Below are 42692 nucleotides of genomic sequence, written 5' to 3'. Positions count from 1 at the left end.
ATTTGTTGGACGAAGTGTATACCAGGGCCCGGACATGAAACGTGCACCTGTTCGAACAGCGGTCGTTAGTGCACCATATACGGGGTTCCGCGGGGGTTGTTGCGACGGAAGGTCATCATGTCGTGGAAGATCTCGGCGGAGGAACGGTCGTCACTAGTTGCATCAGTGTCCGGACCTGCACCGTCGGCAAGCACACCCGGGCGCAGCATCTGCGCGAGGTAGGACGGGTCGACCGTCGCGGCACCGACGTAGCGGGCGGCGTGCACCTGCTCGGCGTTGATCCGCGTCCAGTCCACCGTCCAGCCGACGTGCCGGAGCAGCTGGTCGAAGAAGTAGCGTTGCGTCCGGCTGTTGCCGTCCTGGAAGGGATGCACCATCGTCATCTCCGACCAGTGGTCGGCGACGGTGCGCACCGCCGCGTCGAGGTCCGAGTCCGACGGGGGCTTGCGGTCGATGTCGTGGAGCACCCGGTCGAGTTCCTTGTCGACGAACTGGGCGCGGCACATCGCCATGCCCATCGCACCGACCTCGGTGGTGCGCACAGCACCCGCCCACGGGTACACGTCCTGCATCAGGTACGAGTGGACCCTGACCAGTTCATCACGGGTGAAGCTGGTCAGGGGATCGCCGCGCTCGAGTTCGGCCAGGCGCAGGGCGGCGGTCCGTCCGGCCAGCGACTCCAGTTCCGCGAGGTCGGTGATGCTGAAGAAGTTCTCCGGGAAACTGCCCGTCATGCCCCGGCCACCCGCTCGCGCAGTTCGCGGGCATGGGTGGAATCGCCGTAGCCGTCGTGCTCCAGCATCGCCAGCACCGAGTTGTCGGCGCTGGTTTCACCCCGGAGGATCCGCCGGACCTCGGCCTCGGTGTCCTGGCTCAAGGGTTGGCCGGCCATGGTCATCGACGCGTCGACGGCGGCGGCTTTCTGGTCCTCGGTGCGGTGGTCTGTCACGGTTCTCAGGGCCTTCCTGTGGTGGTCGACGACCACCACAGTCTACCAAGGAAAGGCGATCTGAACAGCGGAAATGTTTTACTTTCCGGCCTTGATGGCGCGCATCCAGGTCATCTTCTTGCCGTTGTTGAGGATCGAACCACGGTAGATCCGGGCGACCAGCAGCAGCACCAGGAAGATGGTCAGCGCCAGCAGCGCGAAGGACGCGACCAGCAGCCCCAGCGACATGTCTCCGGAGGCGTAGCGCATCGGCGCGACACCCAGCGACATCGGCGGCACCCACGAAAGCACCTGCATCACCGTGGAGTCCGGTGCGCTCCAGCCGAAGATCGGCGGGTACAGCACCACGAAGAAGACGAGCATCACCGGCATCTGTGTGCTGCTCAGGTCCTCGGCCTTGCTCACCAGTGACCCGGCGGCCGCCCACAGTGCACTGAAGAAGAGCATGCCCAGGATGAAGGAGACCAGGAGCACCGGAATCGTCGCCGCGTCGATCTGGATGTCGGTGAGCATGCCCGTCATCCCGAGCGCGGCGAATGCGGCTCCGAGGATCACCACCGTGCCGATGGAACCGATGATCAGCATCGCCAGGATCTTGCCGACGAGCAGGTCGATCGGACGGATGGTGGCGAGGATGATCTCGACGACGCGCGAGGACTTCTCCTCGGTGACCCGTCCGCCCACGTTGCCGGCGAAGATCATGATGAACATCAGGATGACCGAGGTGCCGAGCATGGTGGTCACCACGGCGGCGATGTTGTCGTCCTGGGCGTCCTCGGAGACGTCGACGGTCGTCACCGCCGCGTCGGGGAGTGAGGCGGCGAAGTCGTCGGGATCCACGCCCACGGCGTCCAGCGCCTCGTTCTGGGCGATGGCGGACGCCGCGGCCTGCGCGGCAGCGGCGACGGCCGGGTCCGGCGTGCCGTCGGCGATGAGCTCGAAACCGTCGGACGTGCGGACGAGTGCGGCGTCCTTCCCGTCCTGGACCGCCGAGACCGCGGCGTCCCGGTCGTCGACCGCACTGACGTCGATACCGTCGCCGGCGATCTCGGAGACGACGGAGGAGTCCGTGCCGCCGACGACGAGTTCGGGGTTGTCGCTGTCTCTGCCGGTGAAGAAGTTGACGATGAACACCGCGGCGATCACGCCGACGAGCACGATGATGAAGGTGGCGATGATCGCCTTGTTCTTCGTGGCGACCTGGATCTCACGCTCGGTGACGGTGCGGATCGCACCGGCGCGCGAGTAGCCGGAGGGGGCGGGAGCGGGGGTTCGCTCGGGGGTTCGCGTGGTCATGAAGAGACGACCTCCTTGAAAAGATCGGTCAGGTCGGGGACGCGGCGGGAGAAGCCGTGGACGGTGCCCGCGTCGAGCGCGGCGTGGAGGATCTGCTGGTCGCCGACGTGTCCGGCGTCCAGGACGACGGAATCCGCGTCCGACTCGACGACCCGCGTGCCCGCCGGGTACCAGTCCCGCGCGGTGGTGCGGACCTCGTAGAGGACGGGGCCGCGGTCGCGCAGGTCGTCCACCGTGCCCTCGGCCTTCATCTGGCCCTTGGTGATGATGCCCACCCGGTGGCACAGTCGCTGCACCAGGTCGAGCTGGTGGGAGGAGAAGAGGACCGGCACGCCCTCGGCGGCCTTCGCCAGCAGCAGCTCGCTCATCACCGAGACCGCGACGGGGTCGAGACCGCTGAACGGCTCGTCGAGGATGAGCAGCTCGGGGTGGTGCACCAGGGAGGCGGCCAGCTGCACGCGCTGCTGGTTACCGAGGGAGAGCTCCTGGAGTTTGGAGTTGGCGCGCTCGGTCAGGCCGAGCTGCTCGAGGAGCTCGTCGGTGGCGGTGGTGGCGGCCTGCTTGGTGAGTCCGTGCAGGCGTCCGAAGAAGATCAGCTGGTCGGCGATCTTCTCCTTGTCGTAGAGGCCGCGTTCCTCGGGCATGTATCCGATGGTGCGGCGGATGTCGTCGTTGATCGGGGTGCCGTCTACGCGGGCCTCCCCGGTGTCCGAGGTCAGCACGCCGAGCGCGATGCGCATGGCGGTGGATTTGCCGGCACCGTTGGATCCGACGAAACCGTAGACCTCGCCGGGTCGCACGGTGAAGGTCATGTCGGTCAGGGCGCGGACGGCGGAGTCGCCGCTGCCGAAGGTCTTGTTGAGGTGGTCGATTTCCAGGGTGGGCACGGGTTGCTCCTCTGGTTGTGGGGACGTGGTGGCCAGACTAGTTGTTTGGTGGGGGAACCGGAACGGGGCCGAAGGTCGTGGCGTAGGCGATGGTGGGCATCGCCGTCGCTGCCATCATCGAGAGAACGGTCAGCAGGCCGCCGGTGTAGACCCAGCGGTGCAGGCTCTCCGGGTTCGCGACGGCGACGAAGATCATGAACAGCGCGACGACCAGGAGGAACAGGGTGGTCCAGCCGTAGGCGACGGACTGCCAGGTGCTCAAGACCTTCGCCTCGTACTCGTCGAGCTCGGAGTCCGGGGCCACGTCGCGGGTGTTGATCACGGTGCGCAGCATCGTCCAGCTCACGCAGACGATGACGGTGAAGGGCAGCCACGCGAGGATCAGCGGCAGCCAAAAGATCTGTGCCACGGTGGTGGCCACCCCGAGCACGAGGGACCACAGGTAGATCCTGATCAGGAGGCGGACACGGGCCTCGGTCCGCCAGGACGGTGCCTGGGTGGACAGGGTCTCCTCGCGGCGCCGCCAGCGCTCGGCGCGGTTCTCGGCTCGGTTCTCTGCCCAGTCGTTGACTCTGGTGAGGACGCTCATGATGCTGGCACCTCTTCCCGGTGTTCCACGGAGACGAGGAGGTCCTTGTTCATGCCGCCCGCGATGCCCTGGAGTATCTGCAGGGGAATGTAGAGAATCGCGGCAAATGTCATGTAGCTGCAGGCCTGGAGTGCGCGGACCACGGAATTCAGTGCCGACCGAGGATCATCGCCGCTCAATCTGACGAGCGGGACCAAAGAGAACGCCAACAGGGCGAGCATGATGAAGCAGATGCAGGTGCCCAGGGCTCCGCGCAGCGCCTTGTTGCGGCGCTGCAGCTCGTACTCGTCGAGGTCCTGCTCCGGTCGCCGGTCCTGGTGGTGAACGCTACGACGGAGAAGAAAGATAGCCGTCACGGCCACGAGGTCTCCGATCATCCAGCAGACAAAGGCAAACCCGGTCGACGTCAGGGAGAGGACCGCAGCGCAGATGACGAGGGCGATGCCGACATGTGCGGTGAGTACGAGTCGCTGACGGTAGGTGACGATCTTCGGTACTGACCGTTTCATCACTGATCCTTCCGGTAGATCTCGGTGGACATGGGGCCGAACTCCGTGCGGCTGAACACCGCGGCGACGGGGAGGTCGAAGACCTCGCAGACGCGGAAGGCCAGGTCGAGGCTGGGGGAGTGGTCGCCGCGTTCCAGTGCGCCCACGGTCTGTGGGTTCACGTCGATGAGTGCCGCCAGGTCCGCGCGCGACATGTCCCGTTCCGCGCGCAGCACCCGGATCCTGTTGTGGATCGGGGTGGCGGGCTTCTTCTTCGGGGACATGACACAAAGTGTTGTATAAACCCAATGACTTGTCAAGAATTTTAGGTGGCGGACGGACCAGGGGCAGGCCTACGCTGGCGGCCATGACCAACGCAGAAACAGCGCAAACAGCGCAGACAGTCACGCTCAACGACGGCCACGAGATCCCGCAGCTCGGCCTGGGCGTGTGGGAGCTCTCCCCGGAGGACGCCTACGCCTCCACCCGCGCGGCGATCAGCGCCGGCGCCCGCCACATCGACACCGCCGCGGCCTACGGCAATGAGTCGGACGTGGGACGTGCCATCGCCGACGCCATCGCCGAGGGTGAGGTCACCCGCGACGACCTCTACGTGACCACCAAGCTCTGGAACGCCGACCAGGCACCGGGCAAGGCCGCCGGGGCGATCGACACCTCCCTGGCGAACCTCGGTCTCGACCACGTCGACCTGTGGCTGATCCACTGGCCCGTGCCGTCCTACGGCCGTTACGTCGATGCGTGGCGCGCGCTGATCGAGGCGCGCGAGGCGGGTAAGACGACCTCCATCGGTGTGTCGAACTTCTACCCGGAGGTGCTCGACGAGATCATCGACGCCACCGGTGTGGTCCCGGCCGTCAACCAGATCGAGCTGCACCCGGGCCTGTCCCAGCAGGCGCAGCGCGCCGACGACGCCAAGCGCGGCATCGTCACCGAGGCCTGGTCGCCGCTGGGCCGTGGACTGCTGGACCACCCGGTCGTCACGGCCGTGGCCGATGAGGTCGGGGCGTCCGCCGCGCAGGTCATCGTGCGCTGGCACCTGCAGCAGGGCATCGTGGTGTTCCCGCGCTCCAGCAAGGCCGAGCGGGTGAAGGAGAACCTCGACGTGGACGGTTTCGAGCTCAGCGACGAGCAGATCGACCGCATCACCGCCCTGGACGACGACGAGGCCGCCGCCGGGCGTGTCGGCGCGGACCCGCGCGAGGCGTCCTTCGGCGTCCCGGAGGAGTGACCTGCCCCTCGTTTGAGGTGTTCACCCCACCGCCGCCGGAACTTTCGGGGACAATGGGCCACCGGAGACCAACCGGACGGGAAGGCAGTTGAGGGTATGGCAGAGGCACAGGCGGGATCAGGGGTACGGGTCACGCGCGACGGCACCACGCCGGGAGTCGGCATCATCACGCTGTGCCGTCCGGAACGGCGCAATGCGCTGGACGCGGACGTGTGCGTGGCCGTCGCCGAGGCGGTGGAGGGCTTTGTAGCTTCCGGCGACCCGGTGCGCGTGATCCTCCTGCGCGCCGAGGGACCCGCCTTCTGCGCGGGCGCGAACCTGAAGGGCGGGGTGTACGCCACCGACTTCTTCGGCAGTCTCGAACGTATGATCCGGGCCGTCACCGAGGCCCCGGTGCCAATCGTCGCCGACGTGCAGGGCCCGGCGGTCGGCGCGGGCTGCCAGCTCGTGCTCGCCTGTGACCTGCGGGTGATGGGCCCGAAGGCGCGGGTGTGGGTGCCCGCGGTGCGTCACGGTTTCAGCCTCGACCGCTGGACGGTCGCCCGTGCGGTGGAGCTGCTCGGCGGCTCGGTGGCGCGCAACGTGCTGATCGCCGGGGCGCAGGTGGGCCAGGCCATGGCCGTGTCCACCGGGTTCGCCACACTCGGCGGTCCTGCGCACGACGCCCTGGAGCTGGTCCGCACCATGGCCGGCCAGGCGCCGATGCCGATGCACTACTTCAAGCTGGCGATGAACAACCCGTCACCGGACGAGGAGCTCGCCGGGGAGATCGACCGGCTCGGCGGGGCCTGCTGGCTCAGTCGCGACGCCGCGGAGGCGCGCCGGGCCCGTGAGGAGAAGCGTCCCCCGGTCTTCGAGGGACGGTAGGTTTTCGAGGAAGGTAGATGGCGGTGTCCCAGAACATCGGCGGTGACCTGACCGGGCTGAGCTCGGCGGAGGTGGCGCAGCGCGTCCGTGAGGGCAGGACGAACGAGGTCGGACGCAGTACCGGCCGCAGTGTGTGGCAGATCATCCGGGCGAACGTCTTCACCCGGGTCAACGCGATCCTCGGCGTGCTGTGCGTGATCGTGCTGTCCACCGGGTCGTGGATCAACGCGGCGTTCGGCCTGCTGATCATCGCCAACTCGGCGGTGGGGGTAATCCAGGAGCTGCGTGCCAAGCGCACGCTGTCCAACCTGCGCATCGTCGGGGAGACGCAGCCCACCGTGCTGCGCGACGGGGAACGCCGCACCGTGCACCAGTCCGAGGTCGTGGTGGACGACCTGGTCGTGGTGCGCACCGGCGACGAGATCGTGGTCGACGGCCCACTGGTGGCCGTGGTCGACAGCGGCTTCTCCGTCGACGAGTCGCAGCTCACCGGTGAGGCGGACGCGGTGTCCAAGCAGGTCGGCGACGAGGTGCTCTCCGGGTCCTTCGTCTCCGCCGGCACCGCGGTGTTCCGCGCCGGGCGGGTGGGGCAGGACGCCTACGCCGCCAAGCTCGCCGCCGAGGCCAGCGAGTTCTCGCTGACCGACTCGGTGCTGATGAGCGGCATCAACTCCATCCTGCGGGTGATCACCTGGCTGCTGATCCCCACCGGTGTGCTCACGATCTGGACGCAGCTGGTGCGTTCCGGCACCGGCGTGCGCGAGTCGATCCTGTCGATGGCGGCGGCGATCGTGCCGATGGTCCCCGAGGGGCTGGTGCTGATGACGTCCATCGCCTTCGCCGCCGGGGTGGTACGCCTCGGCAGGTACAAGGCGCTGGTCAACGAGCTCGTCGCGATCGAGGGCCTGGCCCGCGTGAACACGGTGTGCACGGACAAGACCGGCACGCTGACCACCAACGAGATGGAGTTGGACGGCGTCTACGCCGCCGACGGGTCCGTGGCGTCGCCCGCGGCGCGCGAGGCGTTGGGCCGCCTGGTGGCGTCCCAGCAGGACCGCAACACCACCGCCGAGGCGATCCTGGCGTCCTTCGGGGACGCTGACGGGGAATCCGCGCCGGACCCTTTCGAGGGCACGGAGATTCCCTTCGGGTCGGCGTGGAAGTACTCCGGCGTGCAGCTGGAGGACGCCGCTTGGATCCTCGGCGCGCCGGACGTCCTGCTCGCCGACGGGGTCGCCGCGGCGACCGCCCGCGAGCTCGGCGACCGGGGACTGCGCGTCCTGGCGTTCGGGCGGGTGGACGGCACACCCGCGCAGGACGGCTCGACCGTACCGACACTCCAGGACCCGACGCTCGTCGCGCTCGGCCAGCAGCTGCGTCCCGATGCCCGCGAGACGCTCGACTTCTTCGACACCCAGGACGTGGACCTGAAGATCATCTCCGGTGACAACCCGGACTCCGTGGCCGCCGTCGCCCGCGGTGCCACCGACCACGAGCTGGTTGCCGTGGACGCCCGCGACCTCGACGACCTGTCGGAGGAGGACTTCGACGCCGAGGTCGCCCGCGCCAACGTCTTCGGCCGGGTGCGTCCCGAGCAGAAGCAGCAGATGGTCGGCTCACTGCACCGGGCGGGGCGCACGGTGGCGATGACCGGCGACGGGGTCAACGACGTGCTGGCGTTGAAGAAGGCAGACATCGGCGTGGCCATGGGTGCGGGTGCCCCGGCGACGCGCAGCGTGGCTCAGCTGGTGCTGCTGGACAACCGGTTCTCCGCGCTGCCGCGGGTGGTGGGGGAGGGCCGCCGGGTGATCGGCAACATCGAGCGGGTGGCGAACCTCTTCCTCACCAAGACCGTGTACTCGGTGGTGCTGGCGCTGGTGGTGGCGGTGCTGGGCATGTCCTTCCCGTTCCAGCCGATCCACGTGACCATCACCGGCTGGTTCACCATCGGGATCCCGGCGTTCATCCTGGCGCTGGCGCCGAACAACGAGCGTCCGCGGGACGGCTTCCTGCGCCGCGTGCTCGCACTGGCCGTGCCGTCCGGCGTGCTTGTCGGCGGCATCGCCGTGGCGATGTGGATCGTGGTGTACCCCGGTGGCGACGCCCCGGCGATGGAGCGGGCCCAGGCGGGCACGGCGGTGCTTTTGGCGCTGATCGTGATGGGGCTGTGGGTGCTGGGCATCGTGGCACGGCCGCTGGTGTGGTGGAAGGTGCTGCTGCTGGTGGGCTGCGTGACCGGCTACGTGCTGCTGTTCACGGTGCCGTTCCTGCGCGAGCTGGTGCTGCTGGAGCCCGGCAACACCGGCCTGATGCTGACCGGTCTGGTGGTCGGCGCGGTGGGCTGTGCGGCGATCGAGGCGGTGCATCGGCTGGTGCAGTGGTGGGCGCGTAGGACACGGAAAACACAGAAAACACAGAAAACGCAGGAAGCGCTGAGTAAGGAGGACGCCGATGCGTGAGCCGCAGGAGGTCGCGCGTGAGCGCGCGGAGGAGCTGCCGGGGGCGCGTCCGACCGCGCCCTTCGGGCCGGACTGGGAGGTGCACAAGGTGCACGGCAAGGTCTTCATGCTGCTCACGGAGGTCACCGGTGAGCCGATCGTGATCCTGAAGTCCGACCCGGTGGAGTCGACGGCGTTGCGGGAGCAGTACCGGCTGATCACGCCGGGCTACCACATGAACAAGCGGCACTGGATCACCCTGAAACCGGGGAACGGTGAGGGGTTAGAAGAGGATCTGGTGCGCGAGCTGGTGACCGAGTCCTACCGTCTGGTGGTTGCCAACAACCTGCCGCGGAAGCGCTGGCCGATCGACCCGGAGACCTTCGGGAAACCGGGGATCCACCCAAAGTAGTTGACATGTCATCTACTTTGGGTGGATCATGGGGACATGGACTTCGGAATCTTCACCATCGGTGACGTCACAACGGACCCCACCACCGGACGCACCCCCAGCGAACACGAGCGCATCGCCGACACCGTCGAGTACGCGAAGAAGGCCGAGGAGGTCGGCCTCGACGTCTTCGCCACCGGCGAGCACCACAACCCGCCCTTCGTCGCCCCGGCGAACCCGCCGATCCTCATGGCCCACCTCGCCGCGGTGACCGAGAACATCCGGTTCTCCACCGCCACCACCCTGATCACCACCAACGACCCGGTCCGTCTGGCGGAGGACTACGCCTACGCCCAGCACCTCACCGGCGGACGCATCGACCTGATGATGGGCCGCGGCAACACCGGCCCGGTGTACCCCTGGTTCGGCAAGGACATCCGCCGGGGCATCCCGCTGGCCGTGGAGAACTACCACCTGCTGCGCCGACTGTGGCGTGAGCAGGACGTCTCCTGGAAGGGCGAGTTCCGCACGCCGCTGCAGAACTTCACCGCCACGCCGCGTCCGCTGGACGACGTCCCGCCGTTCGTCTGGCACGGCTCGATCCGCTCCCCGGAGATCGCCGAGCAGGCCGCGTACTACGGCGACGGCTTCTTCCACAACCACATCTTCTGGAACATCGAGCACACCGCACAGATGGTGAACACCTACCGTGAACGCTTCGAGCACTACGGCCACGGCTCGGCCGACCAGGCGATCGTGGGCCTGGGCGGGCAGGTCTTCATCGGCGACACCGAGCAGAAGGCCAAGGACTTCTTCCGGCCCTACTTCGACAACGCGCCGGTCTACGGCCACGGCCCCAGCATGGAGGACTTCACCCGCATGACCCCGCTGACCGTGGGCACGGTCGACCAGGTCATCGAGCGTTACCTCGGCTACGCCGACGCCGTGGGCGACTACCAGCGCCAGATGTTCCTCGTCGACCACGCCGGACTGCCGAAGGAGGTCGTGATGGAGCAGATCGAGATCCTCGGCACCGAGGTCGTCCCGGTGCTGCGCCGTGAGCTCGAGGCCAGGCGCCCCGCGCACGTGCCCTCCGGGCCGCCGTCCCACGCCTCCCTCGTGGCCGCGGGAATGGACGACCCCTTCCACGACGTTGACCCCGTGAAGGAGAGGAGCACGAAGTGAGCAACCTGCAGAACGGTCCGGGCAACGACCGGACGCTGGTCGTCGTCAACGCGGGGCTGAGCAACCCGTCGAGCACCAGCGACATCGCCGTGCGTGTGGCGGACGCCGCGGTGGGTGCTGGCGCAGCCGTCGAGATCGTGGACCTGCGCTCGCTGGCCGGCGACCTGGCCACGTTCATGACCACCATGATCCCCACCCCCGAGCTGGACCGTGCCCGTGCGCTCGTCTCCAGTGCCGACGCGCTGATCGCCGCCACGCCGGTCTTCCAGGGCAGCTACGCCGGACTGTTCAAGATGTTCTTCGACACCCTGGAGAAGCACGCGCTGCGGGGAGTTCCGGTCAGCCTCGTCGCCACCGCCGGCACGCCCCGGCACTCGATGGTGCTGGACTACGCCATGCGCCCGCTGCTGTCGTTCCTGCAGGCCACGGTCCTGCCGACCGGTGTTTTCGTCGCCACCGGCGAGTTCGGCGAGGCCGGGTCCGACGGGGAGGACGGTGACCTGCAGGAGCGCATCGCCCGCGCCGGGCGCGAGCTGGCCGCAGAGTTGGGTACCGGGCTGGTGGGTGGAACCGCCGCCCCCGCCCCCGCATCTGACGACGCCTCTGGCGACGCCGACACCGGCGGTATCGGCGGCTTCGAGGCCCTGCTGAAGGCGCACTCGGGTTCCTGACCTCCGGCACATGGATTAGGCACCGAATTCTGGGTGCCGGTTTCTGGCACTCTTGGGTCTCAACGCCGTGGGCTCCCGTGGCGACGACGCCCGAGGAGACGCCACCGTGCACGCAGCAACTACAGCGACCGCACCGACCACCCTGCTGCGACGACTGCTCCCGGCCCTGCTGATCCTGCTGTGGCTCGCGGTCGCGGCCGTCGGCGGCCCGAAGTTCGGGGAGATCAGCGAGGTCGCCACCAACGACCAGTCGTCCTTCCTGCCCGAATCCGCCGAGTCCACGCAGGTCGGCGAGCGGCTGGCGGACTTCCAGGACTCCGGGGCCGCCCCGGCGATCGTGGTGCTCACCGGTCAGGACGACACCTCCCTGGACCCCGCGACCGTGGCCGGCCTCGCTGATCTGCCCGACCGGCTCATCGCCGCTGTCGACGGGCTGGGTGAGGGCACCGGCACCGAGGCCAGCCCGCCGATCCCCTCGGAGGACGGTGAGGCGGTGCAGCTCATCGTCCTGCCGCCGGAGGGCGTGGCCCCGGCGGACGCGGTCGACGCCCTGAACTCAGCCCTAAACGAAGCTCTCCCGGACACCCTGGACGCCCGCATCACCGGCCCCGCCGGGTTCAGTGCGGACCTCTCGGAGGCCTTCGCCGGCATCGACGGCCTGCTCCTGCTCGTCGCCGTCGCCGCGGTCCTGGTGATCCTGGTGCTGGTGTACCGCTCGCCGTTCCTGCCGTTCATCGTCCTGCTGAGTTCGATGGTGGCCCTGTGCGCCGCGGTGCTGGTCAACGTGGCCCTGGCGCGCTCCGGGGTGGTGATGATCAACGGCCAGATCCAGGGGATCCTGTTCATCCTGGTCATCGGCGCGGCCACGGACTACGGGCTGCTGTACACCGCACGTTACCGCGAGGAACTGGGACGTCACCCGGACGCCTGGTCGGCGACGGTGGCGGCATTGCGCGGCACGTGGCAGCCGGTGCTCGCCTCGGCGGCGACGGTGAGCGCGGGGCTGCTGTGCCTGCTGCTGTCCGACCTGGCGTCCAACGCAGGGCTCGGTCCGGTGGCGGCGGTGGGCATCGCCGCGGCGTTCCTCACCTCGTTGACGTTCCTGCCGGCGGTGCTGGCGCTGCTGGGGCGCCGGGTCTTCTGGCCGCGCGTGCCGCACGACGCACAGGACGCACAGGACGCCGCAGCGTCCGGCGGTGGGCTGTGGCCACGCGTGGCGGAGGTCGTCGGACGCCACCCGCGACGCATCGCCGCCGGCGTCGGCGTCGTCCTGGTGGCCGGGTGCGCCGGCCTGTTCGCCCTGGACGCCGACGGCGTGCCCACCAGCGACTACGTGATCGGGCAGAGTGACGCGCGCGACGGACAGGACGTCCTCGACGAGCACTTCCCGGCCGGTTCCGGGGCGCCGACGTACGTGCTCACACCCGCCGGGAACCAGGACGAGGTGGAGTCGGCGGTGGCCGCGCTGAACGGTGTGGCGTCGGTGGACGCCACCGGCGCTGACTCCCCGGAAGGACGCACCGAGGTCGACGGAGACATCCTGCTCGAGGTCACGCTCGCCGACTCCCCGTACTCCGATGCGGCGGAGGACACCGTGCGCGAGATCCGCGCGGAGGTCGGGGACTTAGGAGCGATGGTCGGCGGGACGACCGCCACCGAGCTGGACACCAAGGAGACCTCCGTCGCCGACCGTACGCTGATCATCCCGATCGTGCTGCTGGTGATCACGGTGATGCTCGCGCTGCTGCTGCGCGCGGTGGTCGCACCTCTGGTGCTGCTGGCCACCACGGTGCTGAGCTTCGGTACGGCGCTGGGCGTGGGGGCGGTGATCTTCTCGCTGGTCGGGTTCAGCGGGTCTGATCCGTCGGTGCCGCTGTACGCGTTCGTGTTCCTGGTGGCGTTGGCGATCGACTACAACATCTTCCTCATGACGCGTGTCCGCGAGGAGTCCATGGTCCACGGCACTGCCGAGGGGGTCAGCCGCGGGCTGGTCAGCACCGGCGGGGTGATCACGAGTGCGGGCATCGTGCTGGCCGCGACCTTTGCCGCGCTGCTGGTCATCCCGATCCAGTTCCTGGTGCAGCTGGCGATCATCATCTCCCTGGGCGTGCTGATCGACACCTTCCTGGTGCGCTCGTTCCTGGTACCGGCGTTGACGCACATTCTCGGCGATCGGATCTGGTGGCCGGGGAGAACCGGTAGGGTGCGTGGACATGAGCCGCACAGAACTGGTGACCATGCTGATCCTGCCCGAGGTGGAGCAGGAGGTGATCACCGAGCTGGAGCGACGCCTGGGGCGTGATGTCGGGGTGGTCTTCACCGACGGGGACGAAGAGGACACCGCTTCCCTGGTGGAGCAGTGGACCATCGAGCACCCCGGACAGCCGGTGGGGCAGCGGCGGATACGGACGATCGGTTCGGGTGCCGACAGCCCCGTGGATGCCACCGGCTTCGCGGATTCCGAGGCGCAGCAGGTGGCTGAGGCGGTCGTGGACATCATCTGCCCGCACGCACGCGAGGAGGAGCGCCAGCTTCAGGCGGGCGAGCTGTTCGAGGTGACACCCGACGCGATCCCGTGGTCGGGGCACACGCTGTTGTGGGAGGGCCGGGAAGTGTAGGCAGACCCCGGCCGAAGTCAGGGAACCAGACGGGGGAACAACACCTCGGCCGCGCCGCGGTTCACCTCGTGCTGCTGGCCGGTGGTGAATCCGTCGTAGGTCTCGAGGAAGGAGTTGAAGTAGGTTCCCGCCTTCTCGTTGGCGAAGGGCCAGTCGCTGCCGTAGAGGACGTGTCCGGGGGCGGCGAACTCGAGGAGGCTGGGGAGCGAACTCGGGCTGGAGGCCAGGGCAGTGTCGAAGTAGAAGCGTCTCATCGCGGTCAGGACGCTGTCCTCGGTACATCCGGTATCGACCGTCGTCGCGGTGAGTGAGGCGAAACGGTAGGCGGCGTACGGTAGGAATCCGCCGCCGTGGGCAAGGATCACCCTCATGTCCGTGTACCGGTTCATCACTCCGGCCAACACCATGTTCAACGCCGTCCTGGTCGTGTCGAAGACGTAGTCGGCCATGGGGGCCGGGGTGCCGTCCAGCAGCGGCATCGGTGGTTGTGCCGGGTGGATGAACACCACTGCGCCGCGTGCGTCCAGTTCCTGCCACAGCTGCTCGTAGTCCGGGTCGCCCAGGTACTTCCCGCCGGCGTTGGACATCAGGACGACGCCGTCCGACCCCAGGACGTCCAACGCGTACACGGCCTCCTCGACGGCCCCGTCGGCGTCGGGCAGCGGGAGCGAGGCGAAGGTGCCGAAGCGGTCCGGCCGGTCCTTCGCCAGTTCCGCGCCGAAGTCGTTGACGGCGCGGGCCAGGCCCCGCGGGTCGTCGATACCTTCGAAGGAAGTGCCGGGGGAGGTGACCGAGAGGACTCCGGTCGCGATGCCCTGCCTGTCCATCATGTCGACGGCGGACGCCGGGCTCCAGTCCGGCGTGGGCCATCCCCCGGAGGTCGTCCCGGTGCTCTCCAACGCCTCCCGCCACCGGGGCGGGATGATGTGCTGGTGTACGTCGATGCGGTCATGTGGCATGGGCTACCTCCCGGACTCTCGAAGTTAAGGATCTTACGTTCGCGATCCTACCCGTGGAGTGTGCCTCCCGGGGATGGTGCCCGATGCACGAAACAAGCCGCCGGTCTTGTCGACCGACGGCTTGTGTGACCGTGCCCCAGGGCAGATTCGAACTGCCGACACCCGCTTTAGGAGAGCGGTGCTCTATCCCCTGAGCTACTGGGGCGCACCGCAACAGTGTACCGTGCCGGGGCGGCGGCGTCGGAAACGAGGTAACCCGATGCAACTCAGTGTGCCGCGGGTTGTTCCCGCTTCGGGCCGACCGCCGGGGCGAGCAGCGGGAAGATCAGCACGGTGAGCGCCCCACCGGCGACGAGGAGGGACGCCTCCTCCTGGCCGATGATGCCCGAGGACGTCGCTACCTCGGTGACCGCGACGATGATCGGCAGGCCGGTGGCCGAGTACAGCGACATCTCGAACTTCTCCCGCCAGCCCGACAACCCGGAACCGGTGTTGCTCCACAGTTCCCGCAGGAAGATGGGCATGCCGCGGGCGATGAAGATCGTCGGGACGATGGCGAGCACGAACCACGGCCGGTCGGCGATCACGCCGGTGTCGATGGCCATGCCCGAGGTCACGAAGAACACCGGGATGAAGACGCCGTAACCGATGGTCTCCAGCTGCTCCTCCAGGCCCGTGCGGTAGGTCTCCGGCACGATCTGGTGCAGGATGATGCCGGTGGCGAAGGCGCCGAGCACCACGTCAAGGTCGAAGACCGCGGCGACCGCCATCAGGACGGCGAGCATGAGGACGACCGAGCGGATCACGGTCTGGTTCGTCGAACCGGCACCGTCGCGGATCGCCCAGCCGATCCACGGGGTGAGCGTCCGGACCGTCCTGGGCAGCAGCGCGACGACGATCGCGACGACGAAGAAGGCGGCGAGCACGGCGGCGCTGGCCCACGTCGTGCGGGCCGAGAGCAGGATCGCCATGGCGATGACCGGGGCGAGTTCGCCGATCGCGCCGTGGATCATCACGCTGTCGCCGACCCGGGTGCCGCTGAGACCGTTCTGCTTGAGGATGGGCATCAGTGTGCCCAGCGCGGTGGAGGTCAGGGCGATGCCGAGTCCGACGGAGACGCCGATGTCCCCGGAGGTCAGCAGCATCGCCGCGCCGAAGCTGAGCACCAGGCACATCGCCCAGGTCAGCAGGGCGTGGCCACCCTGGCGGGACTTGAGCATGGACGGGTTGATCTCCATGCCGGCGAGCAGGAACAGGAAACCGAGGCCGAGTTCGCGCAGCAGGTCGACGGCTTCACCGTCCGTGGCGAGCTGGAAGCCGAAGGGGCCGATGACCAGTCCGAGGATGAGCAGGAAGACGACGGCGGGGACACGCTTTCCGGTGAGGAAGGCGAGAACGGGTGCGAGGAGTCCGGCTCCGGCGATCCAGGCGAAGGAGACGAGGGCGTCTGTCATGTAGCTGAGCCTACCGGGTGTTTTCTCTTGGCTGGCAACGGAAGTCGGGGGACATAAAACACCGCCGCCCCCTCCCCGTGTGGTGTGTGGGGAGGAGACGGCGGTCGAGGTGGTGTGTGGTGTGTGAAGCGGTGGTGCGTGGTGTGGTGGATGCGGTGGAGTCGCTGGGAGGTGGGGCCTTAGTGCTCGACCACGGCCTCGACGCCGACGCCGGTGAGGGAGCGGACCTCCATCTCGGCCTGCAGCTCTTCCTTGTGGTCCGGCTTGCCGAGGTAGGTACCGACGATGCCGGCCAGGAAGCCGAGCGGGATGGAGATGATCGCAGGGTTGGTCAGGTCGATGAGCGACCAGTCGGAGTTGGCGAACATTGCGGTCTCGGTACCCGAGACGGAGTTGGAGAAGAACAGCACGACCAGGGAGGAGATGAGTCCCACGTAGATCGAGGAGACTGCGCCGGTGGTGTTGAAGCGCTTCCAGTACAGGGAGTACAGGATGGTCGGCAGGTTGGCGGAGGCCGCGATGCAGAAGGCCAGGGAGACCAGGAAGGCCACGTTCTGGTCCATCGCCAGGATGCCGAGGATGATTGAGGCGATGCCGATGACGACCACGGTGATCTTGGAGACACGGACCTGCTCGGCTTCGCTGGACTTGCCGCCACGCAGCACCGCGTCGTAGAAGTCGTGGGCGACGGAGGCGGAGGCTGTGATGGCGAGGCCGGCGACCACGGCGAGCACGGTGGCGAAGGCGACCGCGGATATCAGTGCCATGAAGATCGATCCGCCGAGCTCGAGTGCCAGCAGCGGGGCTGCGGCGTTCGCGCCACCCGGGGCGTTCTGGATCCGGTCGACTCCGACGTAGGCGGCGGCGGCGTAGCCCAGGATCAGGGTCAGCAGGTAGAAGCCACCGATCAGGACGATGGCCCAGGTCACGGACTTGCGGGCCTCACGGGCGGTGGGCACCGTGTAGAAGCGCATCAGAACGTGGGGCAGGCCGGCGACACCGAGGCACAGCGCCATGGCCAGGGAGATGAAGTCGAGCTGGCCCATCAGGGAACCGCCGTACTTCAGTCCGGGCTCGAGGATACCTTCGGGGTTCTCGGTGCCGGCCTCGGCGTGGTTGTCGATGGCCATCTGCAGCAACTCGGAGAAGTTGCCCTTGACCATGACCATGATGATCACGGCCATGACGACCACACCGGTGCACAGCAGCACTGCCTTGATCATCTGCACGTAGGTGGTGCCCTTCATGCCGCCGATGAGCACGTAGGCGATCATCACGGCACCGACCACGGCGACCACGGCGGCCTGGGCGGGCTTCTCGTGGATGTCGAGCAGCACGGAGACCAGCGAACCGGCGCCGGCCATCTGCGCGATCAGGTAGAACAGTGACACGAACAGCGTCGCGAAGGAGGCGGCCAGTCGGACCGGGCGCTGCTTCAGCCGGAAGGACAGTACGTCGGCCATGGTGAACTTACCGGTGTTACGCAGCGGCTCGGCGACCAGCAGCATCGCGACGACCCAGGCGACGAAGAAGCCGATCGAGTAGAGGAATCCGTCGTAACCCTGCAATGCGATGGCACCGACGATGCCGAGGAAGGATGCCGCGGAGAGGTAGTCGCCGGCGATGGCGAGACCGTTCTGCGTACCGGAGAAGCTGGCGCCACCGGTGTAGAAGTCCTTGGCGGAGTCCTTCTGCTGGGACTTGCTGGCCCGGGTCACGATGTACATCGTGATCACGATGAAGCCGACGAAGATGGCGATGTTGAGGATGGGGTTGCCCGTGTCCGACTGGGCGAGGAGATGTGTCTGCATGTTTTCTCTCAGTTCCGTGTCAGCGGGGCTTACGCCGGGGCGTTGCCGGTCTCGGCGAAGTCACCGGTGCGCTCGAGGCGGTCACGCAGTGCTGCGGTACGCGGCTCGAGCTCACGGTCGGCGAACTTCACGTAGGCGTAGGTGATGGCGAAGGTGGTCACGAACTGGAGCAGGCCCAGGATGATTCCGACGTTGATGTTGCCCCAGACCTTGCCGGCGAAGAGGTCGGGGGCGAACATGGCGAGCAGGACGTACGCTGCGAACCAGAGCAGCGCACAGATCGTCACGGGGAAGGCGAAGCCACGCTGCTTTTTGCGGAGCTCCTGGAACTCGGGGCTCTTCTGCGCCTCGACGAACTCCTCGGGGGTCGGTGTGTGCCGGAGGTCGGGTGTCGACATCGGCTCCCTTTCTGTCAGTGATAATGGTCACAGCCGCGCTGTGGATGGGTGTCAAGTTACAGAACCCGACGAAGCCATTTCAAGGCCAAATGTGACTGGGCGGGGGCGATGAACGCAGTGCACCCCCGTTCGTCGTCCTGACATGCGTCTAAGCGGGAGACAAACGGGGGTGGGGGTCGGGAGGGGTACGTCGCAGATGTGCGGCAGGCCCTCCGTAAGTGTTTCCGAAAATATGTGCTTATGGGTGTGCGGTTCCGCTAACCGAGCTCGGCGAGCTTCGCCCGGACGTCGTCCGCAGGCGGGTTGGTGGCGTGCGTGCCGTCGGAGTACTTCACGGTGGGCACCACACGGTTGCCGTCGTTGACGGACTTGACCCACTCGCCGGCGTCCGGGTGCTCCTCGACGTCGATACGCTCGTACGGGGTGTCGGTGGCGTCCAGGTCAGCGGTGAGCTGCTTGCAGAAGGGGCACCAGGTGGTGGTGTACAGGGTGACGGACATGGGTTACTCCTTGATCGTTAGCGGTTCGTGTTCGTGTATTCGCAGATACGGTAACGCAACGGGTCCTCGCCGGTCAGGGCGGTTCCCTTCGCCGACTCCAGCCAGGGGCCGTCGGCGACGGCGAAGGAGCCGTCCTCCAGCGTCGCACGCATGTCGGGGGCGGCGACGGTGAAGCGCTCCGGCGCCCCGCAGGCGATCTCGGTGACCACCACCCGGTCGGCGACCGGCAGGCACTGGCGGTAGATCTCCCCGCCACCGAGGATCCACACCGTGGGAACTGTGGACGCGTCCGCCCCGGCGACGCGGTAGGCGGCGGCGACGGCCTCCGGGATCGTCGCGCACACCGTCCCGCCCGGGGCGTCGTACGAGGTGTTGCGGGTGATCACCACGTTGTCGCGTCCGGGGAGGGGACGGAAGCGCGGGTCCAGGGCCTCCCACGAGATCCGGCCCATCACCACGGGTGCGCCCACGGTGGAGTTCTTGAAGTGTTCCAGGTCCTCCGGCAGGTACCAGGGCATGTCGGTGCCGTCGCCGATGATGTTGTCGGTGGTCTGCGCCCAGATCATCGCCACCTCGACGTCGTCCGGCAGCCCGGCGGCGCGCAGTGCGTCCCTGGTTAGTGTGGTATCGCTCATGGTGACTGTCTCGTCCTTCCTCACACCGCCACCGGGGCCTTGATACCCGGGTGCGGGTCGTAATCGTCCACGGAAATGTCGTCGAAGGTGTAGCTGAACATGTCGTCCGCCTTCGTCAGCGACAGCGTGGGGTAGGGGCGCGCCTCCCGGCTGAGCTGGCGTTCCACCTGCTCCACGTGGTTGTCGTAGATGTGGCAGTCGCCACCGGTCCACACGAACTCGCCGACCTCCAGGCCCGCCTGCTGGGCGAACATGTGGGTCAGGATGGAGTAGCTGGCGATGTTGAACGGCACGCCCAGGAACATGTCCGCGCTGCGCTGGTAGAGCTGGCAGGACAGCTTCCCGTCGGCCACGTAGAGCTGGAACATCAGGTGGCACGGCGGCAGAGCCATGTCGTCGAGCTCGGAGACGTTCCACGCCGAGACGATGTTGCGCCGCGAATCCGGGTTCTGCTTCAGCGTCTCCAACGCCGCGGCGATCTGGTCGACGTGTGCGCCGTCCGGGGTGGGCCAGCTGCGCCACTGGACGCCGTAGATGGGACCCAGGTCGCCGTTGTCGTCGGCCCACTCGTCCCAGATGCTCACCCCGTGCTCGTGCAACCAGGACACGTTGGAGTCCCCGCGCAGGAACCAGAGCAGTTCGCCCACGACGGACTTGAGGTGGACCTTCTTCGTGGTGATCAGCGGGAACCCCGCCGACAGGTCGTAGCGGATCTGGCGGCCGAACAGGCTGCGTGTGCCGGTGCCGGTGCGGTCGCCCTTGGCGGTGCCGTCGGCGAGGATCTCGGCCAGGAGATCCTCGTAGGGCGTGGAGATGGGGGAGGCGGAACTCATGGTGTCAAGAATAGGTGTCGTCGGTCCCGGCGGCATCCGCCGGGTTCATAACACCTTGCGCAGCGGCATCAGCGCGATCTCGGCGACACGGGACAGCGGGTGCTCGTCGCGCCAGGACGTGGAGTTGACCGTCTCGCAGTGCTCGATGTCGGCGGTGAAGATCTCCTCCAGCGTGGCCGCGAAGTCCTTGTCCGTCACCTCGATGTTCGTCTCGTAGTTGAAGGACAGCGACAGCCGGTCGATGTTCGCCGTACCCACCGTGGACCACTCGCCGTCGATGGTGGCGGTCTTCGCGTGGATCATCGTGGTGGCGTACAGGTGCAGTGTGATGCCGTGCTCCAGGATCTCGCCGTAGAACCCCCGGCTCACCCAGTCGGCGACCATGTGGTTGGACTCCTTGGGCACCATCAGGCGTACGTCCACCCCACGGTCGGACGCCCGGTAGAGCGCCTGCAGGATCTGCTGGTCCGGGATGAAGTAGGGCGTGGTGATCCAGATGTGGTCGCGGGCGCGCTCGATGGCGGTGAGGTACATGTTGCGCAGCGGGTACACCAGCTGCACCGGCAGGTTCGCCACGACCTGGATCCGGGAGTCCCAGCTGTCCGGGGCGGTCCAGGGGATGTCCCCGCCGTCCGGCCACTTCTGGTTCCACACCCGGGTGACCGCATTGCGCAGCCCCCAGGTCTTCGGGCCGACCTGGCGCACGTGGGTGTCGCGCCAGTGCCCGGCGAACTCGGAGCCGATGTTGTAGCCGCCGACGAAGCCGGTGTGGTCGTCGACGACGAGGATCTTGGAGTGGCACACCCCGGTGGTGCGTACCGGGGCGGTCCACAGTTTGCGGGTGACCACGGGCAGGCGGGCGACGTGGACCTTGTCGGAGAAGTTGCGGTAGAACGAGCGCGGCACCACGAGGTTGCCGAGGCCGTCGTAGATCACGTAGACGTCCACGCCACGGTCCGCGGCGGCGTTGAGTGCCTCGATGAAGGCCAGGCCGTCCTCGTCGGCCTTCCACATGTAGTTCTCCATGACGATGATGTCCTCGGCGGCGCCGATGGCGTCGACCATGTCGTCGTAGAGGCTGCGTCCGTCGGTGTAGACGGTCATCTCGGAGTCGCCGACGGTGGCGGAGAATGTGCCCGGACGTGGGGCCTCACGTTGCTTGCGGCCCTGGCGCCGGACGAGGTCGGCGGTGAGTGCGGGCAGGGCGGCGGCCGCGGCGAGGGCGGCGGCGCCGCTCACGGCGAGGCCACCGTAGGTGGCGGCGGTGCGGGCGGAAGTCATCCCGCCCAGTGTAGAGAAGCCCGCGGAGCTACGCGGTTGTGTAGGAACCGTTCTCCGCGGTGAACCGGGCGGCGGCGGCGAGGATGTCCTCGGCCACGTCGGGACGGCAGATCAGCAGGTCGGGGAGGTAGGTGTCCTCGTTGTTGTAGACCAACGGGGAACCGTCGAGGCGGCTGCAGTGCAGGCCGGCGGCCTGGCACACGCCGACTGGGGCGGCGTTGTCCCACTCGTACTGGCCTCCGGCGTGGATGTAGGCGTCGTTGTCGCCGAGCAGGACGCTGATGGCCTTGGCGCCGCAGGAACCCATCGTCGTGAGCTCCGCGCCGAGCGACTCGGCGACGTAGGGGGCCACGTCCGGCGTGCTGTTGCGCGAGATCACGAAGCGGTTCGTCGGCGCCCCGGAGACCGCACGGGACTCCGCGGAGGTGAACACCTGACCCAGGTCCGGCATGCCGACGGCGGAGACCGTGACGGTGCCCTTCACCGCCAGGGCGATGTGCACCGCCCAGTCCTGGCGCACGCCGGCGTACTCGCGGGTGCCGTCCAGCGGGTCGATGATCCACACCCGGTCCTTGCCGAGGCGGGAGAGGTCGTCGGTGGCCTCCTCGGAGAGCACCGCGTCGTCCGGGCGGTGCAGCGCCAGGGACCGGGCGATCCAGTCCTGGGCGATCGCGTCACCGGCGGCACCCAGATCCCCGCCCCGCAGAAGTCCCACGTTGCGGACCCCTTTGAGGATCTCTCCGGTGCCCTGGGCAAGGCGACCGGCAAGGGTCTCGTCGTCGATGAAGCGCGTCATGGGAACCCATTGTAATCGCAGCGGCGGGGAGTCACAGCGGAAAGTGTCGTGAAGTCCGCCGATGACGCCGGAGCAGGGCCTTTTGTGCGCCGGAAATTCCATGTCCGTGCCGCGTGGTTGACTGGTGGACATGACTGACGCCCCCGATCCGCTGGACCGTTTCTCCGCCCCGGTCGCCGCCTGGTTCCGTGAGGTGTTCAGCGAGCCCACGGTGGTCCAGTCACAGGCGTGGGACGCGATCAGCCGGGGCGACAACGCCCTCGTCGTCGCCCCGACGGGTTCGGGAAAGACGTTGGCGGCGTTCCTGTGGGCGCTGTCGAGGCTGACCTCGCAGGGGCTGATGAACAGGACGCAGGACGGTGCCGGCACACGCGTGCTGTACATCTCCCCGCTGAAGGCGCTGGGTGTGGACGTGGAGCGCAACCTGCAGGTCCCGCTCGCCGGTATCGCGCGCACCGCCGCGGCGTCCGGCGCCGACATCGCCCCGGTGCGCGTGGGCGTGCGGTCCGGCGACACCCCGCAGGCCGAGCGGGCGAAGATGCTGCGCACCCCGCCGGACGTGCTGATCACCACCCCGGAGTCGCTGTACCTCATGCTCACCTCCAAGGCAGCCGGCACGTTGCGCGGGGTGGACACCGTCATCGTCGACGAGGTCCACGCCGTGGCGGGCACGAAACGCGGTACGCACCTGGCACTGAGCCTGGAGCGGCTCGAGCAGCTCACCGAGGACCCCGTGCAGCGCATCGGGCTGTCGGCCACGGTGAACCCGGTGGACACCGTCGCCGCCTACCTCGGCGGGGACCGTCCGGTCACGGTGGTCAACCCGCCGACCACCAAGTTGTGGGACGTGCGGGTACGCAGCGTGGTCGAGGACTTCCGCGACCCGCCGGCGTTGGAGGACGTGGCGGCCGCGGCAGGGGAGGGCTCGGGAGATGACACGGGCGTCACGGACGATGCAGTGCCGTTCGACGAGGCGCTGGCCGGCCCGTCGTTGATCGGCGAGGGCGTCGGTGGGGTCACCGAGGCAGGCAGCGGTTCGCGGGTGGCGTCCGGCGTGGACCGCGAGTCCGCGCTGCCGCAGCAGAAGTCCGTGTGGCCGCACGTGCAGCGGGCGATCTACGAACAGGTCATGGACAACCGGTCCACCCTGGTGTTCGTCAACGCCCGGCGTACCGCCGAGCGGCTCACCGGCGCGCTCAACGAGATGTGGGCCCTGGAGCACGACCCGGACTCGTTGGCCCCGCCCACGCGACGCGACCCCGCCCAGCTCATGGCGCAGTCCGGTGCGGTGCCCGGCGCCCCGCAGGTCATCGCCCGGGCGCACCACGGGTCGGTGTCCAAGGACGAGCGTGCCGACATCGAGGCGGCGCTGAAGGACGGCTCGCTGCGGTGCGTGGTGGCCACCTCGTCGTTGGAGCTCGGCATCGACATGGGGCTGGTCGACCATGTGGTGCAGGTCGGGGCGCCGCCGAGCGTGTCTTCGGCGGTGCAACGCTGCGGGCGCGCCGGGCACTCCGTGGGTGCGGTGTCACGCGCCACGATCTACCCGCTGCACCGGGCGGATGCCGAGGTGGCGACCGTGATCGTGGACCGGATGCTCGCCGGCGACCTGGAGCCGTTGCGGGTGGTGGCCAATGCGCTGGACGTGCTGGCGCAGCAGACCGTCGCCGTGGCGGCACAGGCGGCCGCCCAGGTAGGGGAGGGCGACGGCACAGTGGACGTGGAGGACTGGTTCCGCACCGTCCGGCGTGCCCACCCCTACGCCGCCCTGCCGCGCGAGGCCTTCGACGGGGTGCTGGAACTGGTCAGCGGCCGGTACCCGTCCACCGACTTCGCCGAGCTGCGTCCCAAGGTGGTCTACGACCCGGCCACCGGGGCCTTCGAGGCACGCCCCGGTGCCCAGCGCACCGCGGTGACCTCGGGCGGGACGATCCCCGACCGTGGCCTGTTCGGCGTCTTCCTCCCTGCCGACGGAGACGCGAACACCGGTGGCCGGCGTGTCGGCGAGCTCGACGAGGAGATGGTCTACGAGTCGCGGGTGGGCGACGTGTTCACCCTGGGGGCCTCGTCGTGGCGGATCGCCGAGATCACCCGTGACCAGGTCATCGTCACCCCGGCGGCCGGGCACACCGGGCGCCTGCCGTTCTGGGTCGGCGACGCCGAGGGCCGTCCCGCCGATCTCGCCCCGGTGCTCGGCGCCGCGCGTCGCGGTTGGGGCAAGGGGAAAGACGGAGACCTGCGCGGCTCGGACTTCCTCGACGACTACACCCGGCGCAACCTCGACGACTTCTACGCCGGCCAACGCGAGGCCACCCAGGTCGTGCCCGATGAACGCACGATCCTGATCGAACGCTTCCACGACGAGGTCGGCGACTGGCGCGTGGTCGTCCACACCCCCTGGGGCCGTTCGGTGAACGCGCCCTGGGCACTGGCGATCGGGGCGGAGCTGTCGCGGCGCTCCGGCATCGACGCGATGGCCGTCGCCGGCGACGATGGCATCGTCCTGCGCCTGCCCTACACCGAGGACGCTCCGGGCGCGGAGCTGCTCACCGGCGGGGCAGGTGGCGTGGCAGGTTCGGACGCCGCGCCGGTCGTCGCCGAGGTCACCGACGCGGTCGGGTCGTCCGCCCTGTTCGCCGGCCGTTTCCGCGAGTGCGCCGCACGCGCCCTCCTGCTGCCTCGGCGAAACCCGGGCAAACGGCAGCCGTTGTGGCAGCAACGCCAGCGCGCCGCCCAGCTGCTGGACGTCGCCCGCCCGCACCCGGAGTTCCCGATCATGGTGGAGACCATGCGCGAGTGCCTGCGCGACGTCTACGACCTGCCCGCCCTGGAGAAGGTCGTCGCCGCGGTGGGCACCCGTGCGATGCGCGTCGCCGAGATCACCACCGAGACTCCCTCGCCCTTCGCCGAGTCCCTGCTGTTCAGCTACACCGGGGCGTTCCTCTACGAAGGCGACTCCGCAGACCGGGCCGCCGCGCTGACCGTGGACCCCGCACTGCTCGCCGCGGTGCTGGGGGCACGTGGTGAGGGCCTGGTGCTCGACCCGGACGTGGTCGCCGAGGTCGTCGACTCGCTGCAGTGGCTGGCGGAGGGGCGCCGTGCCGGCACCGCAGAGCAGGTCGTGGACATGCTGCGCGCCCTGGGCCCGTTGGCGCCCGAGGAGGTGCGGCGGCGGGTGGACCCCGTCGAGGTGGAGACGGTGGTCGACCAGGTTCGGGGCATGATTCCGCGGCGGGTGTGCGAGGTCAAGGTCGGCGGCGTGCGACGGTGGGCGGTGGTGGAGGACGCCGCCCTGCTGCGCGACGGTCTCGGCATCCCCGTGCCGCCCGGCGTCGCCGCCGCGAGCGCGACGGTGGACGACGCGGTCGACCAGCTCGTCCTGCGCTGGGCGCGCACCCACGGTCCGTTCAGCGCCGCCGAGGTGGCCGCCGAGTTCGGGCTGGGCGTGGCCACCGCCGACTCGTTGGCCCGGCGGTGGGTCAGCGGTAGACGCCTGGAGTCCCATGAGGATAGGGGCGAGAACGAGTACGTGGACGCCGGCGTGCTGCGTCGGCTGCGCGCGGCCACGCTGGCCAAGGCCCGTGGGGCACTGGAACCGGTGAGCGTGCAGACCTACGCCGCGGTGCTCGCCGACTGGCACGGCCTGGGTGTCGGGGAGCGCGAGGACCTGCCCGGGGTCATCGAACAGCTCGCCGGGGTCGCGTTGCCCGCCAGTGCCTGGGAGACCGTGGTGCTGCCCGCGCGCATCCCCGACTACCGCACCGGCGACCTGGACGACCTGGTTGCCGCAGGCGAGGTCCTGGTGGTGGGGGCCGGGGCGACCTCGGCGACGGACCCGCGCATCATGCTGCTGCCCGCCGACCTGGCCCCCCTGCTCGTGGAGGAGACGGGCACCGATGAGGCTGCAGATGCTTCGGAGGATCCTGTGGGGCCGGTGGCGTCGCTGGTGCGTGACCGTGTCGGCGGGGGAGGGGCGTTCCTCGCCGCGGAGATCGAACGCGGGCTGGGGGACAGCAGCGACCACGACGCGGTGGACTCCGCCATCTGGGAACTCTTCGACGCCGGCCTACTCATGCCGGACTCCTTCGCCCCGATCCGGGCACGGTTGGCCGGCACCGGGATCACCGACCGTGCCGGTGGTGGAGCCGGTGGTAGAGCCGGGGGGACCGGTTCAGGTGCGCACAAGGCACCGCGACGCAACCGCGGCCGGGGCACCACCCGACGACTGAGGATGGGGCGCAGCACCTTCGCCCAGACCGTCGCGTCTCAGGAGGTCCGCTCGCGCCGGGCGGCGATGAACGCCCACGCAGGGGTGCCCGGACGCTGGTCACAGGTGCCCGTGGCAGAGGGCGCGGCGGCCGAACGCGCCATCGCCACCGGTGAGGCGTGGCTGGACCGCTACGCCGTGGTGACCCGCGGCGCGGTGATGGCAGAGCACACCGAGGGCGGATTCGCAGCGGCCTACCGGATGCTCACCGCCTGGGAGGACAACGGCACCGTGCTGCGCGGCTACGTGGTCGACGGCCTGGGCGGGGCACAGTTCGCCTCCCGGGAGGTCATCGACCAACTGCGCCGGGCAGAGGAGAACACCGACTCCGGCGACGGGGCGGCCGCCCCACGGCTGCTCGCGGCGTCCGACCCGGCGAACCCCTACGGTGCGGCGGTGCCCTGGCCGGACGTACCGGACGACGCACCGCGTCCGACCCGCGGTGCCGGCGCCCTGGTCGTCCTGCGTGACGGGCGGCTGCTGGCGCACCTGACGCGGGGCGGGCGCACGGTCACCGTGTTCACCAGGCCCGGACTGTCGGACGCTCCGACGCCGCTGGACCCCGGCGACGTTGCCGGCGTGGTCGCCGTGCTGTCCGACGCGGTACAGGCGGGCAGGCTGTCGCCGGTGACCGTGGAGCGCGTCAACGGTGTGGACGTGATGGGTGTGGCCACCGGTGTGTGGACCGAGGCCGGTGCCCGGTTCACGCCGAAGGGGCTGGTGGTGCGGTGACGGAGGCAAGTGGAGAGCCCGCCGATTTCACCTTCGATGAGTTCACCGCGGCGAAGAAGAAGTGAGCGGATTGCCGATGACACGCGCTTGATCAGAGGTGCTGCTGGGCACGGTCCAGATGCGCGGTGATCGCGCTGGTCATGCGCTTGCGGCCGAATGCCTGCAGGACAGCGCGCCGGGTTTCGCCATCTGAGGCACTCGGTGTGCGCGCGACGATGATGCGCCACGCATTGGCGATCTCGACCGGGCTGATGTCATCGAAGGGGCGGTCAGCCATGGAGTCATTCGGGCGGAACTCCCGCCAGCTTTCGGGGGTCATGTCGGACGGCCAGACGAAGTCGTCCTCATCGACGGCGAGTCCAATCTGCCGAAGTTGGCGGGCGATCTGCTGCTTCTTCTTGGGACCGCACCGGGACTTTCCGAATGACCTGGTCGTCAGTGTGATGAGCCGCTCGATACTGATGGGGCCCTCGAACTCAGCGATCTCGGCGGCGACTCCCCGCACCTGCATCTTGGCGGCCTTCTTGGGGAGGCCGTCGATGACCTCGGAGCCACCGGCGGGGACGACCTCCCAACCCTCGAACTCGTAGCGTCCGTTGCCGATGGTTGGCGTGTTGGTCGGGTCAGCACCCTTGCTGTCGGTGCGGTGCAGGTCGTCGGCGCTGGGGGCCGTGTAGTCGTCCTTCCGTTTCATGGGCTGATCGGCAGGCTGCACGGTGGGGAGATCCGGGAGCGACACTGATGCTCGCGACGCCTCGCCGTGCGCCGCAACGTAGGCGGTGATGAGCCTGGTCCGTTCCTCCTCGAGGCTGTGTGCGGCCGCGGCATCACCGAGGGAATTCAGGAGGCGTGCGCCGAAGTCTGCGGTACGGATCGCGTCGAGGTCGGTGAGGATGTCGTTGTGTGCCCACCGGTTGCGAATGATGCGAAGCTCGCTGGCGACGGTACTGACCTGACGGAGCTGGTCGTCGAAGGGGTAGCCGAGTCGACCGAGCCTCTCGGTGAGCATGCGGAGCTGGGATTGCAGGTCGGTGCGCCTGTAGGCCCGCGTAGCGCGCCCGCGGGAGTGATCGAGTTCGGTCAGCAGGCTCGTCCACTCCCGTCCCCGGAGCCGGTCCTGCAGGTGCCCGGCGATGAGTGGATCGAGGCGACGGGCGAGAGTGGTGAGGATCTCCGAGACCACGATTGTCGGGGAGATTGTGGCGCGGGGAGACTCGGTCATGCGATTGATTGTGCCATCTCGTCGTTCTGGAAAGACGGGGCCTCGCAGTGTTCGCACTCTGCTGGTGGTGCTCGCGAAACTTCGGTCGCGTCAGCTGCCGAGCAGGGCGAGGGGAATGACGGCGACACCGTCCGGGCGGCGGTAGGCGTACTGGCCCGAGTAGAGAACAACGAGGTCGACGACGTCGTCGGGGAACTGGTCGCGGAACCACAGGAGGTGCTCAACGTCGCCAGGGGCTCGAAGAGTACCCCCAGCAGGTGCGAGCCCCGGGGCAGCGTTAGATCCCTGGCGCTGAGGCCTTGCAGGCGTAGCGCCAGGGCTGGATCCACCAACTGGTGTTTCGGGGCGAGCTGGGCAGCCTTCAACGGGTTGCGTACCGGGTTCCAGGCAGGAACCGGATCAAGGACCCAGATCGGGGAGAGCAGGTCGCGGTAGTGCGCGGTGGTGTCCTTGCTCGGTTGGGAGCCGTCGCGGCCCGTCGTCGCGTCGAGGATTCGTGAGTAGGACGTCGGTGTCGACGACGCTGCGCCGTATGCCGCCAGCCAGCGACGAAGGGTTTCCGGTCGGCGTGCGGTATATCCGGCTCCCGGAAGGTCGCGATCCACGACCTGGCGAAGATAATTATCCAGGGCCTGGCTCCGCCGGCGCTCCGGAAGCGAGAGGATGCCAGGGAATCCGCTGTCCGCGATCGCCGCTGTGTAGTCGGGGAGTGTGGCGGCCGAGGTTTCGCTGATTCGGGGGTTATTCCCGGATATGACGTCGTTGAAGCGGACGGTAGCGGTGAAGTCCCCACGCTCGAACAGGGACATGGGGCGCATGCGCAATGAAATGATCCGTCCGGCCCCGGAGTGGGTGTTGGAGTCCGCCCTCGGAGCGGCGCTTCCCGTAGCGAGGAATCTGCCTGCCGGTGCGTGGCGGTCGACCGCACGTCGGACGGCGTCCCCCTTGTCCGTCTCGGATCCAGGGGACCGTCGGTACGGAAGGGGCGGGCAGGTGCCGCTAGAGAAGTTGTCTCCGGGGTGGAGAGATGTTCGCTCCGTACGAACTGTCGTATGTTCCGGATACTTATTAACAATTTTCGCCCGATATGCACTGAAGTGCATTGAATATTGCCGATCAGTGCGCGGTATTGACTATCTGATAGCCATTAAAAACTGCACATACCTACAAATATTCCATATCAAATGGGGGAATGTCGCGCTCGGTTGAATTTCGATGTATCTTCAAACTGTCCTGCGCCTACGGTGGCGAGACGAGGAATTGTCTGACGGAATTCCTCGGGGAACTATTTCTGTACGAAAGGCACTTCAGTGGAGAAGAACAGCACGGCGGGAAAGCGCAAGATCAGGCGGGCGGCCCTGGCCGTCGTCGCGGCATGGAGCGTCGCCGTCGCCGGCACCGTGGTGGTCAGCCCGCAGGCGCAGGCGGCCCCGGCCCGGAACCTGGTCACCTTCGGTGACTCCTACATGTCCAACCCCACACCCGCCGAGGCCGTCGGCGCCAAGGTCCGCTCGGCCGCCGAGAACGCCGGCATCCCGCTGGACAACCCGGTCACCGCACCGCTGGGCCAGTACACCGCCCACGGTTGCGGTCAGTCGCCGACCAACGCCCCGCGTCAGATCGCCCGGATGACCGGCCTGACCGTCAACGACTACTCCTGCCCCGGTGCGATGGCCTACTCCACCGGCACCCCGGCGATGACGCTGCGCGGCGAAATCGACAACGCCCTGGCCGACCGGGCGCTCAACGCCCAGACCAGCAACGTCGTCATCCAGTTCGGCTTCAACGACTCCTACAGCTGGCTGTTGGGCAAAGTCATGGCCAACGGCCTGCCTGACACCTACCTCAACCTGCAGCAGCGCTACGCCGAGCAGAAGGTCCTGTGGGACCGGGCGATGAACGATGCGATCAACCGGATCAAGGCCGCCGCCCCCAACGCCCGGGTCACCATCGCCAGCTACCCGACGATCTCCAAGCCCGACACCGCCGAGCAGTGCCTGCTGCACGTCGAGATGATCCCCGGCGACATCGGCATCCCCGCCTTCTGGATCCGTGACGCCGAGGTCAACATCAGCAACTGGTCCAAGGCACTGGTCGCGGCACGCGCCCGCGACAACGTCGTGCTCGCCGACCTGCGCGGTGCGACCGCCGGCCGCGGCGAGTGCGCCCCCGACAACGTCCGGCTGATCGCCGGGGTCATCGACACCACCAACCGCTCCGGCTACAACCTGCCGGTGCACATGACCAACTGGGGCGTCACCCGGTCCGCTGAGGTCATCGCAGCGACCTTCTGACCCCGCTCACCACGCAACACCCCACCCCTCCCGAGACCTCCGGCCCCACCCCGGGGGTCTCGAGCACTGAAAGGATGCAACATGCACAAGCACGGAACCCACGTGTCGGCCCGTACGCAGGTCACCCAGATGATCGACTCACTCAAGCCCCTGGTCAAGGCCGGAGTGCTGCGCACCGGTGGGCCGAAGGAGTCCGTCGGACTCATCGGCGCGATGGGTAACTGGGGCATGTCCCTGGCCGCCCTTGCCGAGATGGGCGCGACGTCGTTCCCCAAGCGCACCGCCCTGATCGACGACCGCGGCGCGATGAGCTTCACCCAGCTGCGCGACGACGCCCGCGCCCTGGCGCGCACCCTGCGCAGCTACACCACCGACGACGGGCAGGACGTCTCGTCGATCTCGGTCATCGCGCGCAACAGCCGCGGCCTCGTCCTGCCGCTCATCGCCGCGGCCTACCTCGGCGCCGAGGCAAAGATCCTCAACCCCGGGTCCTCGCTGTCGCAGTTGCAGGACATCGCCCGCGAGTACCCCAGCGACGTGACCTTCATCGACGCCGAGTTCGGCGAGGTGCTCGCCGAGCTCAACGCCGACAACAAGATCGCTGTCGCCGAATGGTCCGGCAGCATCCAGGACACCGAAACGCTCGAGTCGCTGATCGGTGCAGGACGCGGTGAGTACCGCCACGTCGCACTGCCACAGCGCCCCACCCAGGCGTCCACCGTCATCATGTCCTCGGGCACCCGCGGGGTGCCCAAGGCGGTCGTGCTGCCCGTCCCGCGCACCCCCAAGGTGCTCGGCAGCATCCTGGAGCGCATCCCGTTCCGCTCCGGTGACGTCATCCAGCTGTCCGTGGGCATGTTCCACGCCTGGGGCTGGCTGAACCTGCACATCTCCATGGCCACCGGCTCGACCCTGTTGACCCGCCGCTGGTTCGACGTGGACACCGAGGTCGCCGACATCACCACCCACAAGGTCACCGGCATCGTCTCCGCCGCGGTGTACCTGCGTCAGGTCCTCGCCGGCGTCAACGACGGCAACGTGGACGTCACCGGCGTACGCTACATCGTCTCCGCCGGCAACGCCATCGCCCCTGAACTCGTCGTCGAGCTCAACGAGCGCTTCGGCGACCGGACCGGCGTGGTCCACAACTTCTACGGCTCCACCGAGCACGGTCAGATCACCCTGGCCACCGCCGCCGACATGGTCACCGACCCCACCACCGCCGGACGCCCCGGCCCCGGCGTGCGCCTGGAGATCCTCGGCGACGACCTCACGCCGCTGCCGGACGGCCAGACCGGAGTGATCTACTCGTCGAACTCCATGACCTCGCTGGGCTTCCTGTCCGACAAGGACTCCGGCGACGTGGTCGACGGCATGCTCTCCACCGGTGACAAGGGCTACATCGACGCCGACGGCAAGCTCTACGTGTGCGGTCGCGCCGACGACATGGTCATCCGCGGCGGCGAGAACATCCACCCCCGCGTCATCGAGGAGTTCCTGCTCACCCTGCCTCAGATCGACGACGCCTTCGTCATCGGCCACCAGGACGACGTGGTCGCCACACTCAACGCCTTCATCGTCCTGTCCGCCGAGTCTGCTGAGGTCACCGACGACGAGCTCAACGCCGCGGTACTCGCCGGGGTCAACCAGTTCTGCTCGCTCGACAACATCGTCCGCCTCGACGACCTGCCCCGCAACGACTCCGGCAAGGTCGTCCCGCGCCTGCTGCCGCAGGTCGCCGACAAGGCCGACAACGCCTCCTAGCCAACAACGAGAACAAGGAGAACACCATGTACTACTCCAACGGCAACTACGAGGCTTTCGCCCGCCCGCGCAAGCCCGAAGGCGTCGACGACAAGCACGCCTGGATCGTCGGCACCGGCCTGGCCGGGCTGGCTGCGGCGACCTTCCTGATTCGCGACGCACAGATGCCCGGCGCCAACATCCACCTCATCGAGGAACTCCCGCTGGCCGGTGGCTCCCTCGACGGTGAAGAGCGCCCCGACATCGGTTTCATCACCCGTGGTGGTCGGGAGATGGAGAACCACTTCGAGTGCCTCTGGGACATGTACCGCTCGATCCCGTCGCTGGAGATCCCCGGTGCGTCCTACCTCGACGAGTACTACTGGCTCGACAAGGACGACCCGAACTCGTCGAACTGCCGGCTGATCCACGACCGTGGCAACCGGGTGCCCACCGACGGGGACTTCACCCTCACGGAGAACGCCCAGCTCGAGATCGTCAAGCTGGTCACCGCCTCCGAGCACACCCTCGAAGGCCGCACCATCGAGGACTACTTCTCCGAGGAGTTCTTCGCCAGCAACTTCTGGTTCTACTGGGCCACGATGTTCGCCTTCGAGAAGTGGCACTCGCTGATCGAGATGCGCCGCTACGTGATGCGTTTCATCCACCACACCGGCGGCCTGCCGGACTTCACCGCCCTGAAATTCAACCGCTACAACCAGTACGACTCCATGGTCCGGCCCATCCTGGCCTACCTGCTCGACCACGGCGTCGACGTGCGCTACGGCACCACCGTCACCGACATCGACGTCACCATCGACGGTGCAGGCGACAGCGAGAAGAAGATGGCCACCGCGCTCCACCTGGCCACCGCCGAGGGCGGGCAGACCGTGGAGCTGGGCGCCGAGGACTACGTGTTCGTCACCAACGGGTCGATCACCGAGTCCACCACCTACGGTTCACACCACACCGCGGCACCGGTGACCACCGAGCCCGGTGGGGCATGGGAGCTGTGGGAGAACCTCGCGTCGAAGTCGCCTGACTTCGGTCGCCCGGCGGTGTTCTACAAGAACCTGCCGGAGAAGAGCTGGTACGTCTCGGCCACCGCCACGGTCAAGGACGCCCGCGTCGAACCGTTCATCGAGCGGCTCACCCGGCGCTCGTTGCACGACGGCAAGGTCAACACCGGTGGCATCATCACCGTCACCGACTCCACCTGGCTGATGAGCTTCGCGGTGCACCGCCAGCCGCACTTCACCTCCCAGAACCCCGACGAGACCGTGGTGTGGATCTACGCGTTGTACTCCGACGTCGACGGCGACTACGTGAAGAAGCCGATCGTGGAGTGCACCGGCGAGGAGATCACCCAGGAGTGGCTCTACCACCTCGGTGTGCCGGTCGACCAGATCGACGAGCTGGCCTCCCAGACGTCGATCAACACCAACCCGGTGTACATGCCGTTCATCACCGCGTACTTCATGCCGCGGCGTGCCGGCGACCGTCCTGCCGTGGTGCCGCAGGGCTCGGCGAACCTGGCGTTCATCGGCAACTTCGCCGAGTCGCCCTCGCGCGACACGGTATTCACCACGGAGTACTCCGTGCGTACCGCCATGGAGGCCGTCTACACCTTCATGAACGTCGACCGTGGCATCCCGGAGGTCTTCGGTTCGGTCTACGACCTGCGTGAACTGCTCAAGGCCACCTACCACCTGCGTGACCGCAAGAGCTTCGACGAGCAGCCGGTGACCACGAAGTTCAAGCTGCCGGTGCCTGGTTTCGTCAAGGCGAAGGTGCGCGCGAAGCTGGACGGTGTCCTGCACGGGACCTGGATCGAGGAGCTGCTGCAGGACTCCGGTCTGCTGAAGCGCTGACCAGTTCCGCCGCGCGTGCCGGGCGGCGTACCCTGAGCCCCGGATCACCGGTCACGGTGATCCCCGGCTCGTAGAAGGAGGTGCGCCAGATGCCCGAGGGCGACTCCGTGCTGCAGCTGTCCAACCGCATGCAGTGGATGACCGGGCGGACCGTGACCCGGAGCGACATCCGCGTGCCCCGGTTCGCCACGGAGGACCTCACCGGACTCAGCGTCCGGCGTGTGTGGCCCTACGGCAAGCACCTGTTCATCGACGTCGGCGGGCGCGTTCTGCACACCCACCTGAAGATGGAGGGTGTGTGGTCCATCCACGCCGCCGGCGCGCGCTGGCGTCGGCCCGGGCACACCGCCCGGGTCGTCCTGCGCTTCAGCCCGCAGCATCCCGGTGGCCCCGAGATCGAGACCGTGGGCCACAGCCTCGGCTTCGTCCGACTCTTCGACATCGACGAGTACCCGCAGGTCGTCGGACACCTGGGCCCCGACATCCTCGCGCCCGACTGGGCATCGGCGGGTGGACGCGACGACGCCCTGGCCCGCATCCTGACCCGGCCTGAGCGCAGCATCGGTGCCGCGCTGCTTGACCAACGCAACGTCGCCGGCATCGGCAACGAGTACCGGGCGGAGGTCTGCTTCCTCGGCGGGGTCGACCCGCGCCGCCCGGTGGGGCAGGGGCAGGACGCTGCGAGCACCGCCGCGCACCTGCTCGACCTGTCGCGCACCGTGATGTGGGAGAACAGGCTGGAACCCCGTCGGCTGTTCACCGGCGACCGACGCCCCGGTATGGGCAACTACGTGTTCGGCCGGGCGGCGAAGGCCTGCCGACGTTGCGGCACCCCGGTGCTCAAGGGTTTCCTCGGCGGGGTGGACGCCGGCGGCGACGACGGGGAACTCGAACGGGTCATCTGGTGGTGCCCGGTCTGCCAGCCGCAGTGAGGTTGTCCTGAAACCCCACTCAGATGGTGGTCATCGGGAGGTGGACCAACATCCGCGTGGGGTTCTGGGGACAACTCCGGAAGAAGGCATCGGAAGTTGTCCACAGTTTTCGGGGACTGTGGGGGGCAGGGTGGACCGGGCGGCGGGGCTGGTGTCTACTTCGGTGCACGGCTGACACCGGGGGAGAGGACCACACCGATGGGGAAGAATACGCGGGCACAGGGACGGGGGCCCGCCTACACCTGGCGGGTGATGCCGGGCATCATTCCGCAGGCCAGGGCCGAACTGAAGGCCGCCGGAAAGGTGACCGACTGGAAGCTGCGCCACCACTACCGTGCCGTGGCACACGGGGTGGTGGTGCCGCGTGACGCCGGGACCGGCCATGACAACAGCGGCGGATTCGGGGTCGACATCGTCACCCGCGCTCGGGCCCAACACCTCGTCCAGCCGGAGGCCGTGATCGGCGGATGGGCTGCCGCCGCGCTGCACGGGCTGCGTCCGGACTGGGCCGACCACGCGCCCGTGTTGATCCACATGGGGAGCAAGCATCGCCTGTCTGCGGTGACCGCCGAGGCGGTGCGTACACTCCTCCGACCCGTGGTCCAGCCACTGCCGGCGACGATGGCGACTACCTGTCCGGACCCGCGTTTCCCGCAGATGCGAGTCGTCACCCCGGCATTTGCTGCGGCACAGTGCCTGTGGAGCATCCTGACCAGCCGGCACACCTGGTGGGTGGACGGCGTCCCCGGCCTGACCTGGGAACAGGTCCGTGCTGTGCAGTTCATCGACGCCTTCGCGCAGTGCACCTGGATCACCCGTGACGAGATTCTGGCTGCGGCGAAAGGCATGGTGAACAGGCGTGACCTCGCACCCGTGCTGGCGTTGTCGGACGATGGAGCGCAGTCGCCGATGGAGACCACGATGCGGCTGATGGTCCGGGACCTGCTGCCGGCACCCCACCGGTGGGTCTCCCAGGTGAGGGTCGACCTGGAACGGGGAGCGCACTCCGGCTGGACCGCCCGGACGCTACCTGACCTGGGGGTTCCAAAACTCAAGGTGGCGGTCTACTACGACGGCGCCCACCACGACACCGCGCAGCAGACGGACGTGGACTTCGACCAGTTCCACGCGCTGCGGGACCTGGAGTGGGAGGCGCTGAGGTTCAACAAACGCCATCTACGGTGTCCCGGCGATCTACGCGAACAGGTGTGCAACGTCATCGGCAGGGCGATGGCGGCGCTGGAGGCCCGGACATCCTGAACCCCCCGCAGATGGTGGTCACAAGGAGTTGGACCAACAATCGCGTGGGGTTCTGGGACAGGTGGCGAAAGTCCGGTGACTAGCGCTTCCGGTTGCGCAGCACGTGGCGCAGCAGGGAGTCGGTGGAGGGGTCGCCGGTGTCGACGTCGGAGGAGTCGGTGTTGGTGCTCAGCAGCGGCAGCAGCTCATTGGCCTGCTTCTTGCCGAGCTCCACGCCCCACTGGTCGAAGCTGTTGATGCCCCACACCACACCCTGCACGAAGCAGATGTGCTCGTAGAGGGCGATCAGCGCGCCGAGGGTGCGCGGGGTCAGCTTGTCCGCCACGATCGTGGACGACGGACGGTTGCCCGGCATCACCTTGTGCGGGATCAGATCCTCGTCCACACCGGCCTCACGCAGCTCCTCGGCGGACCGGCCGAAGGCCATCACGCGCGACTGGGCGAGGAAGTTCGACAGCAGCATGTCGTGCATGCTGGTCTCCCCGTCGGAGCCCTTCTGGTCGGTGTGGGGGTTGACGAAGCCGATGAAGTCCGCCGGGATCAGGTGCGTGCCCTGGTGGATCAGCTGCATGAAGGCGTGCTGGCCGTTCGTACCGGCCTCGCCCCAGTACACCTCGCCCGTCTCGGCGGTGGTCAGTTCCCCGTCGAGGCGCACGGACTTGCCGTTGGACTCCATCATCAGCTGCTGCAGGTAGGCGGGGAAACGGCCCAGGTCCTGCGAGTAGGGGAGCACCACGTGGGACTGCGAGCTGAGCACCGAGGTGTACCAGACACCGAACAGGCCCATGAGTACCGGCGCGTTCATCTCCAACGGCTCGGAGTAGAAGTGGTTGTCCACCTCGTGGAAGCCGGCGATGAACTCCATGAAGTCACGCGGACCGATCGCCGCCATCAGGGACAGGCCGATCGCCGAGTCCACCGAGTAGCGTCCGCCGACCCAGTCCCAGAAGCCGAACATGTTGCGGGTGTCGATGCCGAACTTCTCCACCTCGTCGGCGTTGGTGGACACCGCGACGAAGTGCTTGGCCACCGCGTCCTTCGACGCGGCCTCGTCGGAGGTGTCGACACCGGTGCGCTTGAGCCCGTCGAGCAGCCAGCGCCGGGCGCTGTGCGCGTTGGCCAGGGTCTCGGAGGTGGTGAAGGTCTTCGAGGAGACCACGAACAGCGTGGACTCCGGGTCGAGCCCGTCGAGCGTGGCGGTGATGTCCGCCGGGTCCACGTTCGACACGAAGTACGGGGTGATCCCGGCGGTGCAGTACGGACGCAGCGCCTGGGCCGCCATCGAGGGGCCCAAGTCGGAGCCGCCGATGCCGATGTTCACCACGTTCTTGATGGTGTGGTTCGTGGCGCCACGCCAGTCACCGCTGCGCAGCGCCTTGGCCAGACCGCGCATGCGGTCCAGGGTGTGGTGCACGTCCTCGGCGATGTCCTGCCCGTCGACGGTGAGGTCCTGGTCGATCGGCACGCGCAGGCCCGTGTGCAGCGCGGCACGGTCCTCGGTGGTGTTGACGTGCTCACCGTTGAACAGCGACTGGCGGTAGTTCTCGATCCCCTTGGCGCGCGCCACGTTGAGCAGCAGGCGCACCGTGTTCTCGTCGACGAGGTTCTTCGAGAGGTCCACGTGCAGCGGGCCGACCTCGAAGGTCATGTCGCCGGCACGTCCCGGATCGTCCTGGAACAGCTCCTTCAGGGTGGTGCCCTTGAAGCGGGTCGCGTGGGCGACGAGGGCCTGCCACTCCGGCGTCTTCGTCACGGGGGTGGGGTTCGGGACGGTGAAAGTCACAGGTGTCGCCCTTTCGAGAATCCGGTGTGTCTTGTCAGTTCACCGCCCACGGTAGCGGAAAACCGGTTGCCCGGCCGGGCGTCAGGGGGTCAGTTCGGGGTGAGTGCGGCGAGCACCGCGTCCTGCAGGAGCCCGTTGGACGCCACGGCGGAACCGGCGTACGGACCCGGCGTGCCGTCGAGGGCGGTGAAGCGTCCTCCGGCCTCGCGCACCAGGACGTCCAGCGCGGCGAGGTCCCACAGGTTGACCTCGGGTTCGGCGGCGACGTCGACCGCACCCTCGGCGACGAGGCAGTAGGACCAGAAGTCGCCGAAACCGCGCAGGCGCCAGGCGGCGTCCGTCAGTGCGATGAGGTCGTCGCGGCGTCCGACCTTGTGCCAGCCCTCCAAGGAGGACAGGGAGATCGAGCAGTCCGCCACGTCCGACACCTTCGACACGCCGATCCGGCGTGCCTCGCCGGTGCCGAAGGTGGACCAGGCGCCCATGTCCGCCGCCGCCCACCAGCGCCGCGACAGGCCCGGGGCGGAGACCACGCCGACCACCGGGGTGCCGTCGACGACCAGGGAGATCAGCGTGGCCCACACCGGCACGCCGCGCACGAAGTTCTTCGTGCCGTCGATCGGGTCGATGACCCACTGGCGGCCGGTGCGTGCGGCGTCCCCGCCGAACTCCTCACCGAGCACGTCGTCGTCGGCGCGGCGGGTGGCGAGCACCTCGCGCAGCCGGCGTTCCACCTCGGTGTCGGCGTCGGAGACGGGGGTCAGGTCCGGCTTCGTGGAGACCTGCAGGTCACCGGCGCCGAAGCGGTCCATCGTGACGGCGTCGGCGGTGTCGGCCAGGTGCAGGGCCAGGGTCAGGTCGTCGGCGTATGCGCTCATGCACCCAAGGATAGGGACTCCACGACCGCCTCGACACTGGAGGGTGCCCCGGCGACCGACCACAGTCGCCCGCCGGCGCTGACCCGCTCGCAGCGTCCTCCCGCGCCCTCGATCAGCGCGCGGCCCGGCAGCAGGTCCCACGGCAGGACGCTGTGCTGGAACCAGCACGCGCCGTTGCCGGCCGCCACGCCCGCCATGTCCACCGACGCCGAGCCGTTCCAGCGCACCGTCGCGAAATCGCCCACGACCTTCGTGAACACCGCGTTGAGCTCCGGGTTGGTGATGTCGGTGGGGTGCAGGTAGCCGCTGAGGCAGGACTGCTGCGGCGCGAGGTCCGGCAGCGTGCCCACCGGGGCGCCGTCCAGCGTGGTGGGGATGCCGGGGCCGCCGAACCACGTGTAGCCCATCGCCGGACGGTGCACCGCGCCGAAGTGCAGCCGCTCCGGATCCTCCGGGTCGCCGTCGACCAGCGCCAACGCCGAGCACCAGTAGTCCGAACCGGTGGTGAAGTTGTACGTGCCGTCCACCGGGTCGATCACCCACGTGCGCCCCGACTCCGACGGCGCGGAGGCGCCCTCCTCGCCGAGCAGGCCGTCCTGCGGACGCAGCGTCCTGAGCACCTCGGCGACGAAACCCTCCGCCGCACGGTCGGCCTCCGTCACCACGTCCGACACCGAGGTCTTGAACTCGGTGGTCAGCCCCGCCTCGCGCATGCGCCAGGCCAGCCGGCCGGCGTTGTAGACCAGGGCCTGGGCGAGGGTGCCGTCGTCGTCCCGGTCGTGGGAGATGATGAACGTCTTCGTGATGGCCTGCAGGGCGTCCGCCGGGATGGGTGAGTTCATGCCCACTATTGTGCACCCGGTCCGCCCGGGGTGCAGCCCCTGGGGTCCGTGGCGGGTGAGTACAGTGGACGACCATGCAGCCCGATGTGATCTCCGCGATCGACGACCTCGACTCCACGCTCACCACCATCGAAAAGGTGCTCGACCTGGACGAGATGGAGTCGCGTTCCCGCGAACTCGAGGACCAGGCCGCCGACCCCTCCCTGTGGGACGACCCCGACCACGCCCAGCAGATCACCAGCCAGCTCAGCCACGTGCAGGCCCGGTTGAAGAAGGTCCGTGGCCTGCGCGACCGGCTCAACGACCTGCCCGTGATGTACGAGATGGCCGAGGAGTCCGAGGGCGACGAGGCGGCCGAGGCCACTGAACTGGCCGACGGCGAACTCTCCGACCTGCGCGAGGAGATCGAGTCCCTCGAGGTCACCACCATGCTCTCCGGCGAGTACGACTCCCGTGAGGCCGTGGTGAACATCCGCTCCGCCGCCGGTGGTGTGGACGCCGCCGACTGGGCCGAGATGCTCATGCGCATGTACACCCGCTGGGCCGAGAAGTCCGGGCACAAGGTCGAGGTCTACGACATCTCCTACGCCGAGGAGGCCGGGATCAAGTCCGCCACCTTCGTGGTGCACGGCGACTACATGTACGGCACCCTGTCGGTGGAGCAGGGCACCCACCGCCTGGTGCGCATCAGCCCCTTCGACAACCAGGGTCGCCGCCAGACCTCCTTCGCCGAGGTCGAGGTGCTGCCCGTGGTGGAGACCTCCGACCACGTCGACATCGACGACAACGACGTGCGCGTGGACGTGTACCGCTCCTCCGGCCCCGGCGGGCAGTCGGTGAACACCACCGACTCCGCGGTGCGGCTGACGCACATCCCCACCGGCATCGTGGTGACCTGCCAGAACGAGAAGTCGCAGATCCAGAACAAGGCCTCGGCCATGCGCGTGCTCGCCGCGAAGCTGCTGGAGCGCAAGCGCCAGGAGGAGGCCGCGGAGCTGGACGCGCTGCGTGGCGACGGCTCGAACTCCTGGGGCAACCAGATGCGCTCCTACGTGCTGCACCCGTACCAGATGGTCAAGGACCTGCGGACGAACTTCGAGGTCAACGACCCGTCCAAGGTGCTCGACGGCGGCATCGACGGCCTGCTGGAGGCCGGTATCCGCTGGCGTATGGCCGAGCAGCAGGGCGAGGGGAAGTAGCGCCTGCGGCTGGTGGGCGCGGCTGGTGGCTGTGGCTGGTGCATGTCATCTGACTCATGCCCCAGGTAGATTTCCGCCCGTTTTCCGCCCTGGGGCATGACTCAGATGACATGTCCGCCGGCATGCGGCCTCATGTGGCACCGGGGACATCCGGGGACACCTGGGGACACCTGGGCCCCCGCTACGCACCCCCGGTATGCGGCTTATAGGAGGGTCCCTTTTTTGGCCCGGGTGTATTAGTGTCGGATGAATGACGGCTGGCACGACAGGTGTAGGGATCGGCTCAGGCGAGAGCCGGGCGGTCCTCCGGTTGCGGGGCGGCGGGCTCTCGCAGTGGACCTGGCGGGGGAGGCGGATGCTCGAGGGGTACGGCGGCCCCGGGGAACCGGACACCCCACCCCTGTCGGCGAACCTCGTCCTCGCGCCGTGGCCGAACCGGACCCGCGACGGGGTCTACGACTTCGACGGGCGCCGTGAACTGGAGGTCACCGAACCCGACAAGAACACCGCCATCCACGGCTTCGTCTCCGACCTGGAGTGGACCGTGGCGGAGCGGCATCCCGACTCCGTCCGGCTCTCCGTCGAGCCGGGCCCGCAACCGGGGTGGCCGTGGCCGGTGCACCTGTCGGTGCTCTACCGGGTCGGGGAGGACGGCCTGGAGGCGCACGCCACCCTTCGCAACGACGGTGACACCGACATGCCCGCGGCACTCGGGTTCCACCTCTACCCCTCGGCGCTCGGCGCCGACACGGACACCTGCTCGCTGCGTGTGCCGGCCCACCGTGTCCTGCCGCTCGACGGGCGGGGCCTGCCGGACGGTCCGCTGCAGGACGACAGGGACGTCCTGCCGGACGCGGTGACGCCGCTGGCGGGGCACGTGCTGGACCACTGCCTGCGTATCGACGACGGTGCGCAGGACGTGCCGGACGGCGCGGGCGCGCGCGTCGTCCTGCACCGTCCCGACGGTGCGGGCGTGGCGCTGACGACGTCGCCGGAGCTGCACTGGATCCAGGTCTTCACGCCCGACGACTCCACCGGGCAGCCCTACCCGGGCCGCCCCGGTGGGCGGGCCGTGGCCGTGGAACCGATGACCGCACCGCCGGACGCGCTGAACTCCGGCACCGACCTCGTCCGCCTGCCGCCGGGGGAGGCCCTGACCTGCTCCTGGCGGCTGGACGTGCTCACCCCCTGAACGACCCTGAAACTGACGTTTCTCCACCCCGATCAGCCCGCCTGATCCCGACCAGAAAGCGACTCTCTCATGGAGACCGCACCCAACGTCCTCCGGCTCGACGCGAGCTGGGTGGACTACGCGCTGGTGGCCCTGTTCTTCGTCTTCGTCCTCGGCATCGGCTGGGCCGCGAAGCGCAGGGT

Annotated in this window: 38 protein-coding genes and 1 tRNA gene (1 of these 39 only partly in view); 17 read left to right on the top strand and 22 right to left on the bottom strand. The window is 68.4% G+C overall.

Annotated features, from left to right (window positions below; genetic code table 11):
* Window positions 1–65: 65 nt before the first annotated feature.
* The 7 genes from ACT3S3_RS06445 to ACT3S3_RS06415 all read right to left on the bottom strand — a co-directional run bounded on the left by ACT3S3_RS06445 (window position 66) and on the right by ACT3S3_RS06415 (window position 4493).
* Window positions 66–734, bottom strand: coding sequence for a Fic/DOC family protein (locus tag ACT3S3_RS06445; protein ID WP_301444241.1), 669 nt, complete (start codon window positions 732–734; stop codon window positions 66–68).
* On the bottom strand, window positions 731–949 hold the full coding sequence (locus ACT3S3_RS06440; RefSeq protein ID WP_301444242.1) for a hypothetical protein: 219 nt from the start codon (window positions 947–949) through the stop codon (window positions 731–733). Before ACT3S3_RS06440 ends, ACT3S3_RS06445 begins: the two co-directional genes overlap by 4 nt.
* Before the next feature lie 78 nt (window positions 950–1027).
* Complete coding sequence (locus ACT3S3_RS06435; protein ID WP_441579828.1) at window positions 1028–2245, bottom strand: ABC transporter permease; 1218 nt, start codon at window positions 2243–2245, stop codon at window positions 1028–1030.
* Window positions 2242–3132, bottom strand: coding sequence for an ABC transporter ATP-binding protein (locus tag ACT3S3_RS06430; protein WP_441583008.1), 891 nt, complete (start codon window positions 3130–3132; stop codon window positions 2242–2244). Before ACT3S3_RS06430 ends, ACT3S3_RS06435 begins: the two co-directional genes overlap by 4 nt.
* Window positions 3133–3169: 37 nt before the next feature.
* Complete coding sequence (locus ACT3S3_RS06425) at window positions 3170–3721, bottom strand: hypothetical protein (protein ID WP_301443142.1); 552 nt, start codon at window positions 3719–3721, stop codon at window positions 3170–3172.
* A complete protein-coding gene (locus tag ACT3S3_RS06420; protein ID WP_301443141.1) occupies window positions 3718–4230 on the bottom strand; it encodes a hypothetical protein in 513 nt (170 codons plus the stop codon). Before ACT3S3_RS06420 ends, ACT3S3_RS06425 begins: the two co-directional genes overlap by 4 nt.
* A complete protein-coding gene (locus tag ACT3S3_RS06415) occupies window positions 4230–4493 on the bottom strand; it encodes a helix-turn-helix transcriptional regulator (RefSeq protein WP_301443140.1) in 264 nt (87 codons plus the stop codon). The genes ACT3S3_RS06420 and ACT3S3_RS06415 overlap by 1 nt, the downstream gene beginning before the upstream one ends.
* Before the next feature lie 83 nt (window positions 4494–4576).
* Between ACT3S3_RS06415 and ACT3S3_RS06410 the strand changes: the two genes are divergently transcribed.
* The 8 genes from ACT3S3_RS06410 to ACT3S3_RS06375 all read left to right on the top strand — a co-directional run bounded on the left by ACT3S3_RS06410 (window position 4577) and on the right by ACT3S3_RS06375 (window position 13628).
* Complete coding sequence (locus ACT3S3_RS06410; RefSeq protein ID WP_301443139.1) at window positions 4577–5458, top strand: aldo/keto reductase; 882 nt, start codon at window positions 4577–4579, stop codon at window positions 5456–5458.
* Window positions 5459–5554: 96 nt separating this feature from the next.
* Entirely contained in the window at window positions 5555–6325 is a 771-nt protein-coding gene (locus ACT3S3_RS06405) for an enoyl-CoA hydratase (protein WP_301443138.1), read from the top strand.
* A 17-nt stretch (window positions 6326–6342) separates the two neighbouring features.
* Entirely contained in the window at window positions 6343–8784 is a 2442-nt protein-coding gene (locus ACT3S3_RS06400; RefSeq protein WP_301443137.1) for an HAD-IC family P-type ATPase, read from the top strand.
* Complete coding sequence (locus ACT3S3_RS06395) at window positions 8777–9175, top strand: MmcQ/YjbR family DNA-binding protein (RefSeq protein ID WP_301443136.1); 399 nt, start codon at window positions 8777–8779, stop codon at window positions 9173–9175. The genes ACT3S3_RS06400 and ACT3S3_RS06395 overlap by 8 nt, the downstream gene beginning before the upstream one ends.
* A gap of 36 nt (window positions 9176–9211) precedes the next feature.
* Window positions 9212–10339 (top strand): LLM class flavin-dependent oxidoreductase, encoded by a 1128-nt coding sequence (locus ACT3S3_RS06390; RefSeq protein WP_301443135.1) that lies wholly within the window; start codon window positions 9212–9214, stop codon window positions 10337–10339.
* Window positions 10336–11010, top strand: a complete 675-nt coding sequence (locus ACT3S3_RS06385) for a CE1759 family FMN reductase (RefSeq protein ID WP_441578960.1) — start codon at window positions 10336–10338, stop codon at window positions 11008–11010. Before ACT3S3_RS06390 ends, ACT3S3_RS06385 begins: the two co-directional genes overlap by 4 nt.
* 106 nt (window positions 11011–11116) lie before the next feature.
* Window positions 11117–13312, top strand: coding sequence for an MMPL family transporter (locus ACT3S3_RS06380; RefSeq protein ID WP_441578961.1), 2196 nt, complete (start codon window positions 11117–11119; stop codon window positions 13310–13312).
* Window positions 13248–13628 (top strand): hypothetical protein, encoded by a 381-nt coding sequence (locus ACT3S3_RS06375; RefSeq protein ID WP_301443502.1) that lies wholly within the window; start codon window positions 13248–13250, stop codon window positions 13626–13628. The genes ACT3S3_RS06380 and ACT3S3_RS06375 overlap by 65 nt, the downstream gene beginning before the upstream one ends.
* A gap of 17 nt (window positions 13629–13645) precedes the next feature.
* Here the strand turns inward: ACT3S3_RS06375 and ACT3S3_RS06370 are convergent, their stop codons facing one another.
* The 10 genes from ACT3S3_RS06370 to ACT3S3_RS06325 all read right to left on the bottom strand — a co-directional run bounded on the left by ACT3S3_RS06370 (window position 13646) and on the right by ACT3S3_RS06325 (window position 22295).
* On the bottom strand, window positions 13646–14587 hold the full coding sequence (locus ACT3S3_RS06370) for an amidohydrolase family protein (protein WP_301443501.1): 942 nt from the start codon (window positions 14585–14587) through the stop codon (window positions 13646–13648).
* A gap of 132 nt (window positions 14588–14719) precedes the next feature.
* A tRNA-Arg gene (locus tag ACT3S3_RS06365) sits at window positions 14720–14792 on the bottom strand.
* Between the two features lie 61 nt (window positions 14793–14853).
* A complete protein-coding gene (locus ACT3S3_RS06360) occupies window positions 14854–16041 on the bottom strand; it encodes a cation:proton antiporter (protein WP_441578963.1) in 1188 nt (395 codons plus the stop codon).
* 179 nt (window positions 16042–16220) lie between these two features.
* Complete coding sequence (locus ACT3S3_RS06355) at window positions 16221–17852, bottom strand: solute symporter family protein (protein ID WP_301443499.1); 1632 nt, start codon at window positions 17850–17852, stop codon at window positions 16221–16223.
* A 29-nt stretch (window positions 17853–17881) separates the two neighbouring features.
* Window positions 17882–18250 (bottom strand): DUF485 domain-containing protein, encoded by a 369-nt coding sequence (locus tag ACT3S3_RS06350; RefSeq protein WP_301443498.1) that lies wholly within the window; start codon window positions 18248–18250, stop codon window positions 17882–17884.
* Window positions 18251–18507: 257 nt separating this feature from the next.
* Window positions 18508–18750 carry a mycoredoxin gene (locus ACT3S3_RS06345; RefSeq protein WP_301442813.1) on the bottom strand — a complete coding sequence of 81 codons (243 nt, stop codon included), beginning with the start codon at window positions 18748–18750 and terminating at the stop codon, window positions 18508–18510.
* Between the two features lie 17 nt (window positions 18751–18767).
* Window positions 18768–19385: a dihydrofolate reductase gene (locus ACT3S3_RS06340; RefSeq protein WP_301442812.1), complete on the bottom strand. Its 618-nt coding sequence runs from the start codon at window positions 19383–19385 to the stop codon at window positions 18768–18770.
* A 20-nt stretch (window positions 19386–19405) separates the two neighbouring features.
* A complete protein-coding gene (locus ACT3S3_RS06335) occupies window positions 19406–20218 on the bottom strand; it encodes a thymidylate synthase (protein ID WP_301442811.1) in 813 nt (270 codons plus the stop codon).
* A 45-nt stretch (window positions 20219–20263) separates the two neighbouring features.
* A complete protein-coding gene (locus ACT3S3_RS06330; RefSeq protein WP_441578965.1) occupies window positions 20264–21499 on the bottom strand; it encodes a phospholipase D-like domain-containing protein in 1236 nt (411 codons plus the stop codon).
* A 28-nt stretch (window positions 21500–21527) separates the two neighbouring features.
* Entirely contained in the window at window positions 21528–22295 is a 768-nt protein-coding gene (locus ACT3S3_RS06325) for a 3'(2'),5'-bisphosphate nucleotidase CysQ (RefSeq protein WP_301442809.1), read from the bottom strand.
* A gap of 130 nt (window positions 22296–22425) precedes the next feature.
* Here ACT3S3_RS06325 and ACT3S3_RS06320 point away from each other — a divergent pair, with 130 nt between their 5' ends.
* Entirely contained in the window at window positions 22426–27294 is a 4869-nt protein-coding gene (locus ACT3S3_RS06320; protein ID WP_301442808.1) for a DEAD/DEAH box helicase, read from the top strand.
* A 91-nt stretch (window positions 27295–27385) separates the two neighbouring features.
* Here ACT3S3_RS06320 and ACT3S3_RS06315 read toward each other — a convergent pair whose 3' ends face one another.
* Window positions 27386–28516, bottom strand: coding sequence for a Swt1 family HEPN domain-containing protein (locus ACT3S3_RS06315; protein WP_301442807.1), 1131 nt, complete (start codon window positions 28514–28516; stop codon window positions 27386–27388).
* Entirely contained in the window at window positions 28513–29325 is an 813-nt protein-coding gene (locus ACT3S3_RS06310) for a DUF4143 domain-containing protein (protein ID WP_301442806.1), read from the bottom strand. The genes ACT3S3_RS06315 and ACT3S3_RS06310 overlap by 4 nt, the downstream gene beginning before the upstream one ends.
* Window positions 29326–29826: 501 nt before the next feature.
* Here ACT3S3_RS06310 and ACT3S3_RS06305 point away from each other — a divergent pair.
* From ACT3S3_RS06305 to ACT3S3_RS06285, 5 genes are all read left to right on the top strand, one after another.
* Window positions 29827–30810: a GDSL-type esterase/lipase family protein gene (locus tag ACT3S3_RS06305; protein ID WP_301442805.1), complete on the top strand. Its 984-nt coding sequence runs from the start codon at window positions 29827–29829 to the stop codon at window positions 30808–30810.
* Window positions 30811–30891: 81 nt separating this feature from the next.
* Window positions 30892–32574 (top strand): AMP-binding protein, encoded by a 1683-nt coding sequence (locus tag ACT3S3_RS06300; RefSeq protein ID WP_301443859.1) that lies wholly within the window; start codon window positions 30892–30894, stop codon window positions 32572–32574.
* Between the two features lie 26 nt (window positions 32575–32600).
* A complete protein-coding gene (locus ACT3S3_RS06295; RefSeq protein ID WP_441578968.1) occupies window positions 32601–34424 on the top strand; it encodes an oleate hydratase in 1824 nt (607 codons plus the stop codon).
* A gap of 89 nt (window positions 34425–34513) precedes the next feature.
* Complete coding sequence (locus ACT3S3_RS06290) at window positions 34514–35356, top strand: DNA-formamidopyrimidine glycosylase family protein (protein ID WP_301443857.1); 843 nt, start codon at window positions 34514–34516, stop codon at window positions 35354–35356.
* Window positions 35357–35554: 198 nt separating this feature from the next.
* Complete coding sequence (locus ACT3S3_RS06285) at window positions 35555–36616, top strand: DUF559 domain-containing protein (protein ID WP_301443111.1); 1062 nt, start codon at window positions 35555–35557, stop codon at window positions 36614–36616.
* Window positions 36617–36695: 79 nt separating this feature from the next.
* Here the strand turns inward: ACT3S3_RS06285 and pgi are convergent, their stop codons facing one another.
* The 3 genes from pgi to ACT3S3_RS06270 form a co-directional block, all read right to left on the bottom strand.
* Window positions 36696–38399 (bottom strand): glucose-6-phosphate isomerase, encoded by a 1704-nt coding sequence (gene pgi / locus ACT3S3_RS06280; protein WP_441578969.1) that lies wholly within the window; start codon window positions 38397–38399, stop codon window positions 36696–36698.
* An 89-nt stretch (window positions 38400–38488) separates the two neighbouring features.
* Complete coding sequence (locus ACT3S3_RS06275) at window positions 38489–39277, bottom strand: inositol monophosphatase family protein (RefSeq protein ID WP_301443109.1); 789 nt, start codon at window positions 39275–39277, stop codon at window positions 38489–38491.
* Complete coding sequence (locus ACT3S3_RS06270; protein WP_301443108.1) at window positions 39274–40119, bottom strand: inositol monophosphatase family protein; 846 nt, start codon at window positions 40117–40119, stop codon at window positions 39274–39276. The genes ACT3S3_RS06275 and ACT3S3_RS06270 overlap by 4 nt, the downstream gene beginning before the upstream one ends.
* 74 nt (window positions 40120–40193) lie before the next feature.
* On the opposite strand from ACT3S3_RS06270, the gene prfB reads away from it, so the two are divergent.
* The 3 genes from prfB to ACT3S3_RS06255 all read left to right on the top strand — a co-directional run.
* Window positions 40194–41318 (top strand): peptide chain release factor 2, encoded by a 1125-nt coding sequence (prfB, locus tag ACT3S3_RS06265; protein WP_301443107.1) that lies wholly within the window; start codon window positions 40194–40196, stop codon window positions 41316–41318.
* 250 nt (window positions 41319–41568) lie between these two features.
* Window positions 41569–42510: an aldose epimerase family protein gene (locus tag ACT3S3_RS06260; protein WP_301443106.1), complete on the top strand. Its 942-nt coding sequence runs from the start codon at window positions 41569–41571 to the stop codon at window positions 42508–42510.
* Between the two features lie 69 nt (window positions 42511–42579).
* Window positions 42580–42692: the 5' portion of a sodium:solute symporter family protein gene (locus tag ACT3S3_RS06255; RefSeq protein ID WP_301443105.1), read on the top strand. 1540 nt of this gene lie beyond the right edge of the window; the window shows 113 of its 1653 coding nt (coding positions 1–113); it begins with the start codon at window positions 42580–42582; the stop codon falls past the right edge of the window.

The organism is Corynebacterium sp. AOP40-4SA-5 (assembly GCF_052377355.1).
GTDB lineage: Bacteria > Actinomycetota > Actinomycetes > Mycobacteriales > Mycobacteriaceae > Corynebacterium.
The sequence above is the reverse complement of the archived record's forward strand: the minus strand, read 5'-3'. Positions and strand labels throughout refer to the sequence as shown.

Excerpts from the sequence above, each read along its gene's own strand:
- ACT3S3_RS06445 (WP_301444241.1), bottom strand. The coding sequence starts at position 734 with ATGACGGGCAGTTTCCCGGAGAACTTCTTCAGCATCACCGACCTCGCG.
- ACT3S3_RS06435 (WP_441579828.1), bottom strand. The coding sequence starts at position 2,245 with ATGACCACGCGAACCCCCGAGCGAACCCCCGCTCCCGCCCCCTCCGGC.
- ACT3S3_RS06425 (WP_301443142.1), bottom strand. The coding sequence starts at position 3,721 with ATGAGCGTCCTCACCAGAGTCAACGACTGGGCAGAGAACCGAGCCGAG.
- ACT3S3_RS06420 (WP_301443141.1), bottom strand. The coding sequence starts at position 4,230 with ATGAAACGGTCAGTACCGAAGATCGTCACCTACCGTCAGCGACTCGTA.
- ACT3S3_RS06415 (WP_301443140.1), bottom strand. The coding sequence starts at position 4,493 with ATGTCCCCGAAGAAGAAGCCCGCCACCCCGATCCACAACAGGATCCGG.
- ACT3S3_RS06410 (WP_301443139.1), top strand. The coding sequence starts at position 4,577 with ATGACCAACGCAGAAACAGCGCAAACAGCGCAGACAGTCACGCTCAAC.
- ACT3S3_RS06405 (WP_301443138.1), top strand. The coding sequence starts at position 5,555 with ATGGCAGAGGCACAGGCGGGATCAGGGGTACGGGTCACGCGCGACGGC.
- ACT3S3_RS06400 (WP_301443137.1), top strand. The coding sequence starts at position 6,343 with ATGGCGGTGTCCCAGAACATCGGCGGTGACCTGACCGGGCTGAGCTCG.
- ACT3S3_RS06395 (WP_301443136.1), top strand. The coding sequence starts at position 8,777 with ATGCGTGAGCCGCAGGAGGTCGCGCGTGAGCGCGCGGAGGAGCTGCCG.
- ACT3S3_RS06390 (WP_301443135.1), top strand. The coding sequence starts at position 9,212 with ATGGACTTCGGAATCTTCACCATCGGTGACGTCACAACGGACCCCACC.
- ACT3S3_RS06375 (WP_301443502.1), top strand. The coding sequence starts at position 13,248 with ATGCTGATCCTGCCCGAGGTGGAGCAGGAGGTGATCACCGAGCTGGAG.
- ACT3S3_RS06370 (WP_301443501.1), bottom strand. The coding sequence starts at position 14,587 with ATGCCACATGACCGCATCGACGTACACCAGCACATCATCCCGCCCCGG.
- ACT3S3_RS06360 (WP_441578963.1), bottom strand. The coding sequence starts at position 16,041 with ATGACAGACGCCCTCGTCTCCTTCGCCTGGATCGCCGGAGCCGGACTC.
- ACT3S3_RS06355 (WP_301443499.1), bottom strand. The coding sequence starts at position 17,852 with ATGCAGACACATCTCCTCGCCCAGTCGGACACGGGCAACCCCATCCTC.
- ACT3S3_RS06350 (WP_301443498.1), bottom strand. The coding sequence starts at position 18,250 with ATGTCGACACCCGACCTCCGGCACACACCGACCCCCGAGGAGTTCGTC.
- ACT3S3_RS06345 (WP_301442813.1), bottom strand. The coding sequence starts at position 18,750 with ATGTCCGTCACCCTGTACACCACCACCTGGTGCCCCTTCTGCAAGCAG.
- ACT3S3_RS06340 (WP_301442812.1), bottom strand. The coding sequence starts at position 19,385 with ATGAGCGATACCACACTAACCAGGGACGCACTGCGCGCCGCCGGGCTG.
- ACT3S3_RS06335 (WP_301442811.1), bottom strand. The coding sequence starts at position 20,218 with ATGAGTTCCGCCTCCCCCATCTCCACGCCCTACGAGGATCTCCTGGCC.
- ACT3S3_RS06330 (WP_441578965.1), bottom strand. The coding sequence starts at position 21,499 with ATGACTTCCGCCCGCACCGCCGCCACCTACGGTGGCCTCGCCGTGAGC.
- ACT3S3_RS06325 (WP_301442809.1), bottom strand. The coding sequence starts at position 22,295 with ATGACGCGCTTCATCGACGACGAGACCCTTGCCGGTCGCCTTGCCCAG.
- ACT3S3_RS06320 (WP_301442808.1), top strand. The coding sequence starts at position 22,426 with ATGACTGACGCCCCCGATCCGCTGGACCGTTTCTCCGCCCCGGTCGCC.
- ACT3S3_RS06315 (WP_301442807.1), bottom strand. The coding sequence starts at position 28,516 with ATGACCGAGTCTCCCCGCGCCACAATCTCCCCGACAATCGTGGTCTCG.
- ACT3S3_RS06310 (WP_301442806.1), bottom strand. The coding sequence starts at position 29,325 with ATGTCCCTGTTCGAGCGTGGGGACTTCACCGCTACCGTCCGCTTCAAC.
- ACT3S3_RS06300 (WP_301443859.1), top strand. The coding sequence starts at position 30,892 with ATGCACAAGCACGGAACCCACGTGTCGGCCCGTACGCAGGTCACCCAG.
- ACT3S3_RS06295 (WP_441578968.1), top strand. The coding sequence starts at position 32,601 with ATGTACTACTCCAACGGCAACTACGAGGCTTTCGCCCGCCCGCGCAAG.
- ACT3S3_RS06290 (WP_301443857.1), top strand. The coding sequence starts at position 34,514 with ATGCCCGAGGGCGACTCCGTGCTGCAGCTGTCCAACCGCATGCAGTGG.
- ACT3S3_RS06285 (WP_301443111.1), top strand. The coding sequence starts at position 35,555 with ATGGGGAAGAATACGCGGGCACAGGGACGGGGGCCCGCCTACACCTGG.
- ACT3S3_RS06275 (WP_301443109.1), bottom strand. The coding sequence starts at position 39,277 with ATGAGCGCATACGCCGACGACCTGACCCTGGCCCTGCACCTGGCCGAC.
- ACT3S3_RS06270 (WP_301443108.1), bottom strand. The coding sequence starts at position 40,119 with ATGAACTCACCCATCCCGGCGGACGCCCTGCAGGCCATCACGAAGACG.
- prfB (WP_301443107.1), top strand. The coding sequence starts at position 40,194 with ATGCAGCCCGATGTGATCTCCGCGATCGACGACCTCGACTCCACGCTC.
- ACT3S3_RS06260 (WP_301443106.1), top strand. The coding sequence starts at position 41,569 with ATGACGGCTGGCACGACAGGTGTAGGGATCGGCTCAGGCGAGAGCCGG.